Raw genomic sequence first — 52,414 nt, forward strand, 5'->3', positions numbered from 1 at the left:
ATCGTTGCCAGCGGCATCCCGTAGGTGCGGCGGTGAAGCATTAGGTGAAGCGGCCCGCCGCGATGACGTGCACGTTCGCGCCGGTCGTGACCTTCCAGCCGCTGTTCGCGCTCCGGATCCCGAACAAGGGGACCGGGAACGGCACCAGATTGGAAACACTGCCCGCGCCGCCGGTAAAGACGGTTCGCGAGGAGCTTCCATCCGTGATGGTCACGGCGCCCGGCGACGTGGTTTCAGGGATGACCACCAGCCCCTCGAACACGTCGCCGACGGCGCCGCCGTTCGTGCCCAGCGCCGAGTTCGTCTGGCTTGCCGCGACGTCCTTGTAGGGGACCTTTGCGATATGGACGGCGTTCGACATTGCTTGCTCCTTAAGTTCCCTGCCCGGCAGTGATCTGGATGGAAGCGCCTCCGGTTTCGCAGATGGCCGATATCCACAGGCCGGATGGCCCGACGAACGGCGGCGTCAGCAGGACGGACGTTCCCGGCCAGATGCGTTGACATGCCAGAGTCGCCGCGACGCCGTTCTGACCCATGCGGACGGACACCCGCGCGGCGTCATCGCCCGACACGAGGATGCGCATCTTCGCCGGGTCCGGCGGGGCTTCCGTGCCCGGGATCAGGACCGACGCAGCCACGCCAGCCGAGACGAGAGTCAGCAGCGCCCCCCTTCCGCCTTCGAATGGCTCGAACGCCTGAATGTTGATGGGAGCCGCCTCGCTCATGCGATGCCCAGCAGGTTCTTGAGGTCTTCGGCGGTGAGACCGACCGCGGCGAGCTTCTGCTCCGGGGTGCGCTCGGGCGGCTCGAGCGAGGCGAAGAACGCCACGAGCTCGGCGTCATCGTCCGCAAGCCGCTCCTGCCCCGGCCATTGCCGGTTCGGCCATGCGCCGTAGATGGACTGGTCTTCCCTGCGGCCGACGAACATCAACGCCTCCCCCAGGTGAAACCGAGCGTGACGATCACGTAGAGCTCGACCGTGCCGCTCGCGCGCGAGGCCACGGCGCCGGCGGCGCTGGTACGGATCGCCATCTCTGCGATCGCCTGGTTGGCGGCTGCGTTGTAGAGATTGGCGAGCGGCGTATCGAGAACACTGGGCGCGGCGTTCACCTCGTCGGGATTGCAGACGACGATCGCGACGCCGCCGCCCGAGTTGGAGCCCTCGCCGCGGATGCGCGCGACCACCGAGAACGCTGTCGGCACGGACAGCACGTCGGTGCGGCGCGAACTGGTGAGCGTGGACGCCAGATTGACGTCGCGGATGCCGGTCACCCACTGGTACTCAATCCCGCCGCCGGCCGTCTCGTAGACCTTGAACGGCAAGATCGCGCTGGAGGCGCGCTTGAACCAGCCGATCAGGCGCTTGTAGTTGTAGTTCGCCGGCAGCACGGGAGCCGTCGCGGAGAGCGAGAACAGCACGTCCGTGACGTCGGTGTCCGACCGATGGATCAGCCAGACGAAATACTCGCCGTCCGCGATCGATCCGGTATCGAGGCCGCCTTGGTTGCTGCCGACCGCCCACGCAGCGTCCAGCTTCTTGGTCAGCGCCGTGCCCAGCACGAGCATGAGGGTGTTCGTGCCGTCCATGGCCGAGCCGACGGCGATGTCGATGTCGTTCGTGGCGTCGGTGACGTTGTTGGCCCACGTCAGGCCCTCGATCAGGCCACGCGGCAACGAGAGCGGCGCCGACCATTTCGGATCTGCACCGTCGGACGTCAGGACGTACCCGGCCGCGCCAATGGGGAGCCGCTTGTAGCCCACGTCGTCACGCGTCAGCAGATCGCCACGGGCGGTCAGCGAGTCCACCGCGCCAAGGCCCGGCTGCGGATCGACCGTCCACACCGTCACGTCGGCCGACGACTTCAAGTCGACCTTGTAGTCACCCGCCGCCAAATAGATCGAGGGGAACAGGCCATCGGCATCGGCCACGACCGGGTTTGCATTTGGCGTCGCCAGATTGGCGTCGGCATAGCTGTTCTTCGGATTGCTGGTGCCGGCCGCGTAGAAGTAGAGCTTGGCGCCCGGCAGGGTGTTGCCGTTGCCGTCTACGGGGGTGAAGCGCGGGGGTGCGAGGAGTAGGCTCATGGCGTCACCAGGGCGTTGCGACCGGATTGGAACGAGCCCAGCCCGGCGGCGCGCAGGGCTTCCGGCGTCATGTGCAGGGCATTCGCCACGTCCTCGATGCCGCCCACGGCCTTGCCGCCGAAATAGACGGTCTCGCCGACGATGCGGGGGGAGAACATGGGGAGGGTGAAGGCGTTGATCGGAGCCGCCGTCATGGCGCCGACGCGCGCGCCGAGCCCACGCGGAACCAGCGTGTTCATCGCCTGCCCGCCGATGGCGTAGGGAAGCGTCGGCTCGTGGACCGCGAGTTCGCTCAGCAGCTCGCCGCGGTTGCGCCAGTTCGTGTTGGCCCCGTCGCGGGTCGCGCTCTGCAGCTTGCCGACGGCTGTGTTGCCGGTGGCCTTCTCGCCCAGCGAGAACGTGCGGGTGACTTCCTTGAGCCGGTCGGAGGACTGCGCGTAGTCCTCCATCATCTTGGCGTAGCCGGGCGCCTGTGCGGCTACCTCGTCGCGGACTGCGCGATAGATGCGATCGGCCGCCACTCGCTCGGGGGTGCCGTGCTGAGTCGCATCGCGAATATTACCAAGACGGCGCTTAAGAGCATCCAGACCTTCGGGCGTATGGAATTCTGCGGGATCGAGCTGCTTCCACGCGTCGATAGAGTCCGTCATCTCCTTGGTGATTGCAACGGCCTTTGGCTCGGTGGTCTGGCCCTTGTACGAACCGACCTCGGAGGCCTTCGCCACCTTGGCGTCGATGTCGTTGAAGTCGAGGACGGTCTTGTCGTTCGCCAGGTCGGCCTTGCCTGCCTTGTAGGCGTCGGCACGCTCCTTGCGGATGCCTTCGAGGGCTGACTTCGCGGTCTCCACGATGTCCTCGACCGGGACCTTGCCGCGCATGTTGTCGGTGAAGGCCTTGGCGGTTTCGCCGCCCTCTGCGCCGGCCCGCGCCGCCGAGCGCACGGCTTCCTTGCCGGCGCCGGTGGTGACGCCCAGCGCGTTGGAGGCGAGCGTTTCGGCACCCTTGCCGGCAAGCTTCAGGGCGTTGCCGGTCTGCGTCAGCGGATCGATCAGCGCACCGGCGCGGCTGGCGACTTGCCCCACCGTTCCGGCCACGCCGGGCACGCGCACCAGGGCACCCCCGCCGGCCGTGAGGACGGTCGAGAGGTCCGCCGCGACGCCGACGGGATCGGTCGCCAGTGCGTTCTTGAAGCCCTCCTCGGAGCCGTAGCGGTCCTTGAAGAAGGTGCCCACCGCATCGGCCGGAGCTTCCGTCTTGGCACGCGCGGCGCGCTGCTCCGGGGTTTCCTCGGGCATGAGCGCCGGCAGCCCATCCGGGCCGATGTAGGGCGCGCTCGCGCCGATCTTGGAGACGACGCCCTTGCCCACGTCATAGAGCGCGTTCGCGGTATCGACCGGGTGGATGATCGGCTGCACGAGGGCGTGCAGGAAGTTGCCGGCGCTGGCCGGTGCGTTCTTCAGGGCCTCCAGCGGCACATCGGACCACGAGCGCGTCGGCGCGGCTGGCGCGGCCTGCGTGGGTGGCGAGGGTGGCGTGGCAGTCGGCAATTCCTCTGCCGGCAAGGACATGGGCCGGCCACTGTAGACAGCGGAAGCGCCCACGATGCGCAGGGGACGCGGCGCCGGCGGCAGCGCATCAGGCGTGCTGGCGTAGTTCGTCCACGGCCCAGCGGCCGGTGCCTCAGGAGCGGCCTGATAGGCTTCCCAAGGCCCGCTCACTGGACCTTCTCCCAGCTATTCTGATCGGCCGGGTTTCCGCCTTTGTAGCGATAGCCCTGCTCGATGGTGCCGACGGTCGGGGATGGCTTGGAGGGTGCGGGAGCCGGGCCGGCGGGTGCAGCGGCCGCTGGCGGCGCACTCTCAGCCGGCTTGTAGGTCGAGCCGGCGGCGCGCGAGATGCCCTCCAGGGCGATGCGGCGATTCTCCGCCTTCTGCTTCAGCACCTCGGGCTTGTCGCCGGGGCGCGGGAAATACTGCTTCTCCGCGTTCGCGAATTCCTGATCGGAGATCACGGCGCCGGACTCACGGCGCAGCACGGCGTTGATGAAGTCGCGACGCGCCTGCTCGTAGAGCTGGTAGCCCTCGCTCTGCAGGTAGTTGCCGCCGGGCACGTATTCGAGGCCCTTGCCGACCGAGCTCTGCCCTTCGGTCTCGTGGTTGAGGATGACCTTCTCGGCCGCGCGCATGCGGTCGGCGTAGAGCGCGGCGTTGGCCTGCCCTTCCGTCATCGGCTGCGCCTTCTTGGCGATGGCGGGGTCTGCCGGGCCGCCGGGGATGAATTCGAGCGAATGCCCGTCGGCCGCGAGGCGGTAGCCCGGCGGCACACGCTCGGCACGCTGGCGAGCGGGATCTGCCGGACCACCCGGAATGAAGGTGAGACCGCCATCGGGCGAGAAGTCGTAGCCCGCCGGCGCCTGGCGCTCCTTGGGAGCGGCGCGCACGGGCAATGGCACGAAGTCGGGCTTTCCGTCCGGGCCGGTGATCAGTACCGTTCCGTCCTTCACGACAGGTATGCCGCCGATGGTGCGCACGACAGCGCCTTGCGGCAGCCGAAGGCCGCGCACCTGCTCGCGTGGGTCGGCGTCAGGCGGCAGCGGCGTGCCGTTCGCATCAGCGCGCGGCTGCGTGTCGCCCTGCGCGATGCCCGGAGGCGCGCCAGTGGGGGAAAGTGCCTGCGCGTACCGCTCGACCGGCAGGACATTGCCGGCACCATGCTCAGCACCGTGAACGCCGCGGGCGAACTTCGCCGCGGTCACGGGATCGTTGAGGTCCAGTGGCTGGTTGGGGTCGAGTCCACCGATGCTGGCGACGTTCCGCGCCCACTGGTTGGGATCGTTCGCACCGTCGCCAACCGGCGCCCACTTCGCGCCAATCTGCGTCAGCGTCATCGGCTGGCCGCCGTTGAACTTGGCCGGGTAGGCCTTCACGTTGCTGACCGCAAGACGGATGCCGTCATCGAGGGACGCCGGCTGCTGGAAGCCGCTCGACGCCCCGACCGAGCGCACGTTGCCGATGTTGTTGCGATTCACGCCGCCGCCAGCCGGCGCACCGCCGCCCTGCCCCGGAATCGGATCGAGACCCTTCCCCTGCTCGGTGAAGTAGCTCGCCACCGGGCGTGCCTTGTTCACCTGGAAGCTGATCCAGCCTTCAGTCTGGGGGGACCACTGCTGCGGCCAGCTCGACGTGTCGTAGCCGCGCTTCTGGGCCTCCTGCATCGCCAACGCGTAGGCCTGCGGGCGCTGCTCGGGGGCCGCATTCAACACCCCCATGCCGCTCTGAACGGTGAAGTCGGCGGCGTCCTTGGTGCGGGCACGCTGGTTGTCGTCCAGCTTATCGAGGATCGGCGCGATCTTGATGGCGGTCTGGGGCGAGATGCGATCCAGTGCGGTCTTGTCGCCCTTGAGGAGCGCTGCCACGTGCGGCGCGTCGGCCTCGTCGCGAGCGTCTGCTTTCTCCTGACGCCGGATCAGCGCGTTGCGGTACTCGGTGTCGGCCTCGCCTTGGCGCAGAGCCGCAGCGGTCGTTAGCACCTTGCCAAAGTCGGGGAACACGACGCCACTCATCGGGTGCTCGGGGTTGCTGGCTTCCCGTATCCACCGAATAGATACGTCCCGAGCATCGCGTTCTGGATGCCCGAGCCGATGCCCGAGGCGAGCGCGTTCGCGCCCTGCGCGTAAGACGATCCACGCGCAATGCCACCCTGTAGCGTGGCATTGGCCGCACCTGACACGAGGCTGCCAGCCGTGGAGTTGGCGCTCGACGTGGCCTGCTGCCCTCCGCCGCTCACGCCCATCAGGCGATTGAAGTAGTTGTCGTATTCTTCGGAAGCGAGATTGTCGCCGAAGCCCTGCACGGCCTTGAGCTGCGCGCCGGACAGGCGCATGCCGCGAGAGGCGGCCGAGCGATCGAGCGCGTTGATGCCTTCGGTCTGCCTGAACTTGTAGCCCGGCGTCGTCGTGAAGGCGTTGAGGGCGTCTTTCTGCAAGCCCTCCGCGTTCGCGGGGTCGACCCAGAACTGCCCGTAGTCGTTGCCGCGCTGGGTGAGTTCGCCAAGGCCGAGAAGCTGGGTGATCTTGCCGAGCGCGGACGTGCCGGCGCTGGTCCAGGGGGAAAGCTGGCGGCGGCTCTTGTCGGCTTCCGCCAGCATCATGCCGGATGCCTGATCGGCCGCGCCGCCTGCCGCCGCGCCACCGGCCATCGCGCCGCCCTGACTGATCAGTCCACCAAGGATTGAGCCGATTGGCATTATGAGTCCAGCCGTTTGCGGAATACCTGTTCCGCCGGACTGAACTCTGCACGCCGGTACAACCGGCCCAATGCAGTGCTGCGCTCTCCAGCTTCCGCGACGACGTCGAAGTATGAGACGCCACGATCGCGGACGATCAATTCTAACTCAGACAGCAGCGTGCGGCCAATGCCTTTTCGATGATCCGGCTCGACATACCAGAACACTTCACGAGCAAAGCGCACCCCGTAGTTGCAGATCGAGGGCGACGTATCGGCAGCGGCCATGCCGACGGCCATGTCTTCGCCATCGGCAGCGACGAGCAGTAAGCCGGCTTGCGCGAGCAGCGAGAGCGTGTGGCAGAAGTCCTCGGGGATGAACGGGACGGAGTCGGAGTAGCCGGCCTCGTGATGGAACGCGGCTCCCATTTCGAGCAGGCGGGCGGCGTCCTGTGGCTGCGCGGGGCGGATCATGGAAGCCTCTGCAGCCACGCCAAGAACGAGCGCGTCGGGCAGCCGGCGACGTCTACGATGTCATCGGTGGCGGAGAACTGGGCCGGGGCCGTCACGCCCTGCAGGAAGGCCGTCAGCGCGCGACTGGGCTTCTGGCCCTCCACGACGGCGGAACTGGCCGAAGGCATTGCCGCGGTCGAGGTGAGGCCGTTGAGGGCGTGCACGAACAGACGGGTCGGCCGGCCGTCGCTCTCCACGATGGGCGCGCGGGCGCTGAGCATCAATAACGCCCCAACTGCTGGGCAAGGAACGCCTGCATGTCGGGCGTCCATTTGTCGGCCGGCACGTCGTTAGGATCGACGCCGAACTTCTGCATGAACGTCTCCATCCATGCCGTCGGGTGATCGGCCGCCTTGCCCGTCGACTTCCAGTGCGGGATCGTGTCGTGCGCGTAGGCTTCCGGGCCGTTGCCGGCCAGATAGGCCTCGCGGTAGTTGAAGTCGCCGCCGTCGATGCGAGGTGCTTCGCCGTAGCGATTGGTGAACGCGTTGCGCCACTGACGGACGCCGGGGTTGAACGCCATGTAGTTCTGGAACTGCGCCTCGTTCTCGGGCGACCAGAAGCGGGCGAAGGCGTTGGCAGGCTCGGCCATCAGTTCGCCAGCCCGTCGGTGAAGTGCCGGATGCCGTAGATCGTGCGCTTCACCGGGTCGCTGATCGCGAACTCAAGCGTGCGCTGACGGAAGGCCCCGAGGCCGGTCCACGCGGCGCGCTTGCGGGCGTTACCGATCGGCCCGATGGGCGCGGTCCGCTCCGGCTTCCAGGTGTTCCCCCCATCGTCGGAGACGCGGAGCATGGCGACAGGCTGGCTGCCCTGCCCGCTTGTCAGGCCGACGCCCATCTCGCACTCCAGTTCGGCACGACGCATGATCGCGCCGTTGCCGTTGTTCTGGATCGGCGGGCTGCTGATGCTCGACCGGATCGGGTATCCGAGGTCGTTGTAGGTCCGGAGATCGAGCTCGGCCACCCGGCCGCCCGTCAGGCCGACCAGCGTCTTGCCGAAGGCGCGGAACATGCAGCGCGGTGCCCACGGCGCCGGCGCGAGGCTCGTGCCGCTCTGGCGCTCGTGCCATGCCATCGACGGATCGGGCGCGGCGGCGTCGAAGCCGAACGTCCGCCCCAAGGTCGGAAGCGTCAGGATGTAGAAGGCGTGACCATCCTGCGTATAGGTCATGCCGTAGGCGTCGGAGACGTCGCCGGTTTCCAGAATGGACTCGATGGCGTGCGTGGATATCCGCGCCGGCTGATAGCCGTTGGCTCGATAAACGACGCGATCGCTGCCCAGCCAGAACACCGAATTGTCGAGCTTGGCCGGGCTCATGGCCGCGGCGCACCCCTTCTCGATCAGCGCGCCGTTGATGCGCTCGAACGGCATGGGGGTGGAGCCGACGTCGGTCCACGGCTCGATGGATTCGGTGCCAAACAGCCAGATTTCCCGGTGGTCGACGAACACCCGGACCAGCCCGTCTGGATTGCTCTCGGCCGTGGCGAAGTCGAGCGGGTCGATGGTCCCGATATCGTCGATCGCGGAGATGAAGAACTGGCCGGAATCGTCGTCCTTGGTCCAGACGGCAAAGCCGTCGATGTAGTCGATGCTCGACGCGCCCTCGGTGGGGTAGCCGGCCGACGTGACCTTGGTGACGGTCGTCCCGGTGATGACGAATGAATACGGGCGGACCAGCAGGCCGATCTGCGTCCCGTTGTTGATCAGCATGGCGCGGCCCGACGCCGGGATCATGTCGCCCGTGCAGGGCGTCGCCGTCCCGTCGCGCGTGACCTGATAGAGCGTGTTGCCCGACAGGATGTAGGCGTAGCCCTGCGCCTCGATGCCGGCGCGGATCGTGTCGCCGCCGACCGTCGCCCATGCCTTCTGGCCGGGCGTGCCGACATGCACGATCTTCACGAGCGAGCCCGGCGGGGCGACTTCGGCGTAGAGGTTCACCAGGCGCGAGGGGTTGAGCGGGCGGCTGCGGCCCTGCTGGGTGCCCAACGCCGCCGGGATGCGGGTCGGCCGAGCCATCAGATATCCCGATCGACGTTGTAGGAGCGGCGTCGGCGCAGGATCGGGTCCGTCAGTGCCGGCGGGGAGACGTGATAAAACGCCTGCAGCGAGTTCTTGGCGTCCTGAATCTGGACAGCCATCTGCGGCGTGATCGTGAAGCCGTAGCCGTCGGCGAGGTCGCGGATCAACATCAGGCGCACGCTGCGCTTCAGCTCGTCGGGGAAGTTGATCGTGCTGTCGAGCGAGGTGAGCGCGGTATGGGCGTAGTTGATGCCCTCCGCATTGAATCCGGCCAGCAAGTCGTCGAGGTCTTCGAGGCCACGCGCGCCCTGATCAGCGGTCATGTCTTCGTATTCAGAGAGGACGCCCATGCGGCGCAGGGCGCGCACCAGGACATCGCGGGCGGTCAGGGAAGCCATCAGCCCTCCATCCCGCCATTGATGCGGAAGCGGCCCTTGCAGACGAGCGTCGTGGCGCCGGACTTGGTCATCCAGGCCTCGTGCGCGTAGTCGCCGGAGAGCGACGCGGTGTCGATCGCGACGACGGGAACAGTGAACGTGCCGTCGGCCGCGCTGACGACCGCCCCGACCTTGTTGAACAGCGGCGATTCGCTCGTCGGATTCGAAGGCGAGCGTCCAACGCGCCACGCAATGGACGCCCCGGAGAGGTCGGCCACGTCGTTCGCGGCGTCGCGCGCCTCCAGATCGAGCGTGCGATCCTCGCCGGCCGTCACTTCGAGGTGCTGGACGTTCATCACGCCTTGGGCGGCTTGGGGGCCTTGGGCGGCTTGGGACTGGGCTCCTTGGCCCCGTCGGGATGATCGGCCCAGCCCGCGGGCACGTCGTCCTCGTCGTTGAAGATCCGGCTCTCGCCATTCGGCCCGTAGAACCAGGCCGGAAAATCGCTCTTGGACATCGCGTCCTCCGATGAAAAGAGAAGGGAGGAGCCCGAAGGCCCCTCCCCGTCAGTTACGGCGTGCCCGAGGCGCGGGTGGCGAGGTCCGGATAGATGGACTTCACGCCATAGAGGACATCGAGACGGATGATGTCCTCGTCGTTGTCGATGTCGTAGTCCTTCACGACACGGATCGAGAGGTTGTCCTTGGTGAAGCGCTCCTTGAACGCGGCACCGTCGGGCAGCTCCAGCGGCACGCTCACCAGGGCAAACGCGTTGCGATGGAAGCCCAGGTTCTGGACGTAGCCGGTGGCGGCGGTGCCCAGGAACGTGAGCGCCGCGTTGTCGGCCGGCACCGCGCTGACGGTCTGGTACGGGCCGCTGGTGATGATCGCCGGGGCGATCGTCAGCGACACGACACCGGAGCCGTTCGAGTTGGCGTCCGCCTTGACCACGAACTGCTGCAGGTGCGGCAGCGTGGCCTTGGAGATCGGATTCACCGCATAGACGCCGGCGATCGTGAACACGTCGCCTTCCTTCGCCCATCCGGTGATCGAGTTTGAGGCGCCGTCGATCGCCAGCGTCTGCGTGTTCGTGGTCTTGGACAGCGCGTACGTGGTGTTCTGCGAGCCGCCATTGATCAGCGGCGTGCCGCCCAGCGCGCCCACGGTGTGGGTGGCGATGTTCTGGTCTTCCGCCGTGTCGACTCCGCCGATCATGCCCAGGTCGCCGCGGCGATAGGCATCTTCGGCCGGCTTCTGGATGTAGAGGGCGGTCTGGGAGCCCAGCATGCCCCAGTTGTCCGTCGGCGAGAGGACGGACTGGCGCATCTCCTGCGGCACGGCGCCGAGCGTCAGGCGCTCGGGCATCTTGCCGAAGTCGGAGAAGCTGTTGATCGTCTGGCCCGGCGTACCGACCCAGTTCCAGACCTGCTTGTAGAGCAGGCACAGGTCGAGATCCATCTGGTTGGCGAGCGAGATGGCCGCCGGCTCGATGTAGCGCTTGGTGTACTCTTCGACCGACAGGGTGAGGTCCTGGCTGTTGAACTTCCAGGAGACGTGCTTGCGCTTGTTGATCTGGAGGGAGAATGCGCCCTCCTCGACGTCCTGGTTCGAGCGCGTCGCGCCGTCGGTGACGGTGAAGCGGACAGGGCGGCGGACGCTGATCGTGTCGCCGACCTTCACGAACTCTTCCTTGTACTCGCGATAGACCTTGCGGCCCATGACGAGGTTGTTGCTCAGGTGGGCGAGGCCGACCTTCGCAATGATGCTCGGGGTGATGAGAGAGTTAGCCACGGCAGTTGCCTTTCAGGAGATGGCTCAGCTTCGGGACTGCTTGGCCGCCCACTTCTTCGTGTCCTCCCAGGACATCGTTTCGATGGAGGCCGGTGCAGCACCTCGACCTGCAACCCGGGGGGCGGGCGGCGGAGCCTTGGTTGTGTTCGGCGGGGGCTTCTGCCCAAGCTGGGCATCGACCTTCGCCAGTTCCTTTGCCGCTGCCGCGGGAGAGAGCTTGTAGATCCGAGCCGCTTCGGTCCGATTCTTCGCCAACCAGTCGACCATCCCGGCCTTGTGGTCAGCGGCATCCATGAGGTAGTCGGCCATCGGCTGACTCATCGGGAACTTCGGATCGGTGAACACGGCGGCTGCCGCGTCCTCGAAGCCCTCGATCTCTCCGCCCTGTTCGTCGAGCGCCGATGTGAAGCCAGCCCAGCGCTCTTGCTGCCCCTGCTCCTCGTTTCGCTTGCTCGCATCGCCCTTGGATTTCTCCACGAGTTCCGCGAACTTGCGTTCGGCCTTCCACTCGGCGCGCGCGTCGAGATAGTCCTCATAGGTGCGAAAATCGGCCTGCTTCGGACCCGTATCGTCCGCGGGCTTTGCGTCGCCGCTCGGCTGAATCACCCGGCCCTCAGCGAGGGCTTTGGTGAGACGGTCGACGAGGCCTTCCGCAATCTCCGCGCGACGCTCCGCGTCTCTACGCTTGGCAGTGAGTTCGCTGATGCGTGGGCCGATGGGCTTCTTGCCGCCGGGCTGGTCGCCGTTTGGCTGTCCGTCATCGGTTGCGGGTGCATCACCCGGGGGAGCGGCCGCTTCTCCCGTCGTTCCGACCTGAGCAGACGCCGTAGCGTCCGATACCTGAGCATCGCTCACATTTTGGTTGACGTCAACGTCGCTCACTGTGGGGCTCCTGCTTGATCGAGTTCCGCCATCGGCGGCATGTCGTGATCGGCGCCGTTCATCTGCGGCGGCATTTCCGTGGGAGGCGCGGCCGGCGGCGGACCCTCGCCAATGGGCGGTGTGCCGGGCTGCTGCGCCTGCTGGCCCTGCATCGCCTCACGAAGCGCCTTCAGTTCCTGCATGATCTGCGGGAGCGCGAGGCCCATCATCTGCATCTGCGCGGACATCTGCGCGTTGGTCAGGTTGATGCCTTCGGTCTCGGCAACGATCTTGTCGGTCTCGGCCCCAGCCTTCATGGCCGATGCGGTGTCCTTGGCAGCCTGAGCCTGTGCGGCCGGGTCGGGAGCCGCCTGCGCGGGGTCGGGCGGCTTGAGCCGTTCGCTGATCTCCTGCGCATAGGGCACGTCGAGCGCCTTCACGATCAGGTCGGGAGCCGCCTGCCCGACGATCGGCATGTCGCGGGCGAGGTTGAGCATCGCGTCCGCCGCTTCCATGCGCTTGGTCGCGTAGCTCGGGCCGGTGCTGACGGTGACGTCGTACTCGCCGGCCGACAGGTCGTTGAGCTTGATGAACGCGCCCGCCATGTTCGGATCGGGCACCTGCTCGTTGACCTTCGTCATGTCGTGGTCGCCGTCCTCCTTGAGGATGCGGACCATGCGCTCGGTGTCATAGACCTTGCCCAACAGATCGCAGATCACGACGCCGCAGTAGCGGACCGCGCGGGCGAGATTGTCGGGGTAGAGGAATGTCCCAGTGTCGCCCTCCCGCTGTCGCGCGAGGATTGCCTTGCCGGACGTCTCGTTGCTCGGGGCGCCCAGGTTGGGCTTGAAGATACCCGTCGCGATCTCGATGTCCGCCGCAGAGATGGCCGCCTGCGAATCAAGGCCGGTCTGTGCCATCGCGGCCTGCGCGCGCTGCGGCATCTGCGTGGCGCCGTCGTTGACCAGTAGATATGGCAGGTTGTCCGTCCCCGCCCTATCCCACATGTTCTCAAAGCCCTTGATCTGGTTCTTCGTCAGGACGAAGGGCTGCTTGGGCTGCAGGGCCGTGGTCTCGGCAGCGGCGGTGCGGGCGTAGTTGTAGAGGCGCTGCGGGTCCTTGGCGTCACGCACCATGCCCTTGCGGCGCGTCGAGCCGTCGATGGTGATCTCTTCGCCGGGCACGAAGCAGACGGGGATGTACTGGCCCGGCCACGGGTGCGGCCCGCTCAGGATCTCCAGGCCATTGATGATGTAGCTTTCGACCTCGTAGCTCTCGACCTCTCGGGTGCGATCGAGCTGGATGCCGGACTCGGCGCCGGCGGCGACCGCTTCCTTGGCTTTGGTTTCGTCGTCGAGGACGGTCCCGTCGCTCAGCAGGTAGAGCGTCTTCTTGACCGGCTTCTTGCACCAGTACTTGGCCACGCGGACCGATTGACCGGTGCCGAAGTTGGGCATCCAGTTGAACCCGCCGACCGCCACACTCGGCATGTCGCTCAGGCTCTTGTCCGGATAGGCCTTCTCGAACGCCGCCTTGGACATGCGGTCGAACTCGAACGCGTACTGCATGTCCGACTTGTCGGGCAGCGTCGCCATTGGGTCGATCAGGACGCCGAACGGGTCACGCACCGGCCGGATGCGGATATCCTGCTCGAAGCCGTCGTTGTTGCTGTATTCGGTGTCAATGACGAACGCGCCCTGCCCAGCAACAGCCGCGTTCTCGGCCGCCATCGCGTAGCAGGCGTCGGCGTCGGAATTGACCTCGATGTTGCGGATCAGGCCGTTGCGGATCTCCGCGCCTTCCTTGGTGCCATCCTTGGAGGGCAGAACCCGGATGGCCGGCGTGTTCTGGCGAATGTCGCCCGTGAGCTGATGCACCGGCGCGGCGAGGCGGTTGACCGTGAGCATGGGGCGGTTGACGCGCGCAGCCTTCGCCTGCTCGTCCCACTGCTCACCCGCGTAGAACAACTGGTCTTCCCGGCCCTTCGTGATGTTGTCGCGCTCGAAGCTCCAGGCTTCCTCGACTCGATCGATTGCCGTCTGGTGGGTCGCCTTGAGGGCCGCGGTCTTGGTGTCAGCGTCGGCCATCAGTGCGCCATCCATGAGCCAGAGCGCGGGGCGCGGGGCTTGTAGGGCTGGTTCTCCGGCTCCTCGTAGACGACGCACATCAGCCCGAAGGCGTCGGCGCCGTTGGAGGACCAGTCGTGATACGGCCCGAGGCCAACACCACGCTCCTCGTCGCGCTTCTCGTGATACCAGCCAAGCGCCTCGCGGCCCGGCTCGGTCGTGTCGGCGTTGAACCAGATCATGGGGAAGCGGCGACGGCCGGCCTCGACGCGCATGGAGGCCGCGCCGGGCCCCTGGTTGGGCACGGGAGGCGGCACGTCGAAGCCGGCATCCTTCAGCGCGCTCTCGTAGGAGACGCTGTAGATGCGGTCGTGGGTCTTGCCGTCGTGCGGCAGGATCATCTGGGCGCCGCCGTAGCCGTGCTGGCGCAGCCAAGCGACGTGGACGGAAAGCTCCTGCCCGCGCGCCTCGTAGTAGTCGAGGATGCGGATTTCGCGGCCCACGAACTGAGCGATCCAGATGGCGCAGGCGTCGGCCTTCGCGCCGGTGCCGCCGATGTCCCAGAAGGCACGGACGGTCATCAGCGGATCGCGGGAAACCTTGCAGATGCGGCCCTCGGCTTTGGCCTGCGTCAGGCTCTTGGCGTAGTACGCGCCCTCGATGACCGAGACATGCGCGCCTTCCCAGATATGCTCGTACTGGTCGGGCCGGTTCGTCATGTCGCGCTGGCGCTCGCGTTCGAGCTTGGCTGGGAACTTCGGGTTGTCCCGCCAGTTCATCTCGACGACGCGGATCAGGTTGTCGTTGGCGGCCCGGAAACGGCTCTCCACCGCGGCTGTCTTGCGCTTGGGGTTCCAGGTGACCCACAGCTCGGCGTTCCAGTCCTCACCCTCTTCGCGAAGGGTCGGGATCAGGATGGACCACGCCTCGGCCGTCACGGGCTCGGCCTCGTCCACCCAGCACAGGAGGATACGCCCCTTGGACTTCACGCTGTCGATGGAGCGATCCAGGCCGGCAAAGGCGAAGGCAATGCGCCCGTCGCGGCTCTTGATGAACTTCTCGCCCACGTCGTAGTAGGCGGCCAGAAACGGCTCCTCCTCGATCGCGCGCTTGACCTCCTCCAGCGAGGAATCGTCCAGCGAGTTCATGTACTGGCGGGCACACAGGAGGATTCCGCTCTGCCCGGCGCTGCCGAACATGTAGCCCCAGACGGCGGCCATCTTGGCGAAGGTGCGGGTCTTGGCTGAGCCGCGACCGCCGTAGGCTCCGCGCACGTCGGCAGGGCCGATGAACAGCGGCTTCAGCTTCGGGGGGATGGCGACACGGGCGGTGGCGGCGCTCATTGCCGGCCCTCCGCGCGGAGCCGTTGGGCGAGACGATTGTTGGCCACGACTTCGCCGCCGAGACGCGACAGAGCGATGTTCACGATCTGCTCGGTCGTGAGCGCGGGTGCCGGCTTCCTCAAGCCGAGGCGCAGCAGCAGGGCGTGCCACAGGCGCCTCACGAGCCAAGATCCACGAGTTCAATGCGCGTGAACTGGATCGGGCCGCCGCCGGCGCCGGTGTGCTCGACCTTCTCGCCGTAGACCTTGGGCAGCGCCTTGCTCAGCAGCCACTTGCGGGTGTCGACGCGCAAGCGATCTCGAGCCGGGTCACCGCCCTTGTCGTCCGCAATCTCGGTCAGCTCGTCAGCGAGCCCCTGGTAGCCGATCTCACGAGCCCGCGCGTACTGCGCCGAAAAGGCGTCTTTCTCCAGCGCCCAACGGCGAACGGTTGGCTCGGGAGGCATCGCCACGTCACGGCAGATCGACCGCAGCGTCTCACCCGCAGAGAGGCGCTCGCAGATGCGGTCGGCTAGAGCCTGGGTGAACTTCGAGGGTCGGCCTCTCCGTCCCGGCTCAGCAGTCTGATGATGTGGGCGTTTCTTCGCCAAGGGTCCCGCCGGCTGTCGCTGACGGTGTCCCATTAGGGGGAAGTGTGACTAACGAACGCAAGCGAGGCGTTCGACCAACTATCATTCGAATACGCAGCAACTACCTCCGGACAGTTCCATTCAACTGGATGAGCGCAGCCAATCCGGGGGCTTCTGCCACCTAGGGCGCCCGATCAGCGACGTTCCAATCGAAAGGAAATGAGCATGCCGATGTCGAAGCCTCCCAGTTCGTCGGATCTGTCGCCCGAGCGAGAGTACGAACGCAAGAACCCGGGCGCCGGTGGGCCGCCGGGCCAGCAACAAGAGAGGGACAAGCCCAATCCGGCCGTCACACGCGACGACGGCGGAGCCGGCATCCCGGGCAGTCAAAACGAGGACGTGAAGGTCCGCTAGATTGCGGGAAACATCCTCGGCCCACGCTCATACGGGATGATCACCGCTCCCGGAGAGCCATTTACCAACTGGTCGACAGTGTCGACCAGCGCTTCGGGAGAAACCGGCTTGGTGAGCAAGGGGCGCAGTGCGAGTTCGTGCGGCAGTTCGCTCGCATTATCGACGATAAGCGCAAACGGTACATTTTCTACGCCCAACCAATCGGTGACCGCCATCGGAGCGCTTCGCCGAGCGTCTAGGTCGATGACCGCAGCGTCGAGACGGCCGCTCCGTACGAGACGCTCTACTTCGCTTTGGCTGCCCGCCGGACCGACGATAAGATAGCCGGCATCCCGTAGGGTCTTTTGCATTTCAAGCGCCAGTGAAAGCTGATCCTCAACGATCAGTATCCGCCCGCAGGGTGGCCGGTCGATCGTCAGGGCATGAGGGGGCAGACTTAGAGCACCATCGGCTTGGGGAGCCAGCTCTGGAGTCGATTGAGGCCGGTAGGGTGCCGACCTTGCGATCATGACGAACCTCCTGATTGAAAAGACAACTATAGGCGGAGCGCCCGCCGCTTTGGGCAGCGGGACGCCCTCAGCAGACGCCTATTGCTTCGAAATCCGCGGCGTCGAGCCGGACTCGATGCGGATAGCTCGGGCCTTCTTCTCCTCGGGGATCTCGCGCTTCAGCTCGATCGTCAGAAGTCCGTTGGCCAGATTGGCTCCCACAACCTTCACATGGTCGGCGAGCTGGAAGCGGCGCTCGAATTCCCGGGCGGCAATGCCACGGTAGAGGTATTCCTTCTCCTCGGCGCCGGGCTGGGCCCGGCCGGTCACGAGAAGTTCGTCCTCCTTCTGGGTGATGCTCAGCTCGGCCTCGGAGAAGCCGGCTACCGCCATGACGATGCGGTACTGGTCATCGGCCACCTTCTCGATGTTGTACGGCGGGTAGCCCTGCGGGCCCTGGCTGACGGCCGAATCGAGCATGTTGAAGACCCGGTCGAAGCCGACCGTGTCGCGATAGAACGGTGAAAAGTCGAAAGCAGTGCGCATGTTCATCCTCCAAATCCTGAGCGATGTGTTTGCGAAGCGGCCCCCCAGGGGCAGCCGCCGAAGCGATACCTGAGGCACCGCCGGCAGATGATCTAGGGGAGGCCAAATAGCCTTCAAGTGCCCGACGGAAGATTTTTTGGCCCCCATGAGCAGCCAGGCAAAGGGGGCGGGGCATCTCCGGCGAGGCTCGCGTTCAAAGCCGGCAAAAGTGCGACAAACGCTTGGAACCTGCTTGCCCCTATCTACATTGGACGGATCCGCAGCCCCTTGGCGGATGCGTAGCCATCAATATTCAACAGCTGGTCGAATCCATGAATCTGGAGTGTTCACTCGGTGAAAAATGCACCAAAGACCGCGACGGCGGCGCTCAGGCCAAAATGATGTCGCAAGAAACCCGGACCTACCCTGTCCCGCTAATTACAGCGGCAGACTTCCCTGAGTTCGCTGAGATTCTGGCCGGTGACGAGGGTTTCCCGACCACCCATGCGAGGTGGGTGCAGCTTTCTAATGCTCGCTGCTCGGTGCTTGAGGACGATGATTACGTGGTCGTTCCCATCAAGGTGAGCCCGCGAGGCTTTAAAGAATATCTACTCGATGTTGGCAGCGATCCGAACACCAGCAGCCTGGCAGAATACGTGGCGAGGCTGGCGGCTGGTTGATCTCGCCGAATGGATGACCGCAAACGCGGGAGGGCGCGCTACCGACTGCTCCCACTACCCAGCTCACTTACGACGTCGTGACCGCGCTTTGTACGGATCGGCATTCGGCAGATGCTATTGCGCTCGATCAGGCCCATTTCGCGCAGTCGGATTTCAATCTCGGGCGCTGGGCGGCGCTGTGCGAACGACCCATCGATCGCGATCAGGCCGGCGAGTTCTTCAGGGGTAAGATTCGGGCAGCTCATCTAATGCAGGTCCGCGCGTTCAAGCGGCGTTAGCATATGATGATGCTGGCCGCGGTTCGGACGCGAACCTAGCGAAGAGTCTGGGGTAGCAAAACTGGAAAATTTCTCGCGTGAGCGTGCGCCCATGACTGGGAAGACCGCTCGATCTCGCTCCAGCGTCTATTGGCGTTGCGAGGCTCGCCAGTCCCAAGCGGGCTGACAATTCCGAGCATGAACCCCAAGGTTCTCCGCCTTCGCCCGCTCCTCGTCGGCCACGTAGTCCTTGCTGTATCGCGTGAAGGCCCAGGCCATGCCAAGCCGAACCATCTCTTGGCCGAGATCTCGGCCGTCGACCCGACATATGGCAACGGTGCGGCCGTAGCGGTCCGTGTCCTTTGGCTCGCAAGTGACTGGTCCACTGCCCTTGATCAACGTCTCCAGTACCGCCGTCGCCATGACGCCGGCCGGATAGTCGCCGCACCACTGCTTCGTCTCCGGAGCGTCGATGCCCCAGAGGCGATAGGTCGTGCCGTTGAGCTTGATCGTGTCGCCGTCGGTGATGGTCTGGGCGCTGGCGCCAGCGGACGCCAGCAGCATCGAGAGCGCGATGAGCCACAACTTCATCTCGCCTTCCTATCGATCCGCCGGCTGGCGGATCATTTCCTTCTTCTTCGCATTCGCCGCGGCCACCCGATCGAGCATGTCAGGCAGGTCCTTCATTCCCCACAAGATCAAAGCCAGGTAGGCGATGAAGACGATCCAGAAGCCCTTAGGGTCGGTCCGGCGGTCGATGAGAGTCCGCGACCCGATCGTGACATGGCCTATCCAGGCAATGAACCCGAAGAAGGCTGTGAACATCACCAAGGCTACAATGATGAACGGGTGTATGGGCATTCGGAACTAGCTTGGAAGGCATTACTACACCTTCTCAGTGCGACTTAGGCCTCGCCGTAGGGGAAATCGGCTACCTCGACATGCTGCAGGCTTACCGTGTTCTTAGAATCGTCGATGGTAAAGATGATGACCAGCGAAGGAATGGCGTTCCCGATACGCTTGGTCACAGCGTACCGGAATCGAAGCTGGCCAATCTCGACTGATTCGAACTCGTGAGGCTTATTGCTGAGCGGCTCTATTAGCACCTCAATTGCCATATCGACGCGAAATGAACCGCCCATCTTGCTAACAGCTTCGATGAAGCTGGGTTCTTCGACGATGCTGTACTGCATGGGGCTAGTTGGACTTCCAGCCCCGCTCAACTGCCAAATTTTTCAGAAGTGCGAGTTGCCGGCCCTCAATCTTTCGATCCGAAAGATGAGCCAGCTCATAGTGCATCCGATCCCCGTCCTCGCGCGTCCTCCAAGCGATGCCGTGCGAGTCATCACTGGTCTCGGCTCCAGTCATATCCCAGTAGTAGGAGATAGCCCTGCGGGCGAAATTCAACTCTGAGACCAGAAACACGTTTGTGTTGGATGGGACTTTGGCAATCACCCGTCGCTCGATGACTCCATTCCCAAACTCTTTGTCCAGGTACGCGATGGCGTTGTCCCGCTCCATCGCCTTTAGAACTGGAACCATCTGCAAGGGGGCCGGACCAAACTTCAAGCGCTGATAACTACAACCGGTCAGCGCCGCGCTCGTTTCGGCATAAGACGTGAAGTCGGCCTTCCAGATGATCTTGTTGAGCTTCGTCAGTCCAAAGTAGGGCGCGTGTTCACACTCCTCCGCCACGAACAAGACAAGCTGCTTCAGGCGTTCTTCTTGCCCGTCTGCAAGCGCCTGGAAGGTGGTTAAAAGAGGTTTTCTAGCCATAGCTAGTACCTGTCCCGTTTCGTTCTTACCTTATATAGAAAACTTCTTGACTTTTCCACGGCGTTTTGGGGATCAACTCTCCCTGCTTAGGAATCGTGTTGTTTATCAGATAGTTACTGATGCCGATTGCCGCCCGTAGCGCTTCCATCACCTCGTCCGCGAAGCTGGAATTTCCCCACCTTGACTTGCATGACGCTATCACGCCGGCTGGGGTGGTGTACCGCAGTTAGCCCTATCGCCTCCCGCTGCCGCAGGATCGTGCGGCGTGAGCAGCCCAGTTTCCGAGCGATTCGATCATCCGTGTAATGGCAAGCGTGCCAGTACCGCAGAGCCTCGTTGTCGCCTTCAGTCCAGACCTTCCGCTTCATCGATCCGCCTTCCTTTCGGCAATGCTCGTTTGAGAGTCCGGAGCGAAGACGCACTTCGCCCTTGCCGGGAAAAGTGCATCTTCACGAGGAATGCTCGCCCGAGCCGCCCGTCGCTTTCGACGCATCGCTATAGAGATTGCCGGTTGATCCCGGCGCGCGGGTGGGTTGGCCGATCCCCGCTTACTCAGTCTTCGAATCCAACGGCGGGCGTGCACGAGGGTAGCGATCCCCTCGACGCGCCGTGCTGGGCATTGTCCCAGCGTCCTGTGCGTAGCTTCTTTTCCCCGGTGGCGCTCACGGTCATGGTCCCATGGTGACGCCGGTACAGAGGGGCTATGTGCGACGGCGAAGCCCACCGTCATCGAACTCAGGCGGCGCATGACCTCCTCTGCATCAAGTCGAGGAGAAGCTTCTGCAGGGCCGGCAATCCGGCGCTGAGGTGCAGGTCGTTGGCGTCGGTGCCGAGCGCGGGCGGCATCGCCCAGGGCAGCCCCGTGCGCCGCGCGAAGTACTCGCCCGTGCCCAGCCCGCCGAACTGCGGGATCGGCTTGTCGTTGTCCGTCACGATCAGCGCGCGGTGCCGCTTGCTGGCGACCTCCGCGACATTCGCGGCAGCGAAGCAGCACGTCACCCTCGCCCGCACGCACATACCGGCGAGCGCTGCCTTGATCGACAGGCCGGTGGCGTATCCTTCGCAGAGGACCTCGACAGGACCGTCGCCGATCGAGAAGGACGCACCGCCGATGCTGCCGTTCTTCAGCGACATCTTCCGGCCGTCCTCGTAGATTTTCTGGAGCGTCGTGATCCGGCCGTTGATCCGCCCCGGCACGAGCAGCATGTCCTCCAGCACGAGCCCGAGGGCCTTGGGAAAGCCTTTGCGCGCCAGATAGGGGTGCGTCGCCCAGGAAGCAGTCTTGACCATGTGTTGGGCCGTCTCGGCAGCAAAGCGGGCTGCCGCAGCTTCCTCTGCGCGACGCTTCGCAAGGTCGGGGAGTGGCTTCGGCGGCTTGGTCCGCCGCTGGGCCCGCTCCTCATGCCAAGTGGCCAGCGCGAACGTCTCCCAGTTACGGATCCAGCCGCGCTGTCCGTCGGTGCGATAGGCGCCGTTCTTCTTTTTCGGATGTGTATCGGTGGCGCACCGGTGGATGCGGTCATCCTCCCGGAGGTCGCCGATGATGCAGCCGATCGACGCCGCGGCTTCGTGAAAGGTCACGGCGCTCATGCGGCGGCCCGGCTCTTGGCGTATCGCGCCATCTCGCGCTTGCAGAAACTCTCGACCTCGAAGGTCACGAGCGATGACTGGAGCGGCAGTGAGTCGTACCGGCCGGGCGGCCAGCATCCGTACACGCCCTTGAAGATGCCGGCGGCCCATTTGCGGCCGGCGGCCTCATCGCCCCTCTTCCGCTCTGTTGCCCAGGCGACAAACGACTGGTGCGCGACGCCCGGATCCTTGAGCAGCGGATGATTGTCGAAGTCGAAACGGCGGGTCGGCTTCTGCCCGAGATCGAGGCGCTCGGTGGAACCATTCACGATCGTCACGTCGGAGGAGCGGCGTGGGCGCTCACGGCCACATGCAAGGCAGGAGCTTACCCCCGGAGGCAAAACCGCCCGGCAGCCAGAGCAGACAAGCTCCTTGCGATCCTTGGGCGTGATGGGACGAGCAACCTTGTCCTTTTCCGCCGCCTCGTTCAGCTCGTCGACACCGTTGGCCCAGAAGTCGATGGTATCGATCAGGAACCGCAGCGCGTTGCCGCTATGGTCGATGACGAGTGCCTGGTCCTTGCCCGGCGCCGAGCGCATCACGCGGCCGATCTGCTGGATATGCGTCGTCAGCGACTTCCGGAGCGGCCGGCACAGCAGGCAGGCCCTCACGTCCGGGACATCGAAGCCCTTGGCGAGCGCGTCACAGCTCACCAGCCCTGTGATGGCGCTGTCCGGCTTCCGGAACTCCTCGATCTTGGCCCGGCGTTCGTCTTCGTCGTCGTGATACGAAATGTTTTGGAAGTTGAGCCCGATCCCCGCGAACGCCCGGCAAATCTCCTCGCCGTGCGCCACGGTCGACGAGAACGCGATCGTCTTCACAGGCCCGCCGAAATGATCGGTCGTCCGCTTCGTGTACTCGGTCACCACGTCGCCGACGATCTTGATGCCTTCGGCCTCGAGGCCGTGCTCGTCCCACTCGCCAGTCGACCGCACCTTGACGCCGCTAACATCAGCCTCGACGGCGGCATAGATGATCGGCCGTACCAGCATGCCAGTCCCGATCAGGCCGTCGGTCGTGGCCACGTTCACGCAGGCCTGGAAGTGGCGCCCGAGGCCGCGGGTGAAGGGGGTTGCCGTCAGGCCTATGATCGCGACGTGCTCCGGCAGGGTCGTCAGCCAGTCGAGCGTAGAGCGATAGAGCGTGTGCGCCTCGTCGATCAGCACGAACCGCAGGTCCCGCAGGTGATAATCCACATACCCGCCCTTCCCCAGCCGGCGGCCGAGGGTTTGAGCAGAGACGAGCTGAACAAGAGCGCTAGGGCGGCAGCGCCAGTGGTCTGCCTGCATGATGCCGTGGTCGATGCCGTAGCGATCCATGGCGAGCGAGGTCTGATCGATCAGGGCACTGCGGTCGGTGATGAAAGCCGATCGCGAGCCCACCCGCTCCGCCGCTTGCATCAAGCCCAACGCGATGATGGTTTTGCCGGCGCCGGTCGGCGCGCACAGGATCTGCCGACGGTTTCCTCGCCTAATGTTCTCCCGGGCGCTTGAGAGCGCGCCGAGCTGGTAGTCGTGAAGGACCAGCTGCTCAGTCGCGGTCGTGAAGAGGTCACGCGGCATCAGCCCGCCCCTTCCAGCCGGCGTCGATCGCCCGGCCCTTCCACATCCTCGCGCGACGCTTCTCGGCCCCGACCTCCTCCACTAGGTCGGCGACCCGGCGAGTCAGTGTGTCGACCTGCTTGGTCAGCTTCTGGTTTTCCTCGACCAGCTCGCCGGCGCCGGCCAGCGCGATCCGCTCATCCCTCTCGATCTCCAGGTCGCGCGCCGCCGCATCGGCCTCGGCCTGGAACTCGGGATCGAGCACCACCTTCCTGTTGTCCCGCTGCCGCTTGTCCTTCAGCAAGTCCTCGAACTTCTCGGCGGGAACGGCGGCGAGAGTGCGGGCACGGTGCGCGAGGTTTTTGTCGATCCCCGCCTCAGCGAGGGTCGCCGGAGCTTCGGGTTTAATTTTAACCCGATGCTGATTCGAGCCGGGCGGCCTCGCCTTCCCAACCGATCCTGCTTGCGCTGCCATCAGCTCGCCCAAGCGGCGCTCGGCCCTGATGCGGATTTCGGCCGCGTCGATCTCAAGCTGCCGATTCTTCGCCTGCTTCGCGTAGGCCCGCACGGCATCGGCCTGTGCGCCGATCTCGCGCACGTCGTCGACCGTCTTCGCCTCGCTCACGGCGCGGCATGCCGCGTCGTAGCGGATCAGCGATGGCTCGGCAGATGCGGGCACAGGCAGCGACATCAGAGGTGGCGCAGCCCGAACCGGCTGATCAGGCCTTGCGCCCTCCGCCGGCTGATCGCGCCGCGAACGCCCGCCGCCACGATGGATTTCTTCAGGGAGCGCCACATGGGCTCGCTAATCGACTGCCAGCGGTCAGGGCGGCGCTCGTCCATGTCGGCACCCTCACAGATGCTCTCGCGCCCGTAATCGGGCACGATCGGATGCCCTGAGTGATCGACAGGAAGCATGACTAGTCCTTCCTCGGCGCAAGGCCGCTGTTAGTCGCTCGTTCCAGGAACCACTGGGCGCGCTTCCTCCACAGCGTTGCCGTCGCGCTGCGACGCTCCGCCATCCACACACACAGCGCCGCCATCAGCTTCCAGAGACGATTGGATTTCATGAACTTCTCTCGCGTGCCGTTCTTCTTCGGCTTTGAGCGCTTCGATGCGCCGGGTCAGGGAGGCGAGTTCGGCACGGGTCGCCAGATCGGGGCGCCCCACTGCCGTAAGAAAAGCGGTGCAGAGCTCGGCATCGTTCAGGATCGCGGCGACGTGCTTCGCCTGCGGGCCAGTACGTCCGAGCTTCCAGTTCTCGACGGTGCGCACGCTGGTGCGGACCCGCTTCGCGATCGCCTTGGGCGACCACGGGCGTAAAGCTTCCGCGATAGCCTCGTTGACCGACAGGGTCCTGATCGCAACGCCGTTCACGTTCGGTACTCCGCTACTTTTTCGAGTGTCTTTGCGTAAAGAACTTTCCATGCCGATCTCCGATGTTGCTGCCCATGCGGAGCAGCAATCACCAAGAGGAGCGCGAAGGTCGGTTCGTTCACGTTGGCGAAATCACGCGGCGCCTGGTTGGTAGCCTGTTGGCGAAGCGTGAAGAGATGGCGGCCGCGCGGCCGCATGCGACCACCCTGCAAGGTGGCGCGAATTTGGAGACTGCGGCGCCCGGCGATCCCCGCCACTGCGCGTCGCATACGGGAGGCGTCGCTGCCATTGGTCCCCGCCTTAATGCGGCGGCGTCTCCCGTCCCATCCAATGGCCGGTGACGGACCCTCCTTGGCCGAGGGCCAGAGGTCCACCACCTGACTGCGCTTCAGCCGCGGTCGACCATCAAGAACCGACGAAGGTCCCACTTCCCTCAAACAGGTCGAGGCAGAACCATGCCTAGGAAGAAGAAAGAGCCGACGACGGGCGAGAATTTCGCCGTGGATCTGGCGGTCGGCCTCTGCTCCTGGTTGCTGATCATCGAGACGATGACGCACTTGGAACGACGCGGCGTCCTTCGCGAGAAGGACAGCTTGAAGATCATCGCCAATGCAGTCGCTTCGCTTGAAGCGCTCGCCGCCGAGAACCCCGGACATTCGACGTTCCGCATCGCCAAGGTCATCATGGATTCGCAGCTCGTCGGCTGGAATCGCGACGATCTGAAATAGCGCACGGGCGAACAGTGCGCACATCAGGTCGCCTCGGCTTGCTGAGGCGCTTTAGACTTCCCCGACGCCAACGCCGAGCCGAAGACGTCGGGCCGGAGATCCGCTTTGGTGACCTTGCCGTTTGTCGCCGCTTCGATGGCGGCGCAATATTCGGCTGGGACAACGCGCGTTTTGTTCCAGTGCCATAGCGTGGATTGACGTTTGCCGATGGCCTTCGCCAGGCGCGTCAGATTTCCAACATGGTCGATCGCGAGGGAGAGCGCATCACTCATGGCCTCCATATTACCGATTTATCGGTTTTTCTCAACCAAGAAATCGGTTTGCTCGTCCTGTAGGGTCACTGGATGTCAGACAACAACCCCAATGGCATCGGCGAACGCATACGCAAGCGTCGTACAGCACTGAGAATGTCACAGAAGCGCTTGGCCGGCGAAGTAACGAAACTCGGGATGAATCTCTCCCAACAGAACGTCAACAGCATCGAATCGGGAGTTGTCGCCCGCCCCCGCGCCCTCCCTGAGATTGCCAAAGTCTTGTCGACAACAATTGAATGGCTTCAAAAAGGGCTAGGTCCAGAGGAGTTCGGGGTACATGAGCGGCCCCAGCGCAAATACGGCTTGCACTTCGAGCTGTTGCCAAGTGCCCACACTCGGGACCCTTTCATTGTCGAACTCATACCCATCTCAAAGTACAAAGCTGAGTCCGTCTTTGAGCTACGCTTGAAGTATAGCTTCTACATGAGCGGAACCGAGATGAGCCCGGTAATTGAACACGGCGACGAGATTGGCGTGTGTCCCGATGTGCAGCCCGCCTGGGGGATGGACTGCGTTTTTGTTCAGAAGGAAAGGAACGGCAAGTGTCTAGCCACTGTAGGCCGGCTCGCCGCGTCGAACAAAGAAGAGTGGTTGGCCATGCATTTTAATCCAGAGAATTACTCGCACCTCCCTCGGTCGGTGTGGATAGCAGCGCATCCTATCGCAATGATTCGCCGAGCGAAGGTGATGAACCGGGAATAACCCAAATATCGGTTGACTGATAACCGATAAATAGGTTACCCCTGCGTGACTTGCACGTAGGGGACCGACATCCATGCCCGACACGATCCTCGCCGCCCCGGCCAGCCTCACCACCGCCCAGACGATCGCGCTGCACCGCCGACCGCTGCCGTCGCATGAGCTGCAGGGCGTAAATTTCCGGGCCTGGGCAGCGGCGACCTGCCAGGCCGAGGTCGACCACCGCGGCCGGGACTTCGCCCGCATCGAGCGCGAACAGGGCTTCAGCTTCGACCGCAACGAGGATCCCCGCTGCGAAGAGCGCGGCCAGTTCCCCCATGAGGCCAAGGCCGGCGTCGCGCTGATCTGGCTGTCCCACCTCCAGACCCACGAGAGCGAGAAGCGCTGCCCCTTCGACGCGAAGCCGTGGCGCCTTTGGGCGCCGGCCGCCCGCAAGGCTTGGCTCGATCGCCGCCGCTACCTCTGGGCCGGCTTCCTCAAGGCTGTCCGCGCCTACCGCGACGTGCGCGCGCCGATCGACCAGCTCGCCGCCGCCTAGCCAGTTTCACAACGGAGGGACCAATGCCTGACTCGCTCATCATCAACGAAAGCCCAGCACGACCACCAAGCTCGAAGCAGCGCAGCGCCAAGAAGGCGACGCCCCGCAGGGCCGTTCATGGCGAGAGCCGCCCGCCCGTCCCGGCGTCGATTGCCGCCATCGCCGCGGCTGAAACCGCCCGCGTCCTGCCGAGCTTCATCTTTGGAGAAGCCGATCAGACCGAGATTGGCACGCGCCGTGCCCTGATTGCCTTCGGCCTCGCGTGGGAGATCATCGACGAGATCTCAGGCATCGGTAGCGAGGCGAAGAAGAATGGCGGTCGGGTGGAGCTGTTGAACAGCAGCCACCTGGAGACACTTGCCGATCGCCTCTATCTGCTGCTGGGCACCGTCCACGATCAAGTCGACGCTGCCCATGGACGAGCCCAGAAGATCGTCGAGGCAGCAAGCGAACTGAAGAAGCCCGCCCCGTGCCAGAGCCTCCCCAAAGGCGACGGCTTGATCGCACTTCGCCTGGAACTGCAGGCCGCCGAAGATGCGGTGAACGAGGTCGGCGCTCCCGAGGAAGGCCCCCTCGTCGAAGCTTATCACACGGCCGACGACCGCTTCATCGAAGCGCAGGCGCGTACACCCGCCGAGATGCTGCTGAAGCTCGAACGTCTCGCTGAACTTGAGGAGATCGAGGATGGTTCGCCGCGGGCTGCCGAACGGATCGTCCTCAACCTGATCCGTGACCTGCGCGGCGCCATTGGCGTCAACGGACAGGTGCAGTGATGCCGGACACACTCGCGCAGTTTTCGCACACTCATCCGACGTCGATCGAAGCGCTCAACCTGTTTCATCAGATCGAGCCTGAGGTCGAAGAGATCCAGCAGGCGCAATGTCTGCTCAGCGACGGCCTTGACGTTCTCCATGCAGTGTTCATGGAGAGCTGCGGCACCCACCCTCGCGGCGCCGAGATCAACTTCCTGATCCAGGCGCTGCAGGCGATCGTCGTCGACATCGTCAAGCCAACTGACGCGATCACCACCGCTATCGACGTTCTCAACCCTGACCCACGCAAGCAGCGGGGTGCGTTGTGAAGTCCTGCCCCTTCTGCAACGGTGCTGGCGTCATCCGCCAGAAGTCCGTGCGCCAGTTCTTCGGCGAGTGCGTCGCCTGCGGCGCCGGCTCCGAGCCGAAGCCCACGCCTACCGAGGCTGAAGCCGAATGGGCGCGCCGGGTCCGCGCACCGGAAGCACGACCGAGTGATTGGGCCCAAACGACCATCAACCAAGCTGCCTGAGCGGCTATCTCACTAGGGGATCAGCTATGCCCGATACACTCGCCGTCATCCCGGCCGACCTCTCCTCCAAGCCCCACGTCGGCGCCCGCCCTGCCCGCCGCGTCCATTCCCGCCTCCGGCCCCTCTGGGACGCCTATCAGGCTGCCTGGAAAGAGGTCAGCGACGCCGGTGACGAAGCGGATCACGCGAGGCTCGCGAGACCTCACGGCGCTGCGCTGGGTAGCACCCAAGCCGAAAAGGATGCCAGGGAGAGGTTTGCCTTGGCCCGCAACAGCTACGACGTCGCCTCCAAAGCGATTCTCGCCGCGCCCACGCGAACGTTCGACGATGCCCTCTGCCGGATTGAGCACGCCATCGACTTGGCGGATGAGGGCACGGATGCCGACCTCATCAACTCCCTGAACAAGGCGTTGCGGATTCTTCGCAAGGCAAACGTCGAGGCCTGACGCTTGCCGAACCCGACGCTCCTACAGCTCGCGAAGAGGCCTGTTCTTGGCCTCTTCGAAGCTCGCCCGCGCTTCGGTGAGTGTGAGCAGGGCGTAGGTATTGGGAATGTCGTCGATGTCCTGGGGAAGTCGCCCGGAGACAGGCACGCGAACCTTGTTAAAGAGGCCGACGCCCAACCGCGCATCCATCGGCGTCTGGATGTAGGCCACTGCCCTCACAAAGTGATGGCACTCCCAGCGGTCAAGTTGCTGCTCGCTGCACTCGCGCGTGCGCAGGAAGCTCTCGATTTCTCTAATCAGAACGTCGCGTTCGTTCATGGGCAACTATCCTGTCGATCCAAGGAACGGGGCGCTGTAGGCCCGGTTGCGGCGCAGCAATGGTACGGATGCGACGCAGGCCTACGCCTGCAGAATCTTCACGATGCTGCCCCGAACCTCGCGAGCGGTCAGCGTGGGCCCGCCGGCCACTGCGGCCAGTGCCTTCTCCGAGCAGTAGAGATCGGGCCGCTCGACCTGGAGCATCACGTCCTCGCCGACCCGGAAGTAACCCGTTTCCAGATGGGCGACCACACGACAGAGCAGGTCGCTTTCCCATGCGTTGAACGTCTTTTCTTTGTCGGCGGCATCGAGAAACCGCTCCATGCGCTGGACGAGGTTGCGGCGAGCAGTTGCGACGGCGGTCGGGGAAATAGACATGATTGGTTGTAGCACGCTCCCGCTTCGTCCGGGCGCGATCTCTTGGGGCGTGCGCGCGCCCAACAAGCCCGCCTTACTCGTGCTCGGTGGGCATTCGCCTAAGCGCTGCCAAGCCGCGTCGAAAGTCCTCTTTGGTAAACCTCGAATGGGTCGCGTCCAGGCCGGTCACCAGCACAAGGGCGTACACAGTGCCGCTCGCGCGGGCGACGACCTCCCTCCGACCTATGTCCAGTTGAGCTTGCCGAAGGTCAGACTGTACTATTGGGTCGGCACCGCGCAGTTCTTCCAGATCACCCCGAGGCACTTCGCGGCGGCCAGATACACGTCTCCAATCTGGCCGGCCGCCGGTCTTTCTTCCCAAGGGTTCGACCGGCGGCTGCCTAAGAGCTCGAAACGTGACCGGCGCTTTTTTCGCCGTGGCCGAACCGGCCATGAGTAGAGCTGCGCGCGACTGGCCCGCCCTGATGAAGCCGCTGACGGCACGGGCGTACCTGGACGACATGCCGGCGGCCAAGTTTGGCGCGCTGGTCGTGCCTCATCTCGACGCGCGTAGCACTGGGGGTGAGCTGAGATACACCCGCAAGTCGCTGGATGCCTGGATTGACGCTGGCGGCGGCTCGCTGGAGGTTCAGACCCCGGAGGCGCTGGGAAGGCTACTGGATGACGACGGTCCACATCTCGGGCATTAAGCGGTACGTCAGCAACGGCACGACGTACTACTACCTGCGCGCTAGCGGCGAGGCGATCACCGACGCCGAGGGCAACCGCCTCGACCCGCACAAACACCCGCAAGAATTCGCCGCTCGCGTCGAGGCGATGAAGGCGACGCTAGCCGCCCTCCCCCGTCCCAAAGCCAAGGCAGGGTCCCTGCTGGACCTCATAGAGGCCTGGCGGGGCATTCCAGGCACCGACGGTCGCCGCAAGCGCGATCCCTCTCCAGAGTGGCTCCAGCTCTCTCCAGCGACCCGGAAAAGCTACGAGCGGATGATCGACCCGCAGAAGGGCTATCTCCGGCGCGCCCTCAAGCTGGATCTCGGCACACTGATGCTGCTGGCGATCGACACGCCCAACGTGGTCAAGATCCGGAACAAGGTCGGAAAGGCCTTCGGCTTCTGGACGGGCAACTACTCCGTCACCGTCCTGTCGACGATGTTCTCCTGGGGCATTCTCTACGGCCACCTGACCGTGAACACGGCCAAGGGCGTTCCTGACCTTGAGAGGCCCGAAAATCTGGAGGCCCAGCACCGATCCTGGGCGGACGTGGAATTCGCCGCCATGGTGGACGGCGCCCGTCAGCGGGGCTGGCGAGGCATCCTGCTGGCGCTTGGGCTGGGAAGGTTCGCAGGGTGGCCTACCGGCGACATCACCCACCAGCCGCCATCTGTGTGGCAGCGGCCTCGCTTGGTCTACACGCGGCGCAAAACCCGGAAGGGCAAGAAGGTGACCAACATTCTGGCCCCCGATCCGCTACTGGCCCTCCTCGACGAGGTCGGCGTCGATCCCGGCGCCAAGAGTCTGGTGGTGAACGAATCAGGCGAGCCCTACACCGAGAGCGGCCTGCGGACGATGATCAACCGGCTATGCCGGGAGCTGGCCGAAGAGGGCAAGGTCAAGCCAGGCCTGAATATCCACGGCCTGCGCCACTCTCTCGGAAATGAGCTGTACGACCTCGGGATCGAGCGCGAGGCCCGAAAGCGCATGATGGCCCACGAAAGCGATGCTGCCAGCCTGATCTACGAACAAGGTGGGAATCGTAGCAGACAGGCCGACAAGGCAACCCGGGCGCTCAACCGGAAGCACAGGCCCAAGTAAATTAGATGAAAAACAGTCTCTCACTAAGTTGCCGCCCGCTCCCGCAACCTTACACTCCGAATTCAATTACTGAACGGCGGCGCGGCATTGCTGGCGGCAGGTGGGCATGAGCGATACATCCGAATTACTTCGCCTCCGCGCTCTCGCGCGCGAAGCCGAGCGAAGATATTTCCGACTGAGGCTACTCTTGGAAGATCCAGTCACCCTTCAGGCGGCGCAGCAAATCTGCGCTGACACGGCGAAGGCCGTGAAGGATTACGAGGAGCAGCTCAAAGGGTCACCGCCAGATGGCCCTGGTCGAAGGTTGGACGGCGAAGGAACGTGAACGGAACGGGATCGATGTCTAAAACCGCGACCGAAGGTGTCTAAACACCAGGACTTCGAGATTTTTCGCGGGTCCGGCGACTTCGATAAAGTTCAAGCCGGCATGCATTAAGGCGAATGGTGCCCAGGGGCGGAGTCGAACCACCGACACTGCGATTTTCAGTCGCATGCTCTACCAACTGAGCTACCTGGGCATGCCGTCCGTTGGAGGCCGGGCTTATAGGACGGGCTAGACCCGCTGTCCAGACGCTCCGCCACCCCTGTTCTCGGGATCGTCCTCGCCCGGGACCTCGTCGGTCTCGATGCGGTAGCCCTCCTTCAGCCAGCGGCCGAGGTCGATATCGGCACAGCGCTTGCGGCAGAACGGCTTGTACTTGGGATCGGCGGGCTTTCCGCAGGTCGGACACTTCGGTTCGATACGCACCGCACGCAGCGGCGGGGTCCGGTCAGTCATCGCTCTTCTCCAGCGCCTCCAGCTGGGCCGCCAGGGTCGGACCGCGCCGCGCGCGGGTCAATTCGAAGTGGCCGAGCCGGGTGAAGCCGTAGATCTGGGTCGGCACCGGGTCGCCCGCCAGCGCCTCCGCCAGCGCCGCCTGGACCTTGTCGCGGTCGTAGGCGCTGCGCATCGTTACGAAATCGATCACCACCGCGCCCGCGATGTTGCGCAGCCTGAGCTGCTGGGCGATCGCCGGCGCCGCCTCGAGATTGACCTCGACGGGACGGCGCGGCGCACGCCCCTGCCGGCCGCCGGCGCCCGCGCTGTCGACGTCGATGGCGCACAAGGTCTCGCCCGGCTCGAACAGCACCTCGACGCCGCTTGCCAGCGCAATGCGGGCCGCGAGTCCGGTGTCGATCTGGCCGGCGACGTCGTCGATGTCGAAGGCCGGCATCGCGCCGTTGTGCCAGCGCACGCGGATGCGCTCGCCCAGGCGATCCATCTCGTCCTGCAGCGCGCGCGCCATGGCGCGGTCGTCGAGGATGACCTCGTCGAGTGTGGCACCATGGTCGCGCAAGGCCCGCGCGATCGGATCGCGTTCGCCGGGCACGCGTGACGACAGGTCGGCCGGCGGCTGGATGTCGAGCGCCAGGCGCCTGATCTTCTCCCACCGCTCCAGCACATGGGTCGCATCGGCGCGCAGCACGTCGGCCGTCACGCCGGAGGCGGCCGTGCGCAGCACGATGCCGCCTTCGAGCAGGCCCTCGACATGCGCCTTGAGCCGGTCGCGCTCGGACTCGCCCTCGATGCGGCGCGAGAAGGTCACGCCCGATCCGTTGGGATGATAGACGAGATAGCGGCCGCTGACGGCGACGTTCATCGAGAGCCGCGGGCCCTTGTCACCCTCGCCGTCGTTGCGGACCTGCACCAGCACCGGCGCGCCGGGCGGCGGCCAATCGTCGGTGCCGGAACGATCCTCAGCGCGCAGGAAGCCCGAGCGGCCGATGCCGATATCGACGAAGGCGGCATCGAGATCGGGCATCACCCGTTCGAGCCGTCCGAGGAAGATACCGTCGACGCGCGAGGGCTTGTCGCGCCGCACGACCTGCAGCTCGGCGAGGCGGCCGTCGGCCACCAGGGCCATCAGGAACGCCTTGGGCAGCACGTGGCAGATCAGCCGGTCGATACGGCTCATCGCGTCGCCGATTTCAGGAGCGCCACGGTTTCGAACAGGGGCAGTCCGACGACATTGCTGTAGGAGCCGGAGATGAATTCGACGAAGGCGGCGGCGCGGCCCTGGATGGCGTAGCCGCCGGCCTTGCCCTGCCATTCGCCGCTGGCGACGTAGCCATCGATCTCGGCGGTCTCGAGTCGCTTGAACCGCACGATGGTCTCGACGAGCCGCGTGCGCACCCTATTGTCGGGACCGGCGACGGCGACGGCGCCCAGCACCCTGTGGCGACGGCCGGACATCCTGGCGAGACAGTCCCGCGCCTCGGCTTCCGCCTCGGCCTTGGGCAGGATGCGGCGTCCGCACACCACGACGCTATCGGCCGCCAGCACGAGGGCGCCGGGATGACGGCCGCGCACGACGTCGAGCTTGGCCTCGGCCATGCGCAACGCATAGGCGCGCGGCAGCTCGCGCGCGTGCGGCGTCTCGTCGATGTCTGCGGGGTCGATCGTCGCGGGCTCGAATCCGACCTGCCGCAACAGGTCGAGCCGTCGCGGTGACGCGGAGGCGAGGACGAGCGCGGGGATCGGCGAGGCGCTCAACGCCTACTTGAAGCGGAAGGTGATTCGGCCCTTGGTCAGGTCGTACGGTGTCATCTCGACGGTGACACGGTCGCCTGCCAATACACGGATGCGGTTCTTGCGCATCTTGCCCGACGTGTGGGCGAGAATCGTGTGGTCGTTGTCGAGTTTCACCCGGAACATCGCGTTGGGCAGCAACTCGGACACCACACCGGTGAATTCGATCAAGTCTTCTTTGGCCATCCGGCCTCCGGCTGGGGTGAATTTCTGGGAAAGCGGCCGGAAAATGGGCCGCAGGCGGGGGTAAGTCAATGGTGCGGCCGGGGGACAGCAGCACGAGTGAATGCGTGCGCGGACCGCGAACGGCCGGCCTTCTCACCGGGGCCAGCCTCCCTTATACAAGGCGCGGCTGCGGCCGCCCGGGAAAGAAGGACCAGCAAAAGATGAACGCAACGTGCATGTCCGGCCTTGTAGCCGCCCTGCTTCTGGCGCCGGCACTCGCCTTCGCCCAGGCGCCGGCCTCTACGACACCGCCCCCCAATGCCATCACCCATCCCGGTCAGAAGACGATCGGCAAGCCCGCCACGCGGCAGTATTCGAGCGCGCTGATCGTCATCAATTCTCGCGGTGCGAAGCTCGACGGCCAGAAGCTGGTGCTCGACGGCGTGCTGCCGACCGCCACCCTGTTCACCAGCCGCCCGAAGCGCTCGGTCGGCCACATCGTGACGCCGGACATGGCCGAGATCTGGCGCACCGGCAGCTTCGCCAAGGACCCGCCCAACGCGACGGTCTCGGTCTTCCACAAGAATGGCTCGAACGTGTCGGACCTCGTGGTCACCCTGAAGACCGCCAAGCTCGAAGGCGAGAAGCTCACCTTCGACGTCGACGTGCTCGAGGGCAGCCTCGGCGCCGCCGACGGCCCGGCCTCGGTGTTCATCGACACGATCTGGTTCGGCATCGGCTCGCACGGCGCCCAGTATTACGGCCAGAGCCAGACCACCGGCGGCGAGACGCCGGCGATCGGCGATCCGGACGGCACCAGCACCTTCAGCGGCTGGCCCAACCCCTCGCCCACGCAGCCCGTCAATCCCTACGGCGGCAGCGGTGGTGGCGGTGGTGGCGGCGGCTACAACAGCGGCGCCGGTGCGCCGCCGCCGCCGGATATCGATCCGCGCTACCAGCAGCGCTACAACGCGCCGAGCTGCGGCCAGCCTCCTCTCCTGCCCTGCTACTGAGCGTACGGTGAAGAACATGACCAGCTTCCGCCTCTCCGTCGCTCTGGCCACCGCAGCCACGACTCTCGGCCTCGCCTTCGGCGCCGCCGCCCAGACCGCTCCGGCCGCACCGGCCGCTTCCTCGGTGCAGGGCCTGCCCAAGGTCGTCGGCGCCGCGCAGCATCCGCGCCTCATCCCCTCGATGTTCGTGCTGAACGCCCGCAGCGCCAAGCTGCAGGACAAGAAGCTCATCCTCGAAGGCGTGGCGCCCAACGTCATCGTGTTCGCCGATCGCCCCGTGCGCTCGGCCGGTCACGCGATGCTGCCGCACGTGCTCGAGGAGTGGACGCTGAACGCGCCCAACTCCTTCGCCAAGGATCCGCCCAACGCCACCGTCTCGGTGCTGAACAAGGCGAAGGCCAGCGTCGTCGATGCCGTCGTCACGTTGAAGACGCCGAAGCTCGAAGGCGACAAGCTCACCTTCGACGTCGAGGTGCTCGAGGGCGATCTCGCGGGCGCCGATGGCGGCGCGTCGGTGTTCATGGACATCGTCAATCTGCCGGTGCCGCGTCACAGCTCGCACCGTGCGGCGTGGTACGCCGGAGCTTCGCCTACTCGGTGACTCCGTCCTTACACTTTCTTGCGCGATGCAGGCGCCTAACCTGCACGCGCAAGCGAGGGTAAGTCACAATCCGCGCACAATTCGGTTCGGAAATGGTGGCGGCACGAAAGTGCTCCGTTTTGGCAGTGCTTCGCGCCAAAGGAGAGCCATCATGAACCGCACATTGCTTGCAATCTCGCTGATCGGTGCCCTGACCCTGGCGGCCACGGCAGTCCAGGCGCAAGGGATGATCAGCGGCCCCGAGCCGACCGGCGCCACCGGCGTCCGGCTGCCGACTGGAATCGGGCCGAACTGGACGCCGACGGCGGAGGGCGCAATCGTCCGCCAGCGCATCCACGACGCAGGCTACAGTGGCACCACCATGCTGCAGCGTCACGGCGACGGAAGCTGGGAAGGTCAGGCCTTCAAGGGTGACACCTCCTACATGATCACGGTCGATCCGGCCGGCCATGTCACGGCCCATTAGGCCAAGCTTGCTTATCGATCGATCACACAGGAACTCCTGCCAAGCCAGGCAATCCTGATTCGAGATGCTGGCCCGATTGGCGACCAGCATCGCTCGGCCCGTGATTGCGGGTTCGCTTCTGCTCGCTGACACCGTCCTTACAATCGCTTGCGCGAGACAGGTGCCTCACCTGCGCGTGCAAACACGAATGGGCCACAATCCACTCACAATTCGGGACGGATATGCCTCCGGTCGAAGGCGCTCCAGTGTGGCAGCGCTTCGCACCTTGAGGAGTAAGATTATGAACCGCACTTTTCTCGCAGTTACCCTGCTCGGCACGCTGACCGTTGCGGCGACTGCAGCCCAGGCGCAAGGCATGCCGAGCGGCGCCGAGCCTGCCGCCGAAGCCGGCTCGCGCATGCCGACGGTGGCGCCCAACTGGTCGCCGACCGCCGAAGGCGCGATCGCCCGTCAGCAGATTCACGATGCAGGCTACAACGGCGTCACCATGCTGATGCGCAACAGCGACGGCAGCTGGCAGGGCCAGGCCCAGAAGGGCGACACCTTCTACATGATCACGCTCGATTCAGCGGGCCACGTCACCCAGCGCTAGGCCCAACGGTCAACGCTGAGTGCGGTCAGACTGTGGGTGCGATCGGGACGCCGAAGCGCGCTTTCAGTCGGGCCAGGACCTGATCGCGGGTGCGACGGTAGGCATCGAGCCTCGTCTCCCGCGATCCTTCCACGGCACTGGGGTCGGGCATCGGCCAATACTCGACCTCGGTCGCCGTACCGCGCGTGAATTCGAGCGCGCTGTGATGGGCTTCCGGTGACAGAGTGACGATGAGTTCGAACGAGGCGGGATCGACATCGTCGAACGTCTTGGCGTGATGTCGGTGAACGTCGATGTCGAGTTCGTCGAGGACAGACACCGCAAAGCCATCGACGTCGCTGGCCCTCACCCCCACCGAATCGACGTACAACGACCTTCCATAGAGCCGCTTGGCCAGGGCTTCGGCCATCGGCGACCGGACTGAATTCTCGCTGCAGGCGAAGAGCAGGCTGGACGGCAGTCCGGTCATCGCCGTTCCACGCTCACGACTTGATGTGAAGGGCGCAGATCAGCGTGAACAGCCGGCGGGCCGTGTCGTGATCGACCTCGATCTTGCCGTCGAGCCGCTCGCGCAACAGTTCCGAGCCCTCGTCGTGCAGGCCACGGCGGCCCATGTCGAGCGCCTCGATCTGCGCCGGACCCAGTTTCTTGATGGCGGCGTAGTAGCTCTCGCAGATCAGGAAGTAATCCTTCACGACCTTGCGGAACGGCGTCAGCGACAGGACGATGTCGCGCAGCTTCTCGTCGGCCTCGTTGCGCACATCGAACACCAGGCGCTGCTCGAAGATGCCGATGCGCAGCCGGTATGGGCCGGGCGCACTGCCGACCAGCAGAAAATCGTTTTCCTCGATCAGGTCGAACAGCGCGACAGCGCGCTCATGCTCGACCTCCGGCGCACGACGCGCGACCGATTCCTCGTCGAGCACGATATCGACGATGCGTCGTGTCCGGTCGGCTTGTTCGGACGACATGGCGGCTAGCGGCTCTGCAGCCGCAGGGAGACCGAGCGGCCATGCGCGCCCAGCCCTTCGGCATCGGCCAGCGCCACCGCCGACGGACCGAGGGCGGCCAGCGATTGCGGCGTGCAGGACACCAGCGACGTGCGCTTCAGGAAGTCTGACACGCCCAAACCACCGGAGAAGCGCGCGGCGCGCGAGGTGGGCAGCACATGGTTGGTGCCGGCGACATAATCGCCGATCGCTTCGGGTGTGTGGCGGCCGAGGAAAATCGCACCGGCATGGCGGATCTTCCGCGACAGTGTCTCGGCCGCGGCGATTTCCATCGCGAGTTCGACATGCTCAGCGGCGATGGCATCGACGATCGGCGGTGCCGCGGCGAAGTCCGGCACCAGAATGACCGCGCCATTGTCACGCCAGCTTGCGCCAGCGATCTCGGCGCGCGCCAGCGTCTTGAGTTCGACCTCGACTGCACGCACGACGGCGTCGGCAAAGACTGCATCGTCGGCGATCAGTACCGACTGCGACGATGGATCGTGCTCGGCCTGCGACAGCAGGTCGGCGGCGATCCATTGCGGATCGTTGTGCCGGTCGGCGACGACGAGAATCTCGGACGGACCAGCAATGAGGTCGATGCCGACCTGGCCGAAGACACGGCGCTTGGCGGCCGCGACATAGGCATTGCCCGGCCCGGTGATCTTGTCGACCGGCTTGATCGATTGCGTGCCATAGGCGAGTGCGGCCACCGCCTGCGCGCCGCCGATGCGCCAGACCTCGTCGGCGCCCGCGATCTCGGCTGCCAGCATGACCAGCGGATTGAGCGTGCCACCCGGCGTCGGCACCACCATGACGACGCGGCCCACGCCTGCCACTTTGGCCGGCACGATGTTCATCAAGACCGACGATGGATAGGCCGCCGTGCCGCCCGGAACATAAACGCCGGCCGCATCCACGGGCCGGTAGCGCGCGCCGAGGCGCGTGCCGGTGGCGTCGGTGAAGTCGACATCCTTCGGCATCAGCGCGCGGTGGAACGCCTCGATGCGCCTGGCCGCAAAGGTCAGCGCCTCGCGCTGCGCCGCCGTGGCCTGTGCGGCCACGGCACTGCGCTCGGCATCGGAGATGCGCATGTTGGCGATGGTGATACCGGCCCAGTCGAACTTCGCGGTGTAGTCGACGACGGCAGCGTCACCGCGTGCACGCACGTCGGCCACGATGCCAGCGACGATGCGGTCGACATTCTCGTCGGTATCCCGATTGCGCCCGAGGAAGGCCGAAAATTCCTTTTCGAAACCCGGCGCCGAGGCGTCGAGCCTAAGCGGCACTGGCGACCCCGAGTGCGACGTCGCGGAAACGGTCGATCCAGTGGCCGACCCGCTCGGGTCGCGTCTTGAGCGCGGCGCGGTTCACGATGAAGCGCGAGGTGACATCGGCGATGTGTTCGATCTCGACCAGGCCATTCTCTTTCAAGGTACGACCGGAATCGACGAGGTCGACAATGCGGTGGCTGAGGCCGAGCGAGGGCGCCAGCTCCATCGCGCCCGAGAGCTTCACGCATTCCGCCTGGACGCCGCGCGCCGCGAAGTGCTTGCGCGTCACCTCGGGATACTTGGTGGCGATGCGGACGTGGCTCCAGCGCCGCGGATCGTCGTTGCCCGCCATCTCGACCGGCTCGGCGACGGCCAGCCGGCACTTGCCGATGCCGAGGTCGATCGGCGCATAGATCTCGGGATAGTCGAACTCCATCAGCACGTCGGCGCCGGCGATGCCGAGATGCGCCGCGCCAAACGCCACGAAGGTCGCGACGTCGAACGAGCGGACGCGGATGATGTCGAGGTCGGGATGGTTGGTCGTGAAGCGGAGCTGGCGGGCGTCCGGATCGGCGAACGCCGCTTCCGGTTCGATGCCGGCGCGCGCAAACACGGGGGCAGCCTCTTTGAGGATGCGGCCCTTGGGCAGCGCCAGGATCAGCTTCTCGTTAGCCTCGCTCGACACGACAGGTTCTCCAGTAACGAACGCCCGCCCCTCGTCGGAGCCGGAAGGGCTATTCGACCGGGTGAGCGGGCTTCCACGGGGTGGGCCAAGGCTCCCCGACATCCCCCAAATGGCATGCGAGACGGCCGATTTCCAGCCGTATGGCCCGGCCGGCCGAGAAGCGCACGAGCACTGAACGGTCGTTTTCCAGCACTACGGCCAGCACTTCCAGCATCCGGTCGGGTTCGCCGGTGGGGATGTCATGGTGCCGCACGGCCGTCACATCATTGAAAACAAGGGCGGAATGGGTGCGGGAATGGCCATCGCCGTTGGAGTCGGCGTCCGGATCGGCTTCCCAGCGGAACCGGTTCAGCAGCAGCACGAAGCGCTTCTCGTCCTTGAGGTAGGCGCAGTCGCGGACCGCCACCAGGGCGTCCTGGACGGCGGCCGAAATGATGGCCAGGTCGTCGGCGTCGAGCGCGCTAAGTTTCAACTTGGCCGTCATCGACTCAGCCCTTCAGCCGCTCGATATCGGCGCCACAGCCGCTGAGCTTTTCCTCGAGACGCTCGAAGCCGCGATCGAGGTGATAGACACGATGCAGCATCGTGTCCCCTTCGGCCGACAGGCCGGCGATGGCGAGCGACACCGAGGCGCGCAGATCGGTCGCCATGACCTCGGCGCCGCGCAGCTTCGGCACGCCGCGCACCAGCGCCGACTGGTGATGGATGGTGACGTTGGCGCCCATGCGCGCCAGTTCCGGCACATGCATGAAGCGGCTCTCGAAGATCGTCTCGGTGATCATCGAGGCGCCCTGGGCGCGCGTCATCAGCGCCATCATCTGCGCCTGCAGGTCCGTCGGGAAACCCGGGAACGGCTCGGTCATCACGTCGACGCCGTGCAGCGCGCCGTTGGTCCGGTGCACGCGCATGCCCTTCTCGGTGTCCTCCAACGTGACGCCGGCCGAGCGCAGGCTGGCGGCCACGGTGTCAATCAGGTCGACGCGGCCGCCGATCAGCTCGACGTCGCCCGCCGTCATCGCGACGGCCATGGCGTAGGTGCCGGTCTCGATGCGATCGGGGATGACCGCATGCTCGATCGCATTGAACGACGTCACGCCCTCGATGGTGAGCGTCTCGGTGCCGATGCCGCCGATCGGCACGCCCATCGCCGACAGGCACTCGGCGAGGTTGGTGATCTCGGGCTCGCGTGCGGCGTTGTCGAGCACGGTCGTGCCCTTGGCCAGCGCGGCCGCGATCATAAGGTCCTCGGTCGCGCCGACCGAAACCTTGGGGAAGGTGTAACGGCCGCCGCGCAGGCCCTTTGGCGCGCGCGCGACCATGTAGCCGCCGTCGATGTCGATCTCCGCGCCCATCGCCTTCAGCCCGGCGATGTGCAGATCCACGGGACGCGCACCGATGGCGCAGCCGCCCGGCAGCGAGACCTTCGCCTGGCCCTCGCGCGCCAGCAGCACGCCCAGCACCAGCATCGAGGCCCGCATCTTGCGCACGATGTCGTAGGGCGCCGTCGTCGAGGTGATGTTCGAGGCCTTCAGCACCAGGGTCGTGCCGTGGCTATGGCCGTTCTCGCCGGCCGCGGCCGAGACCTCGACGCCATGCTGCTGCAGCAACTGGATCATGGTCGAGATGTCGGCGAGCCGCGGCACGTTGTGCAGGGTCAGCGGCTTGTCGGTCAGCAGCGACGCCACCATCAGCGGCAGGGCCGCGTTCTTGGCGCCGGAAATACGGATCTGGCCCTTGAGCTGGTGGCCGCCCCTGATGCGAATCTTGTCCATGGTCGCCTCCGCTCAGATTTTCGGCAGGGTGACGCCGCGCTGGCCCTGATACTTGCCGGCCTTGTCGCGGTAAGAGACCTCACAGGGCTCGTTGCCCTGGAGGAAGAGGAACTGGCACGCGCCCTCGTTGGCGTAGATCTTCGCGGGCAGCGGCGTGGTGTTGGAGAATTCCAGGGTCACGTGACCCTCCCACTCCGGCTCCAGCGGCGTCACGTTCACGATGATGCCGCAGCGCGCATAGGTCGACTTGCCGACGCAGATCACCAGCACGTCACGCGGGATGCGGAAATATTCGACCGTCCGCGCCAGTGCGAAGGAATTGGGTGGGATGATGCAGACATCGGTGTTGCGGTCGACGAAGCTCTGCTCGTCGAAGTTCTTGGGGTCGACGACCGAGGAATTCACATTGGTGAAGATCTTGAAGTCGTTGCCGACGCGGGCGTCGTAGCCATAGGACGACAGGCCGTATGAAATGACCCCTTCGCGCTTCTGGGCATCGACGAAGGGCTCGATCATGCCCTTCTCCTGCGCCATCCGGCGAATCCAGCGATCGGAAAGAATGCTCATCAGGGGGCGCTTCTAAAGGAGGGAGGGGGCCGGCTCAACCGCCGGGCTTCTCGGTAATCCTGCCAGCCTCTGCCGGCTTCGGGACATCCCCCTTGGCGCGCGCCTGCGCCTTGCGCCGTTTCAGGTTTTCGCGCAACGCGGCAGCAAGCCGTTCGGCGCGTTCGTCCTTCTCCGGGACGAGTTTGGAGGGGGCCGTCATGGCCCGGACAATACACTATTGGGGGGCGGCCGGGGCAGTCTTGTGTGCTGCCCCGGCCGCATTCCTCGGGCCTTCAGTCGCCCGCCGGGACGGCCTCGGAGGGCTCGGCGGCGCCGCGCTTCTTGGAATGGTCCGCCGCCAGCATCACGTAGACCGCCGGCACCACGAACAGGGTGAACAGCGTGCCGACCGCCAGGCCGCTGGCGATCACCAGGCCCATCGAGAAGCGCGACAGGGCACCCGCGCCGGTGGCCACGATCAGCGGCACCACGCCCAGCACCATCGCCGCCGTGGTCATCAGGATCGGGCGGAGACGGATGCCGGCGGCCTCGAGGATGGCCTCACGGCGCGACTTGCCGGCTTCCTGCAGCTCGTTGGCCACCTCGACGATCAGGATGCCGTGCTTGCTGATCAGGCCCATCAGCGTGACGAGACCGACCTGGGTGTAGATGTTCAGGGTCGCGCCCGGCATGTTGATCGTACTGAGCGCCATCAGAAAGATGAGCGCGCCGGCGATCGACATCGGCACCGAGAACAGGATGATCAGCGGATCGCGGAAGCTCTCGAACAGCGCCGCGAGCGACAGGTAGATGATGATCAGCGCGAAGCCGAAGGTGACGATGAAGCCACCGGTTTCCTGAATGTACTGGCGCGACGCACCGCCGTAGTCGACCGAATAGCCCTGGGGCAGCGTGCGCTGCGCCAGGTCCTTCAGCGTCTCGAGCGCCTCGGCCTGGGAGACGCCCGGGAAGGCGACGCCCTGGATGGTGGCGCTGTTGAGCTGCTGGAAGTGGTTCAGCGACTGCGGGATCGCCTTGGTGACGATCTTGGCGACCGTCGACAGCGGCACCGAGGCGCCGTCGGCCGTCTTGATGTGATAGTCGAGGATCTGGTCGATGTTCTGACGCGAGGTCTGCTGGACCTGCGGGATCACCTTGTACGACCGGCCGTCGAGCGCGAAGTAGTTGACGTAACCGCCGCCCAGCATCGAGCCCAGCGCGCCGCCGATGTCGCTCATCTTGAGGCCAAGCTGGGCTGCCTTGTCGCGATCGATCACCACGGTGGCCTGCGGCGAATCGATCTTGAGATCGGTGTTGAGGAAGATGAACCGGCCGGTGGCGAGCGCCTCCTGCAGGAACTTCTGCGCGACCTCGTTCAGTGCGTCGAAGCCGCCGGTCGTGTTGATGATGAACTGGATCGGCAGGCCGGTGGAACCCGGCAGCGGCGGCGGCTGGAAGGCCACGACCTGCGCGCCCGCGATGCCCGCCAGCTGCTGCTGCACGATCGGCTGCAGCTGGTTGGAGGTCATGGCGCGCTTGTCCCACGGCTTCAGCACGTAGCCCGCGATCGACTGGCCGGGCACGTCGAGCTGGAAGACATGATCGGTCTCGGGATGGCCGGCGCCGATCTTGTAGATCTCGCGCGAGTAGATCTGGCGCTGGTCGATGGTCGAGTTCGGCGCCGAGGTCGCAAACGCGATGATGACGCCCTGGTCCTCCTGCGGCGCCAGCTCGCTGCTGGTCGCCGAATAGAGGTAGACGATGCTGCCCAGCACGATGACCGCGAAAGTCGCCGTCACCGGCAGATACTTCAAGCTGCCCGTCAGCCAGCGCGAATAGCCGCGACGCAGCGCGTCGAACACGCGGTCGATGCCGCGTATCAGGCGCGCCTCGAGGCCACGATCGTTCTCGCCGTGCGGCTTCAGCATGCGCGAGCACATCATGGGCGACAGCGTCAGCGCCACGATGGCCGAGATGGTGACCGCGCCCACGAGGGTGAACGCGAACTCGGTGAACAGCGCGCCGGTCAAGCCGCGCTGGAAGCCGATCGGCACATAGACTGCGATCAGCACCACGGTCATGGCGATGATCGGTCCGCCCAGCTCGCGCGCCGCCTGGATGGCGGCGGGGAAAGGCTTCTGCCCCTCCTCCAGATGCCGGTTCACGTTCTCGACCACGATGATCGCGTCGTCGACCACGAGGCCGATCGCCAGCACCAGTGCGAGCAGGGTCAGCAGATTGATGGAGAAGCCGAAGGCCGCCATCATCGCGAAGGTGCCGATCAGCGACAGCGGGATCGCAATGACCGGGATGATCACCGAGCGCACCGAGCCCAGGAAGGCGAAGACCACGAGGGTCACGATCACCAGCGCTTCGACGAGGGTACGGATCACCTCGTCGATCGAGGAGTTCACGAACTCCGTCGAGTCGTAGATGATCTGGCCGTTCAGCCCCTGCGGGAGCTGCGCCTGGATCTCGGGGAAGACCTTGCGGACGCCGGCGATGACGTCGAGCAGGTTGGCGGCCGGTGCGACCTGGATGCCGATATAAACCGCCTTCTGGCCGTCGAAGCTCACCTCGGATTCATAATCATCCGAGCCCAGCGTGACGTTGGCGACGTCGCTCAGGCGAACGATCGCACCCTTGTCCTGCTTCAGCACCAGGTTGCGGAATTCCTCCAGCGAGCTCAGCGCCGTCGAGGCCTTGAGCGTCACCTGGACCATCTGGCCCTTGGTCGTGCCGAGACCCGCGATGTAGTCATTCGCGGTGAGCGCATTGCCGACATCGGCCGCGGTCAGGCCATAGGCCGCGAGCTTCTGCGGATCGAGCCAGGCACGCAGCGCGAAGTTCTTGGCGCCCAGCAGCTCGGCCGTCTGCACGCCCTCGACCGCCTGCAGCTTGGGCTGCACGACACGGACGAGATAGTCGGTGATCTGGTTGGGCGCGAGCTCGGTGCTGTTGAAGCCGATATACATCGCGTCGATCGTCTGGCCGATCTTCACCGTCAGCACGGGTTGCTGCGTGCCGGCGGGCAGCCGATTCAGCACCGAACTCACCTTGGTGTTGATTTCGGTCAGCGCCTTGCTCGAATCGTAGTTGAGGCGCAGGTAGACCGTGATGGTGCTGACGCCGCTCTGGCTGGTCGACGTCATGTAGTCGATGCCGTTGGCCTGGGCGATCGCCTGCTCCAGCGGCGTGGTGATGAAGCCCGCGATGACGTCGGGATCGGCGCCGTAATAGGTCGTCGTGATCGTGACGACCGCGTTCTCCGTGCGCGGATACTGCAGCACCGGCAGGCCGCTGATGGCACGCAGACCGACGACCAGGATCAGCAGGCTCACCACGCTCGCCAGCACCGGGCGGCGGATGAAGATATCGGTGAACTTCATGGGACGATGTCCTGAAAGGGCTGACTACTTGTCGACGATCTTCGGCGCGGCGTCGTTGGTCGGCACTGCGCTGTTGTTGACGACGACAGGCACGCCGTTGCGCAGCTTGATCTGGCCCGAGGTCACGATCATGTCGCCTTCGGAGACGCCCTTCAGGATCGCGACCTGGTCGCCACGCGTGGCGCCCGTCGTGACGAAGACCTGACGCGCGTTGAGCTGCGGCTTGCCGTCGGCCGTCTTGCCCTTCTCGTCGACGATGTAGACCAGCGAGCCGTAGGGATTGTAGGCCACCGCCGTCTGCGGCAGCGTCACCAGCCGCTGCGCCTTGCCGGTGTCGAGCTCGACGGTGGCGAACATGCCGGGCAACAGCTTCTGGTCGGCGTTCGCCAGGGTCGCGCGCACCTGGATGTTGCGGCTGCCCGTATCGATCTTCGGATTGATGGCGGTGATCTTGCCCTCGAAGGTGCGGCCGGGGAAGGCGTCGACCTTCGCGCGGACCTTCTCGCCGACCGAGATTTGCGCCACCGCCTGCTGCGGCAGCAGGAAGTCGACGAAGATCGGATCGAGCGACTGCAGGGTCGCGATCTCGGTACCGGCCGAGAGGAACTGGCCGAGATCGACCTGACGCAGGCCGAGCTTGCCGTCGAACGGCGCGCGCAGCGTCTTCTTGTCGAGGATCGCCTTCTGGACGGCGACCTGTGCCTTGGCATTGCGCAGATTGGCCTCGTCATTGTCGACGATCGCCTGGCTGATCGCCTGCGCCTTGAGCTGCTTCACGTCGCGGTCGTAGGTGATCTGCGCGAGCGCCGCCGTGGCCTCGAGCGACTGTAGGCGTGCGGCTTCATCTTCGTTGCGCAAGGTGAGCAGCACCTGCCCCGCCTTCACCTCGTCGCCCGACTGGAAGGTGATGCTCTCGACCACGCCGGGCACTTCGAGCGACAGCTCCGCGCCGCGCACGGCGCGCAGGCTGCCGACCGCGTCGATCTTGGGTTGCCAGTCGCTGCTCTCTGCCTTGGTGGCAGAGACCGTCTGCGGAATGTTGGCCATGCCGGCCATCGCTTCCTTGATCTTGCCGTTGACGAAGGTCTTGAAGCCGAACAACCCGCCGAGCACTGCGCCGACGAGAACCAGCATGATGAGCATTCGCTTGATCATCGTATGCCTCTTGAACCGATCTTAAGTTGAAGTCATGGGACGCGGCCGGTCAGTGACCGGCGCGCGGAAGCTTGATGTCCTGGACGGGCGGCAGCGTGAAACGCGAGGGCGTGCCCATCGATTTCGGATCGACGTCGGTGCGGTTCCACCAGCCGCCGCCCAGCGCCTGGAACAGCGCGGCGGTGTCGGTGTAGCGCGCGGCCTGGGCCCGCAGCCGGTTGATGACGGCGGTCTGGTAGGTCTGCTGGGCGTTGAGCAGGATCAGGTAGTTCACGGCGCCCAGCTGGTACTGCTGCTCGGACAGTCGCAGGCTCGCGGCCGCGGTCTGTTCGGCGGCGACCTGCGCGCGCAAGGTGTCGGCGTCGGACTGGAGGGCGCGCAGCGCGTTGGCGACGTCCTGGAACGCCGACAGCACGACGCCGCGATATTGCGCGGCCGCCCGCTCATAGGCAGCGACTGCGGCCTTGCGCTGGCTGTCGAGCCGGCCGCCGTCGAAAATGGTCTGTGCGAGGCCGAGGCCAACGCTCCACACGCCAGCACCCGGCACGAGCAGCGAGCCGAGACCGCCCGACGAGAAGCCCAGCAGGCCGGTGATGGTGAACGCCGGCATCTGGTTGGAAACGGCGACGCCGATATCGGCGCTGGCGGCGTGGAGCTGCGCCTCCGCCGCCTTCACGTCGGGGCGCTGCTCGACGAGTTGCGAGGGCAGGCTGAGCGGCAAGTCGGTCGGCAGCTTCAGCTTGGAGAGATCGAACTTCTCGCCGCGATCCTGGTCGGGCGTGCGACCGACCAGCCGCATCAGCCCGTTGCGCTGGATGGCGAGCTGCTTCTCCAGCGGCGGCAGGGTGGCCTGCGTCTGCGTGAGGGCGGCTTCCTGCGCGAGCACGTCGGCGCGCGAGGCGCCGCCCAGGTCGAACTGGCGGCGCACCACGCCCAGCGAGTTGTTGAGAATGGCGATGATGCCCTTGGTCGCGTCGATCTGCGCCTGCAGCGAGGCGAGATTGATCGCGGCCACGACGACGTTGGAGGTCAGCGTGAGATACGTCGCCTCGAGCTGGAAGCGCTGGTTCTCCGCCGCCGCTTCCTTGGATTCGACCTGCCGCCGCACACCGCCGAAAATATCGGGCGAATAGGAGATGTTGAGCGATGCGGCTGTGACGCCGTAGGTGATCGACGGGCCGCTTTGGCCCTGCGATGCCAGCGAGACCTGCTGCTGCGTGCCGGAGGCATTGGCGCTCAAGGTCGGGAACAGGCTGCCCTGCTGGGCGAAGAAGTTCTCGCGCGCCTGGCGGAGTGCGGCCTGCGCGGCATCGACGTCGGGATTGGCCTGCAGCGATTCCTTGATCAGCGCGTCGAGCTGCGGCGACTGGAATAGCGTCCACCATTCGCCGGGAATGTCCTTCTCAGGGACAAAAGTCTGGGCAGCACCACCCGGGCCGGCCGCCGAACTGGTCTGCGGCGCCAGCGCTTCGGGCGTGTAGCTCGTCGCGGTGGGCTTGTCGGGCTTCACGAAATCCGGGCCCGCGGTGCAGCCCGCGAGCAGCATGGCCGTGAAGGCGACGAGGAAAGGCGAACGCTTGTGCATGCTCTTACTCGTGAATTTGTTGTGCGGGAGACACGGCACGGCAGATGGCGAGCGTCTGCTCGCGCACGATCTGCTTCATCAGGCGCACACTGTCGGCGTCGAGGCCCGAGCCCGTGAGGATGGGTCGCTTGTTGTTGTTGCAGAAGATGACCACCTGGCCGATCAGCGCCATGGTGCGCAGGAGCATCTCCTGATCCGTCTCGGACTTGCCGTGGATGCGCGCGAACAGCGCGAGGCAGGGATTGAATATCTGCCGCATGCCATTGTCGTGCAGCCGGTCGAGACCTGGCGTCTCCTCGACCTCGGCGCGGGCGAAGATGAGCCGGCGGCTCTCGACCTGGGTGCCGCTCATCACGAGCGTCACGAAGGCCTCGAGCATCTCGCACAGGAGTTCGGTCAGCTCGGCCGGCGTGGCCTGGGCGCTATCGAGCGCCGCGCGGACCCGGGGCGCCACCTCGGCCATGTGCCGCTCGGTGTCGGCCACGATGTCCTCGATGATCGCCCGGTACAGGCCTTCCTTGTTGCCGAAATAGTACTGGATCGCCGGCAGGTTCACGCCCGCGCCCTCGGCGATCTGCCGGGTGCTGGCGCCCTCGTAGCCCTGGGCAGCGAACAGATCGAGCGCGGTTTCCAGGATGCGCCGCCGCGTATCTTCGCCCCGCGCCTGTGTGGCGGGGCGGCCGCGGCCAGTGGATTGGATGTCGGTCATAAGTACCCTGAACGGCGCTAACCTAGGGGACTTATTATCAGACGATATACTATGTCAATCGATAGATATTATCTTGGGCAGCGCAAATATGGTCTTTGCCAGAGCGAGTCTCTCCGGCGGGCGCTCCATATTCGAAGCACCATCAGAGCTACATGATCCAACGATCAAGTCTTTGTAAAAACTTGCCAATTACCCCTCACCTCAACTTCATCCTCAGGATGAAGAGGTCAGAGCAGGTTAAGTGCCGAGCTTCGCTGCCAGCGCCTTCGGCACGCGGACAGGCATGTCCAAAAGCATCTGCGCGAAGGCCTTGGCCAACGGATCGGCCTTCAACGAGGCCATCCCGCCACCGCCCAGCGCCTGGCGCAGCAGGAAATTGAAACCCTTGATGCCGGGCAGCCGCCAGCGCGTGACAGGGCCGTTGATGCGATGGGCGAAATACTTCGCGACCGCCTCCTCCGTCACTTCGGCCTCGAGGATGGGCTCGTACTCCGGCTGGCGGGCGAAGATGCCTATATTGGCATTGTCGCCCTTGTCGCCCGAGCGGCCGTAGGCAAGCGCAACCAGCGGCACGGTCGTCGTATCCCCACCCGGCTGCGGCTTGGCGGCCGGTGCCTCGACAGGCAACTGGGCCGCCGTGAAGCCGCCGCTGCGGGCGCCTTCCTGCAAGGCAATCTGGTGGCCGCCGACATCGACCGTGACCGGCACCATCGACTTCGGCACGAGGCAGGAGAACATGCGGATGACGGGCGACGGCGAGACACGGCCGGCGCCGAAGCTGCCGGTCATGCCGACGACGCCACCGGTCGACATGGGCGAGATCTCGCGCCCGAGCAGGCCGAGCGCTTCCTTCTGGTCGTGCTTGGCGGCGATCTTCACCACGACCTCGCGCGCATCGGGCGTGCGGCCATGCGGCCCGTAGGTCGCCTCGCTGCCGATCACCTCGATGCTGACGTCGCGATAGTCGGCCATGCCCTTCTCGGCAAACATACGGCGCGTCTTCTTGATGATCGACTCGGCGCTGTGGCGCCCCTTGGCCACCGCCTCGCGCCCACCCAGCATGAAGATCGAGCTGAACTTGTAGCCGTCGGGCCAGGTGGTCGAGACCTTGTAGGTGTCCGTGGGCGGCCGGCCCTTCGCGCCGCTCACGCGAACGCGATCCTTGCCCACCTGTTCATAGGTCGCCTGCGTGAAGTCGCAGACGACGTCGGGCACCATGTAGGCGCGCGGATCGCCGATCTCGTAGAGCATCTGTTCGGCGACCGTCGCGGTGCTGATCAGGCCGCCGGTATTGTCGGGCTTTGAGAGCACGAAGCTGCCGTCACTCGACACTTCGGCGATCGGGAAACCCATGTTGTCGTAGTCGGGCACCAGTCGCCAATCGGTGAAGTTGCCGCCGTTGCACTGCGCGCCGCATTCGATGATGTGGCCGCACAGCGTGCCGGCGGCCAGCCGGTCGAACTCTTCCGGCGTCCACGAAAACGCGTGGATCAGCGCGCCCAGGGTCACGGCCGAGTCGACACAGCGTCCGGTGATGACCACGTCGGCGCCCTCGGCCAGGGCGCGCGCGATCGGGAAGCCGCCGAGATAGGCGTTCATGCTGGCGATCTTGCCCGGCAGCTCGGCACCCGTGTCCATCTCGCGAATGCCGGCGGCGCGGAACTCGTCGACTCGCGGCAGGATGTCGTCACCCAGTACGACCGCGACCTTCAGCGTCACGCCCGCGGCCTCGCAGGCCTTCAAAACGGCATCGCGGCACGCCAGCGGATTGACGCCGCCGGCATTGGTCACGACCTTGATCTTCGTCTCGGCGATCTCGCGGGCGAGCGGCGCCATCACGACCGACACGAAGTCGACGGCGTAACCTGCCTGCTGGTTACGCAGCTTCTGCGCCGCCATGATCGACATGGTGACTTCGGCGAGATAGTCGCTCACCAGATAGTCGACGTTGCCATGGCGGACGAGCTGCACGGCGGCCGTCTCGGTGTCGCCCCAGAATCCCGAATGGCAACCGATGCGGACAGTCTTCGCGGTCGTCTCGCTCATGGCTCAACCCTCCGGCTGGATCCCCGCCTCGCGTGCGAGCTTGGTCCACTTCTCGATCTCGGCCTTCTGAAAGGCGAGCAGCTCTTCCGGCGAGCCGGGCTTCAGGATCACGTTGAAGTCGCGCATGCGCTGCTGCATCTCGGGCTTCGCATATTCTTCCCGGATGATCGCATTCAGCTTGTCGATGATCGGACGCGGCGTCTTGGCCGGCGCGAACATCGCGTACCAGCCGTCGAGGTCGAACTCGATGCCCTGCTCGCGTAGCGTCTTGAGGTCGGGCAGGTTGGGCGAGCGCTCGGACGAGATCGACACGATCGGCTTCACTCTGCCCGACTTGATGTGCGGCAGCACGGTGCCGATGTCGGCCACCATGTACTGCAGGGTGCCGCTCAGCACGTCGTTCAGGGCCGGCGGCACGCTCTTGTAGGGCACCTGCACGGCGTCGAAGCCCAGCATCCGCTTCAGCGTTTCGCCGGCGACCACGCCGGTGCTGTTGCCGGTGCCGTAGGAGAGCTTGCCCGGATTGGCCTTGGCGTAGGCCACCAGCTCCTGGATGGTGCTGAAGGGTGCGCCGGGATTGGCGACGACGCAGAATGGGACCAGGCCGACGAAGCCGATGGTCTCGAAATCTTTCACTTGGTCGTAGGGCACGTTCTTCACCAGCGCCGCGGCCGCCGCATGCGAAGTGTTCGAGGTGAACATCAGCGTGTAGCCGTCGGGCGCGGCACGCGCCACGGCGGCGCCGGCGATCGTGCCGTTGGCGCCGGGCTTGTTGTCGATGGTGACCGGTTGGCCGAGCTGTGCGGAGAGCTTCTCGGCGAAGATGCGCGCCATCGTGTCGGTGCCGCTGCCGGCGGCGAACAGGATCACGATGCTGATCGGCTTGGCAGGCCACGCAGCTTGCGCCAGCGCGGCGGTCGATACGGTCGGTCCCAGCACGGCGGCCGCCGCGGAGGACACGAGGAACTGACGACGGTCGATCATTGGGTAGCTCTTTTCTTACTTCTTCTTGCGATTGACGAAGGCGCCCATGCGCTCGATGTGCTCGCCCTCTGCGACCGACTGGGCGAAGGAATCGATGCCGGCCTGCACCGCCTCGTCGAGCGGCAGGCGCTCCCAGCGGCGCATCAGGCGCTTCTGCGCACGCACCGCGAGCGGCGTCGCCTCGATGATCGAGTGCACGCAGCGCTCGATCGCGGCATCGATCTTCGAAGCCTCGACCATCTCTTCGATCATGCCCCAGGCCTCGGCCTTGCGGGCGTCGATGTTCTCGCCGGTGAGCAGCAGCCACGAGGTGCGGCCCCAGCCGATCAGGCGCGGCAACAGCGCGGCCTCGACCACGGAGGGAATACCGACCTTCACCTCGGGCATGCCGAAATGCGCCGTATCGGTGGCGATGCGCATGTCGCAGGCCGCCGCCACTTCGAGACCTGCGCCCAAGGTGTAGCCTTCGAGGCGACAGATCACCGGCACGGGACAGTCGCGGATCGACTGGCAGAGCTTGTGGACCATGGTGATGAACGCGCGTCCGTCCTCGGACGTGCGCATCCCCGCCATGTGGTTGATGTCGGCGCCGCCGATGAAGGCGCGACCGCCGGCGCCGGAGAAGACGACGACTCGCAGATCTTCCTCGGCCGAGAGTGCGTGGAAGGCCGCGGTGAGATCGTGCAGAGCCGATGGGTTGAGGACGTTGAGACGCCGGGCATTGTCGAACACCAGATGGGCCACCACACCGGCATCGCGCTTGTCGCGCCGGACCTCGATCTTGTGGGTGGCATCCGCCATGACGTTTCGCTCCGTGGCTC

Annotated in this window: 67 protein-coding genes and 1 tRNA gene; 14 read left to right on the forward strand and 54 right to left on the reverse strand. The window is 65.4% G+C overall.

Annotated features, from left to right (window positions below; genetic code table 11):
- Positions 1-40: 40 nt before the first annotated feature.
- From AC1RP5_RS18525 to AC1RP5_RS18620, 20 genes are read right to left on the reverse strand one after another with little or no spacing between them, the layout of a single operon-like run.
- Positions 41-361 carry a hypothetical protein gene (locus tag AC1RP5_RS18525; RefSeq protein ID WP_493112931.1) on the reverse strand — a complete coding sequence of 107 codons (321 nt, stop codon included), beginning with the start codon at positions 359-361 and terminating at the stop codon, positions 41-43.
- A gap of 10 nt (positions 362-371) precedes the next feature.
- Positions 372-725, reverse strand: a complete 354-nt coding sequence (locus AC1RP5_RS18530) for a hypothetical protein (RefSeq protein ID WP_493112932.1) — start codon at positions 723-725, stop codon at positions 372-374.
- Positions 722-928: a hypothetical protein gene (locus AC1RP5_RS18535; protein ID WP_493112934.1), complete on the reverse strand. Its 207-nt coding sequence runs from the start codon at positions 926-928 to the stop codon at positions 722-724. Before AC1RP5_RS18535 ends, AC1RP5_RS18530 begins: the two co-directional genes overlap by 4 nt.
- A complete protein-coding gene (locus AC1RP5_RS18540) occupies positions 928-2,085 on the reverse strand; it encodes a hypothetical protein (protein WP_493112936.1) in 1,158 nt (385 codons plus the stop codon). The genes AC1RP5_RS18535 and AC1RP5_RS18540 overlap by 1 nt, the downstream gene beginning before the upstream one ends.
- Positions 2,082-3,803: a hypothetical protein gene (locus tag AC1RP5_RS18545; RefSeq protein WP_493112938.1), complete on the reverse strand. Its 1,722-nt coding sequence runs from the start codon at positions 3,801-3,803 to the stop codon at positions 2,082-2,084. Before AC1RP5_RS18545 ends, AC1RP5_RS18540 begins: the two co-directional genes overlap by 4 nt.
- Entirely contained in the window at positions 3,800-5,647 is a 1,848-nt protein-coding gene (locus tag AC1RP5_RS18550; RefSeq protein ID WP_493112940.1) for a hypothetical protein, read from the reverse strand. Before AC1RP5_RS18550 ends, AC1RP5_RS18545 begins: the two co-directional genes overlap by 4 nt.
- Positions 5,644-6,282 carry a hypothetical protein gene (locus tag AC1RP5_RS18555; protein ID WP_493112942.1) on the reverse strand — a complete coding sequence of 213 codons (639 nt, stop codon included), beginning with the start codon at positions 6,280-6,282 and terminating at the stop codon, positions 5,644-5,646. Before AC1RP5_RS18555 ends, AC1RP5_RS18550 begins: the two co-directional genes overlap by 4 nt.
- Positions 6,283-6,329: 47 nt before the next feature.
- Complete coding sequence (locus tag AC1RP5_RS18560) at positions 6,330-6,782, reverse strand: GNAT family N-acetyltransferase (RefSeq protein WP_493112944.1); 453 nt, start codon at positions 6,780-6,782, stop codon at positions 6,330-6,332.
- A complete protein-coding gene (locus AC1RP5_RS18565; protein WP_493112946.1) occupies positions 6,779-7,042 on the reverse strand; it encodes a hypothetical protein in 264 nt (87 codons plus the stop codon). Before AC1RP5_RS18565 ends, AC1RP5_RS18560 begins: the two co-directional genes overlap by 4 nt.
- Positions 7,042-7,413 carry a hypothetical protein gene (locus AC1RP5_RS18570; RefSeq protein ID WP_493112948.1) on the reverse strand — a complete coding sequence of 124 codons (372 nt, stop codon included), beginning with the start codon at positions 7,411-7,413 and terminating at the stop codon, positions 7,042-7,044. Before AC1RP5_RS18570 ends, AC1RP5_RS18565 begins: the two co-directional genes overlap by 1 nt.
- Complete coding sequence (locus tag AC1RP5_RS18575) at positions 7,413-8,840, reverse strand: packaged DNA stabilization protein (RefSeq protein WP_493112950.1); 1,428 nt, start codon at positions 8,838-8,840, stop codon at positions 7,413-7,415. The genes AC1RP5_RS18570 and AC1RP5_RS18575 overlap by 1 nt, the downstream gene beginning before the upstream one ends.
- A complete protein-coding gene (locus AC1RP5_RS18580; protein WP_493112952.1) occupies positions 8,840-9,241 on the reverse strand; it encodes a hypothetical protein in 402 nt (133 codons plus the stop codon). Before AC1RP5_RS18580 ends, AC1RP5_RS18575 begins: the two co-directional genes overlap by 1 nt.
- Entirely contained in the window at positions 9,241-9,576 is a 336-nt protein-coding gene (locus AC1RP5_RS18585) for a hypothetical protein (RefSeq protein ID WP_493112954.1), read from the reverse strand. The genes AC1RP5_RS18580 and AC1RP5_RS18585 overlap by 1 nt, the downstream gene beginning before the upstream one ends.
- Complete coding sequence (locus AC1RP5_RS18590; protein WP_493112956.1) at positions 9,576-9,737, reverse strand: hypothetical protein; 162 nt, start codon at positions 9,735-9,737, stop codon at positions 9,576-9,578. The genes AC1RP5_RS18585 and AC1RP5_RS18590 overlap by 1 nt, the downstream gene beginning before the upstream one ends.
- 53 nt (positions 9,738-9,790) lie before the next feature.
- A complete protein-coding gene (locus AC1RP5_RS18595) occupies positions 9,791-11,011 on the reverse strand; it encodes a P22 phage major capsid protein family protein (RefSeq protein WP_493112958.1) in 1,221 nt (406 codons plus the stop codon).
- Positions 11,012-11,035: 24 nt separating this feature from the next.
- Complete coding sequence (locus AC1RP5_RS18600; RefSeq protein WP_493112960.1) at positions 11,036-11,893, reverse strand: hypothetical protein; 858 nt, start codon at positions 11,891-11,893, stop codon at positions 11,036-11,038.
- Complete coding sequence (locus AC1RP5_RS18605) at positions 11,890-13,959, reverse strand: portal protein (RefSeq protein ID WP_493112962.1); 2,070 nt, start codon at positions 13,957-13,959, stop codon at positions 11,890-11,892. The genes AC1RP5_RS18600 and AC1RP5_RS18605 overlap by 4 nt, the downstream gene beginning before the upstream one ends.
- Positions 13,959-15,281: a phage terminase large subunit gene (locus AC1RP5_RS18610; protein WP_493112963.1), complete on the reverse strand. Its 1,323-nt coding sequence runs from the start codon at positions 15,279-15,281 to the stop codon at positions 13,959-13,961. Before AC1RP5_RS18610 ends, AC1RP5_RS18605 begins: the two co-directional genes overlap by 1 nt.
- The gene (locus AC1RP5_RS18615) at positions 15,278-15,442 is read right to left on the reverse strand and encodes a hypothetical protein (protein ID WP_493112965.1); all 165 of its coding nucleotides are present in this window, start codon (positions 15,440-15,442) and stop codon (positions 15,278-15,280) included. The genes AC1RP5_RS18610 and AC1RP5_RS18615 overlap by 4 nt, the downstream gene beginning before the upstream one ends.
- Positions 15,439-15,870, reverse strand: coding sequence for a terminase small subunit-like protein (locus tag AC1RP5_RS18620; RefSeq protein WP_493112967.1), 432 nt, complete (start codon positions 15,868-15,870; stop codon positions 15,439-15,441). Before AC1RP5_RS18620 ends, AC1RP5_RS18615 begins: the two co-directional genes overlap by 4 nt.
- 204 nt (positions 15,871-16,074) lie before the next feature.
- Here AC1RP5_RS18620 and AC1RP5_RS18625 point away from each other — a divergent pair, with 204 nt between their 5' ends.
- A complete protein-coding gene (locus tag AC1RP5_RS18625) occupies positions 16,075-16,263 on the forward strand; it encodes a hypothetical protein (protein WP_493112969.1) in 189 nt (62 codons plus the stop codon).
- On the opposite strand, the gene AC1RP5_RS18630 is transcribed toward AC1RP5_RS18625, so the two are convergent.
- Complete coding sequence (locus AC1RP5_RS18630) at positions 16,260-16,772, reverse strand: response regulator (protein WP_493112971.1); 513 nt, start codon at positions 16,770-16,772, stop codon at positions 16,260-16,262. The two genes, AC1RP5_RS18625 and AC1RP5_RS18630, sit on opposite strands and share 4 nt — an antisense overlap.
- 78 nt (positions 16,773-16,850) lie before the next feature.
- The gene (locus AC1RP5_RS18635; RefSeq protein ID WP_493112972.1) at positions 16,851-17,297 is read right to left on the reverse strand and encodes an Hsp20 family protein; all 447 of its coding nucleotides are present in this window, start codon (positions 17,295-17,297) and stop codon (positions 16,851-16,853) included.
- A 221-nt stretch (positions 17,298-17,518) separates the two neighbouring features.
- On the opposite strand from AC1RP5_RS18635, the gene AC1RP5_RS18640 reads away from it, so the two are divergent.
- On the forward strand, positions 17,519-17,956 hold the full coding sequence (locus AC1RP5_RS18640; RefSeq protein WP_493112974.1) for a hypothetical protein: 438 nt from the start codon (positions 17,519-17,521) through the stop codon (positions 17,954-17,956).
- 404 nt (positions 17,957-18,360) lie between these two features.
- On the opposite strand, the gene AC1RP5_RS18645 is transcribed toward AC1RP5_RS18640, so the two are convergent.
- The 9 genes from AC1RP5_RS18645 to AC1RP5_RS18685 form a co-directional block, all read right to left on the reverse strand.
- Positions 18,361-18,804: a thermonuclease family protein gene (locus tag AC1RP5_RS18645; RefSeq protein ID WP_493112976.1), complete on the reverse strand. Its 444-nt coding sequence runs from the start codon at positions 18,802-18,804 to the stop codon at positions 18,361-18,363.
- Positions 18,805-18,813: 9 nt separating this feature from the next.
- Positions 18,814-19,038 carry a hypothetical protein gene (locus tag AC1RP5_RS18650; RefSeq protein WP_493112978.1) on the reverse strand — a complete coding sequence of 75 codons (225 nt, stop codon included), beginning with the start codon at positions 19,036-19,038 and terminating at the stop codon, positions 18,814-18,816.
- An 80-nt stretch (positions 19,039-19,118) separates the two neighbouring features.
- Entirely contained in the window at positions 19,119-19,406 is a 288-nt protein-coding gene (locus AC1RP5_RS18655; RefSeq protein ID WP_493112980.1) for a hypothetical protein, read from the reverse strand.
- Between the two features lie 4 nt (positions 19,407-19,410).
- Positions 19,411-19,989, reverse strand: a complete 579-nt coding sequence (locus AC1RP5_RS18660; protein WP_493112982.1) for a type II toxin-antitoxin system antitoxin SocA domain-containing protein — start codon at positions 19,987-19,989, stop codon at positions 19,411-19,413.
- Positions 19,990-20,724: 735 nt separating this feature from the next.
- Positions 20,725-21,579: a toprim domain-containing protein gene (locus AC1RP5_RS18665; RefSeq protein ID WP_493112984.1), complete on the reverse strand. Its 855-nt coding sequence runs from the start codon at positions 21,577-21,579 to the stop codon at positions 20,725-20,727.
- Positions 21,576-23,180 (reverse strand): DEAD/DEAH box helicase, encoded by a 1,605-nt coding sequence (locus tag AC1RP5_RS18670; protein WP_493112986.1) that lies wholly within the window; start codon positions 23,178-23,180, stop codon positions 21,576-21,578. Before AC1RP5_RS18670 ends, AC1RP5_RS18665 begins: the two co-directional genes overlap by 4 nt.
- The gene (locus AC1RP5_RS18675) at positions 23,170-23,850 is read right to left on the reverse strand and encodes a hypothetical protein (RefSeq protein ID WP_493112988.1); all 681 of its coding nucleotides are present in this window, start codon (positions 23,848-23,850) and stop codon (positions 23,170-23,172) included. Before AC1RP5_RS18675 ends, AC1RP5_RS18670 begins: the two co-directional genes overlap by 11 nt.
- Positions 23,850-24,077, reverse strand: coding sequence for a hypothetical protein (locus tag AC1RP5_RS18680; protein ID WP_493112990.1), 228 nt, complete (start codon positions 24,075-24,077; stop codon positions 23,850-23,852). The genes AC1RP5_RS18675 and AC1RP5_RS18680 overlap by 1 nt, the downstream gene beginning before the upstream one ends.
- A 30-nt stretch (positions 24,078-24,107) precedes the next feature.
- Positions 24,108-24,536, reverse strand: coding sequence for a hypothetical protein (locus tag AC1RP5_RS18685; protein WP_493112992.1), 429 nt, complete (start codon positions 24,534-24,536; stop codon positions 24,108-24,110).
- 455 nt (positions 24,537-24,991) lie between these two features.
- Between AC1RP5_RS18685 and AC1RP5_RS18690 the strand changes: the two genes are divergently transcribed.
- On the forward strand, positions 24,992-25,264 hold the full coding sequence (locus AC1RP5_RS18690) for a hypothetical protein (protein WP_493112994.1): 273 nt from the start codon (positions 24,992-24,994) through the stop codon (positions 25,262-25,264).
- A 23-nt stretch (positions 25,265-25,287) separates the two neighbouring features.
- On the opposite strand, the gene AC1RP5_RS18695 is transcribed toward AC1RP5_RS18690, so the two are convergent.
- Positions 25,288-25,536, reverse strand: a complete 249-nt coding sequence (locus AC1RP5_RS18695) for a transcriptional regulator (RefSeq protein WP_493112996.1) — start codon at positions 25,534-25,536, stop codon at positions 25,288-25,290.
- Positions 25,537-25,608: 72 nt separating this feature from the next.
- Between AC1RP5_RS18695 and AC1RP5_RS18700 the strand changes: the two genes are divergently transcribed.
- The 5 genes from AC1RP5_RS18700 to AC1RP5_RS18720 all read left to right on the forward strand — a co-directional run bounded on the left by AC1RP5_RS18700 (position 25,609) and on the right by AC1RP5_RS18720 (position 28,545).
- The gene (locus AC1RP5_RS18700; protein WP_493112998.1) at positions 25,609-26,280 is read left to right on the forward strand and encodes a helix-turn-helix domain-containing protein; all 672 of its coding nucleotides are present in this window, start codon (positions 25,609-25,611) and stop codon (positions 26,278-26,280) included.
- A 73-nt stretch (positions 26,281-26,353) separates the two neighbouring features.
- Complete coding sequence (locus AC1RP5_RS18705) at positions 26,354-26,815, forward strand: hypothetical protein (RefSeq protein ID WP_493113000.1); 462 nt, start codon at positions 26,354-26,356, stop codon at positions 26,813-26,815.
- Between the two features lie 23 nt (positions 26,816-26,838).
- Positions 26,839-27,588 carry a hypothetical protein gene (locus tag AC1RP5_RS18710; RefSeq protein ID WP_493113001.1) on the forward strand — a complete coding sequence of 250 codons (750 nt, stop codon included), beginning with the start codon at positions 26,839-26,841 and terminating at the stop codon, positions 27,586-27,588.
- Entirely contained in the window at positions 27,588-27,896 is a 309-nt protein-coding gene (locus AC1RP5_RS18715) for a hypothetical protein (RefSeq protein ID WP_493113003.1), read from the forward strand. The genes AC1RP5_RS18710 and AC1RP5_RS18715 overlap by 1 nt, the downstream gene beginning before the upstream one ends.
- Before the next feature lie 229 nt (positions 27,897-28,125).
- On the forward strand, positions 28,126-28,545 hold the full coding sequence (locus AC1RP5_RS18720) for a hypothetical protein (RefSeq protein WP_493113005.1): 420 nt from the start codon (positions 28,126-28,128) through the stop codon (positions 28,543-28,545).
- A 21-nt stretch (positions 28,546-28,566) separates the two neighbouring features.
- On the opposite strand, the gene AC1RP5_RS18725 is transcribed toward AC1RP5_RS18720, so the two are convergent.
- Both AC1RP5_RS18725 and AC1RP5_RS18730 read right to left on the reverse strand, forming a co-directional pair.
- Entirely contained in the window at positions 28,567-28,863 is a 297-nt protein-coding gene (locus tag AC1RP5_RS18725; RefSeq protein ID WP_493113007.1) for a hypothetical protein, read from the reverse strand.
- A gap of 81 nt (positions 28,864-28,944) precedes the next feature.
- On the reverse strand, positions 28,945-29,304 hold the full coding sequence (locus AC1RP5_RS18730) for a hypothetical protein (protein ID WP_493113009.1): 360 nt from the start codon (positions 29,302-29,304) through the stop codon (positions 28,945-28,947).
- 332 nt (positions 29,305-29,636) lie between these two features.
- Here AC1RP5_RS18730 and AC1RP5_RS18735 point away from each other — a divergent pair, with 332 nt between their 5' ends.
- Both AC1RP5_RS18735 and AC1RP5_RS18740 read left to right on the forward strand, forming a co-directional pair.
- Complete coding sequence (locus AC1RP5_RS18735) at positions 29,637-29,930, forward strand: hypothetical protein (protein ID WP_493113011.1); 294 nt, start codon at positions 29,637-29,639, stop codon at positions 29,928-29,930.
- Positions 29,902-31,053, forward strand: a complete 1,152-nt coding sequence (locus AC1RP5_RS18740) for a tyrosine-type recombinase/integrase (protein ID WP_493113013.1) — start codon at positions 29,902-29,904, stop codon at positions 31,051-31,053. The genes AC1RP5_RS18735 and AC1RP5_RS18740 overlap by 29 nt, the downstream gene beginning before the upstream one ends.
- A 442-nt stretch (positions 31,054-31,495) precedes the next feature.
- Here the strand turns inward: AC1RP5_RS18740 and AC1RP5_RS18745 are convergent.
- The 5 genes from AC1RP5_RS18745 to infA form a co-directional block, all read right to left on the reverse strand.
- Positions 31,496-31,571, reverse strand: a tRNA-Phe gene (locus tag AC1RP5_RS18745).
- A 35-nt stretch (positions 31,572-31,606) separates the two neighbouring features.
- Positions 31,607-31,831, reverse strand: coding sequence for a DNA gyrase inhibitor YacG (locus tag AC1RP5_RS18750; protein WP_493113015.1), 225 nt, complete (start codon positions 31,829-31,831; stop codon positions 31,607-31,609).
- Positions 31,824-33,008, reverse strand: a complete 1,185-nt coding sequence (locus AC1RP5_RS18755; protein WP_493113017.1) for a ribonuclease E/G — start codon at positions 33,006-33,008, stop codon at positions 31,824-31,826. Before AC1RP5_RS18755 ends, AC1RP5_RS18750 begins: the two co-directional genes overlap by 8 nt.
- Positions 33,005-33,586, reverse strand: coding sequence for a Maf family protein (locus AC1RP5_RS18760; RefSeq protein ID WP_493113019.1), 582 nt, complete (start codon positions 33,584-33,586; stop codon positions 33,005-33,007). Before AC1RP5_RS18760 ends, AC1RP5_RS18755 begins: the two co-directional genes overlap by 4 nt.
- A 3-nt stretch (positions 33,587-33,589) precedes the next feature.
- The gene (infA, locus tag AC1RP5_RS18765) at positions 33,590-33,808 is read right to left on the reverse strand and encodes a translation initiation factor IF-1 (RefSeq protein WP_199600557.1); all 219 of its coding nucleotides are present in this window, start codon (positions 33,806-33,808) and stop codon (positions 33,590-33,592) included.
- Between the two features lie 215 nt (positions 33,809-34,023).
- Between infA and AC1RP5_RS18770 the strand changes: the two genes are divergently transcribed.
- From AC1RP5_RS18770 to AC1RP5_RS18785, 4 genes are all read left to right on the forward strand, one after another.
- Positions 34,024-34,800, forward strand: a complete 777-nt coding sequence (locus AC1RP5_RS18770; RefSeq protein WP_493113021.1) for a hypothetical protein — start codon at positions 34,024-34,026, stop codon at positions 34,798-34,800.
- Between the two features lie 16 nt (positions 34,801-34,816).
- Positions 34,817-35,401 carry a hypothetical protein gene (locus AC1RP5_RS18775; protein ID WP_493113023.1) on the forward strand — a complete coding sequence of 195 codons (585 nt, stop codon included), beginning with the start codon at positions 34,817-34,819 and terminating at the stop codon, positions 35,399-35,401.
- A 151-nt stretch (positions 35,402-35,552) separates the two neighbouring features.
- Entirely contained in the window at positions 35,553-35,867 is a 315-nt protein-coding gene (locus AC1RP5_RS18780) for a hypothetical protein (RefSeq protein ID WP_493113025.1), read from the forward strand.
- Between the two features lie 280 nt (positions 35,868-36,147).
- A complete protein-coding gene (locus tag AC1RP5_RS18785) occupies positions 36,148-36,459 on the forward strand; it encodes a hypothetical protein (protein ID WP_493113027.1) in 312 nt (103 codons plus the stop codon).
- Positions 36,460-36,484: 25 nt separating this feature from the next.
- On the opposite strand, the gene AC1RP5_RS18790 is transcribed toward AC1RP5_RS18785, so the two are convergent.
- From AC1RP5_RS18790 to AC1RP5_RS18860, 15 genes are all read right to left on the reverse strand, one after another.
- On the reverse strand, positions 36,485-36,928 hold the full coding sequence (locus AC1RP5_RS18790; RefSeq protein ID WP_493113029.1) for an arsenate-mycothiol transferase ArsC: 444 nt from the start codon (positions 36,926-36,928) through the stop codon (positions 36,485-36,487).
- A gap of 13 nt (positions 36,929-36,941) precedes the next feature.
- A complete protein-coding gene (locus AC1RP5_RS18795; protein WP_493113031.1) occupies positions 36,942-37,430 on the reverse strand; it encodes a UPF0262 family protein in 489 nt (162 codons plus the stop codon).
- Positions 37,431-37,435: 5 nt separating this feature from the next.
- Positions 37,436-38,737: a histidinol dehydrogenase gene (hisD, locus tag AC1RP5_RS18800; protein ID WP_493113033.1), complete on the reverse strand. Its 1,302-nt coding sequence runs from the start codon at positions 38,735-38,737 to the stop codon at positions 37,436-37,438.
- The gene (gene hisG / locus AC1RP5_RS18805) at positions 38,727-39,407 is read right to left on the reverse strand and encodes an ATP phosphoribosyltransferase (RefSeq protein WP_493113035.1); all 681 of its coding nucleotides are present in this window, start codon (positions 39,405-39,407) and stop codon (positions 38,727-38,729) included. The genes hisD and hisG overlap by 11 nt, the downstream gene beginning before the upstream one ends.
- A 49-nt stretch (positions 39,408-39,456) precedes the next feature.
- Positions 39,457-39,891 (reverse strand): DUF2948 family protein, encoded by a 435-nt coding sequence (locus tag AC1RP5_RS18810; RefSeq protein ID WP_493113037.1) that lies wholly within the window; start codon positions 39,889-39,891, stop codon positions 39,457-39,459.
- 4 nt (positions 39,892-39,895) lie between these two features.
- Positions 39,896-41,179: a UDP-N-acetylglucosamine 1-carboxyvinyltransferase gene (murA, locus tag AC1RP5_RS18815; protein ID WP_493113039.1), complete on the reverse strand. Its 1,284-nt coding sequence runs from the start codon at positions 41,177-41,179 to the stop codon at positions 39,896-39,898.
- 12 nt (positions 41,180-41,191) lie between these two features.
- Positions 41,192-41,746 (reverse strand): dCTP deaminase, encoded by a 555-nt coding sequence (dcd, locus tag AC1RP5_RS18820; protein ID WP_493113041.1) that lies wholly within the window; start codon positions 41,744-41,746, stop codon positions 41,192-41,194.
- 34 nt (positions 41,747-41,780) lie between these two features.
- Positions 41,781-41,945 carry a hypothetical protein gene (locus AC1RP5_RS18825; RefSeq protein ID WP_493113043.1) on the reverse strand — a complete coding sequence of 55 codons (165 nt, stop codon included), beginning with the start codon at positions 41,943-41,945 and terminating at the stop codon, positions 41,781-41,783.
- Between the two features lie 73 nt (positions 41,946-42,018).
- Positions 42,019-45,114, reverse strand: coding sequence for an efflux RND transporter permease subunit (locus tag AC1RP5_RS18830; RefSeq protein ID WP_493113045.1), 3,096 nt, complete (start codon positions 45,112-45,114; stop codon positions 42,019-42,021).
- A 24-nt stretch (positions 45,115-45,138) separates the two neighbouring features.
- Positions 45,139-46,269, reverse strand: coding sequence for an efflux RND transporter periplasmic adaptor subunit (locus tag AC1RP5_RS18835; protein ID WP_493113047.1), 1,131 nt, complete (start codon positions 46,267-46,269; stop codon positions 45,139-45,141).
- Between the two features lie 49 nt (positions 46,270-46,318).
- Positions 46,319-47,854 carry an efflux transporter outer membrane subunit gene (locus AC1RP5_RS18840; protein WP_493113049.1) on the reverse strand — a complete coding sequence of 512 codons (1,536 nt, stop codon included), beginning with the start codon at positions 47,852-47,854 and terminating at the stop codon, positions 46,319-46,321.
- 4 nt (positions 47,855-47,858) lie between these two features.
- The gene (locus AC1RP5_RS18845) at positions 47,859-48,563 is read right to left on the reverse strand and encodes a CerR family C-terminal domain-containing protein (RefSeq protein WP_493113051.1); all 705 of its coding nucleotides are present in this window, start codon (positions 48,561-48,563) and stop codon (positions 47,859-47,861) included.
- Positions 48,564-48,800: 237 nt separating this feature from the next.
- Entirely contained in the window at positions 48,801-50,609 is a 1,809-nt protein-coding gene (locus AC1RP5_RS18850) for an acyclic terpene utilization AtuA family protein (RefSeq protein WP_493113053.1), read from the reverse strand.
- 3 nt (positions 50,610-50,612) lie between these two features.
- A complete protein-coding gene (locus tag AC1RP5_RS18855) occupies positions 50,613-51,593 on the reverse strand; it encodes a Bug family tripartite tricarboxylate transporter substrate binding protein (protein ID WP_493113055.1) in 981 nt (326 codons plus the stop codon).
- A gap of 15 nt (positions 51,594-51,608) precedes the next feature.
- Entirely contained in the window at positions 51,609-52,394 is a 786-nt protein-coding gene (locus AC1RP5_RS18860; protein ID WP_493113057.1) for an enoyl-CoA hydratase, read from the reverse strand.
- Positions 52,395-52,414 lie beyond the last annotated feature (20 nt).

This window comes from Reyranella sp. GW821-FHT12G01, assembly GCF_058806575.1.

What these genes read in the sequence shown, in the direction of transcription:
- AC1RP5_RS18585 (WP_493112954.1), bottom strand. Translation starts at nt 9,576, where the DNA reads ATGAACGTCCAGCACCTCGAAGTGACGGCCGGCGAGGATCGCACGCTC.
- AC1RP5_RS18660 (WP_493112982.1), bottom strand. Translation starts at nt 19,989, where the DNA reads ATGGCTAGAAAACCTCTTTTAACCACCTTCCAGGCGCTTGCAGACGGG.
- murA (WP_493113039.1), bottom strand. Translation starts at nt 41,179, where the DNA reads ATGGACAAGATTCGCATCAGGGGCGGCCACCAGCTCAAGGGCCAGATC.
- AC1RP5_RS18630 (WP_493112971.1), bottom strand. Translation starts at nt 16,772, where the DNA reads ATGATCGCAAGGTCGGCACCCTACCGGCCTCAATCGACTCCAGAGCTG.
- AC1RP5_RS18565 (WP_493112946.1), bottom strand. Translation starts at nt 7,042, where the DNA reads ATGCTCAGCGCCCGCGCGCCCATCGTGGAGAGCGACGGCCGGCCGACC.
- AC1RP5_RS18750 (WP_493113015.1), bottom strand. Translation starts at nt 31,831, where the DNA reads ATGACTGACCGGACCCCGCCGCTGCGTGCGGTGCGTATCGAACCGAAG.
- AC1RP5_RS18695 (WP_493112996.1), bottom strand. Translation starts at nt 25,536, where the DNA reads ATGAGTGATGCGCTCTCCCTCGCGATCGACCATGTTGGAAATCTGACG.
- AC1RP5_RS18725 (WP_493113007.1), bottom strand. Translation starts at nt 28,863, where the DNA reads ATGAACGAACGCGACGTTCTGATTAGAGAAATCGAGAGCTTCCTGCGC.
- AC1RP5_RS18810 (WP_493113037.1), bottom strand. Translation starts at nt 39,891, where the DNA reads ATGACGGCCAAGTTGAAACTTAGCGCGCTCGACGCCGACGACCTGGCC.
- AC1RP5_RS18855 (WP_493113055.1), bottom strand. Translation starts at nt 51,593, where the DNA reads ATGATCGACCGTCGTCAGTTCCTCGTGTCCTCCGCGGCGGCCGCCGTG.
- AC1RP5_RS18780 (WP_493113025.1), top strand. Translation starts at nt 35,553, where the DNA reads ATGAACCGCACATTGCTTGCAATCTCGCTGATCGGTGCCCTGACCCTG.
- AC1RP5_RS18720 (WP_493113005.1), top strand. Translation starts at nt 28,126, where the DNA reads ATGCCCGATACACTCGCCGTCATCCCGGCCGACCTCTCCTCCAAGCCC.
- AC1RP5_RS18840 (WP_493113049.1), bottom strand. Translation starts at nt 47,854, where the DNA reads ATGCACAAGCGTTCGCCTTTCCTCGTCGCCTTCACGGCCATGCTGCTC.
- AC1RP5_RS18535 (WP_493112934.1), bottom strand. Translation starts at nt 928, where the DNA reads ATGTTCGTCGGCCGCAGGGAAGACCAGTCCATCTACGGCGCATGGCCG.
- AC1RP5_RS18785 (WP_493113027.1), top strand. Translation starts at nt 36,148, where the DNA reads ATGAACCGCACTTTTCTCGCAGTTACCCTGCTCGGCACGCTGACCGTT.
- AC1RP5_RS18775 (WP_493113023.1), top strand. Translation starts at nt 34,817, where the DNA reads ATGACCAGCTTCCGCCTCTCCGTCGCTCTGGCCACCGCAGCCACGACT.
- AC1RP5_RS18560 (WP_493112944.1), bottom strand. Translation starts at nt 6,782, where the DNA reads ATGATCCGCCCCGCGCAGCCACAGGACGCCGCCCGCCTGCTCGAAATG.
- AC1RP5_RS18555 (WP_493112942.1), bottom strand. Translation starts at nt 6,282, where the DNA reads ATGGCCGGTGGCGCGGCGGCAGGCGGCGCGGCCGATCAGGCATCCGGC.
- AC1RP5_RS18645 (WP_493112976.1), bottom strand. Translation starts at nt 18,804, where the DNA reads ATGAAGTTGTGGCTCATCGCGCTCTCGATGCTGCTGGCGTCCGCTGGC.
- AC1RP5_RS18850 (WP_493113053.1), bottom strand. Translation starts at nt 50,609, where the DNA reads ATGAGCGAGACGACCGCGAAGACTGTCCGCATCGGTTGCCATTCGGGA.
- AC1RP5_RS18790 (WP_493113029.1), bottom strand. Translation starts at nt 36,928, where the DNA reads ATGACCGGACTGCCGTCCAGCCTGCTCTTCGCCTGCAGCGAGAATTCA.
- AC1RP5_RS18655 (WP_493112980.1), bottom strand. Translation starts at nt 19,406, where the DNA reads ATGCAGTACAGCATCGTCGAAGAACCCAGCTTCATCGAAGCTGTTAGC.
- AC1RP5_RS18740 (WP_493113013.1), top strand. Translation starts at nt 29,902, where the DNA reads ATGACGACGGTCCACATCTCGGGCATTAAGCGGTACGTCAGCAACGGC.
- AC1RP5_RS18665 (WP_493112984.1), bottom strand. Translation starts at nt 21,579, where the DNA reads ATGAGCGCCGTGACCTTTCACGAAGCCGCGGCGTCGATCGGCTGCATC.
- AC1RP5_RS18550 (WP_493112940.1), bottom strand. Translation starts at nt 5,647, where the DNA reads ATGAGTGGCGTCGTGTTCCCCGACTTTGGCAAGGTGCTAACGACCGCT.
- AC1RP5_RS18700 (WP_493112998.1), top strand. Translation starts at nt 25,609, where the DNA reads ATGTCAGACAACAACCCCAATGGCATCGGCGAACGCATACGCAAGCGT.
- infA (WP_199600557.1), bottom strand. Translation starts at nt 33,808, where the DNA reads ATGGCCAAAGAAGACTTGATCGAATTCACCGGTGTGGTGTCCGAGTTG.
- AC1RP5_RS18690 (WP_493112994.1), top strand. Translation starts at nt 24,992, where the DNA reads ATGCCTAGGAAGAAGAAAGAGCCGACGACGGGCGAGAATTTCGCCGTG.
- AC1RP5_RS18710 (WP_493113001.1), top strand. Translation starts at nt 26,839, where the DNA reads ATGCCTGACTCGCTCATCATCAACGAAAGCCCAGCACGACCACCAAGC.
- AC1RP5_RS18610 (WP_493112963.1), bottom strand. Translation starts at nt 15,281, where the DNA reads ATGAGCGCCGCCACCGCCCGTGTCGCCATCCCCCCGAAGCTGAAGCCG.
- dcd (WP_493113041.1), bottom strand. Translation starts at nt 41,746, where the DNA reads ATGAGCATTCTTTCCGATCGCTGGATTCGCCGGATGGCGCAGGAGAAG.
- AC1RP5_RS18705 (WP_493113000.1), top strand. Translation starts at nt 26,354, where the DNA reads ATGCCCGACACGATCCTCGCCGCCCCGGCCAGCCTCACCACCGCCCAG.
- AC1RP5_RS18525 (WP_493112931.1), bottom strand. Translation starts at nt 361, where the DNA reads ATGTCGAACGCCGTCCATATCGCAAAGGTCCCCTACAAGGACGTCGCG.
- AC1RP5_RS18755 (WP_493113017.1), bottom strand. Translation starts at nt 33,008, where the DNA reads ATGAGCCGTATCGACCGGCTGATCTGCCACGTGCTGCCCAAGGCGTTC.
- AC1RP5_RS18590 (WP_493112956.1), bottom strand. Translation starts at nt 9,737, where the DNA reads ATGTCCAAGAGCGATTTTCCGGCCTGGTTCTACGGGCCGAATGGCGAG.
- AC1RP5_RS18715 (WP_493113003.1), top strand. Translation starts at nt 27,588, where the DNA reads ATGCCGGACACACTCGCGCAGTTTTCGCACACTCATCCGACGTCGATC.
- AC1RP5_RS18530 (WP_493112932.1), bottom strand. Translation starts at nt 725, where the DNA reads ATGAGCGAGGCGGCTCCCATCAACATTCAGGCGTTCGAGCCATTCGAA.
- AC1RP5_RS18860 (WP_493113057.1), bottom strand. Translation starts at nt 52,394, where the DNA reads ATGGCGGATGCCACCCACAAGATCGAGGTCCGGCGCGACAAGCGCGAT.
- AC1RP5_RS18570 (WP_493112948.1), bottom strand. Translation starts at nt 7,413, where the DNA reads ATGGCCGAGCCTGCCAACGCCTTCGCCCGCTTCTGGTCGCCCGAGAAC.
- AC1RP5_RS18580 (WP_493112952.1), bottom strand. Translation starts at nt 9,241, where the DNA reads ATGGCTTCCCTGACCGCCCGCGATGTCCTGGTGCGCGCCCTGCGCCGC.
- AC1RP5_RS18825 (WP_493113043.1), bottom strand. Translation starts at nt 41,945, where the DNA reads ATGACGGCCCCCTCCAAACTCGTCCCGGAGAAGGACGAACGCGCCGAA.
- AC1RP5_RS18830 (WP_493113045.1), bottom strand. Translation starts at nt 45,114, where the DNA reads ATGAAGTTCACCGATATCTTCATCCGCCGCCCGGTGCTGGCGAGCGTG.
- AC1RP5_RS18635 (WP_493112972.1), bottom strand. Translation starts at nt 17,297, where the DNA reads ATGCGCACTGCTTTCGACTTTTCACCGTTCTATCGCGACACGGTCGGC.
- AC1RP5_RS18540 (WP_493112936.1), bottom strand. Translation starts at nt 2,085, where the DNA reads ATGAGCCTACTCCTCGCACCCCCGCGCTTCACCCCCGTAGACGGCAAC.
- AC1RP5_RS18845 (WP_493113051.1), bottom strand. Translation starts at nt 48,563, where the DNA reads ATGACCGACATCCAATCCACTGGCCGCGGCCGCCCCGCCACACAGGCG.
- AC1RP5_RS18795 (WP_493113031.1), bottom strand. Translation starts at nt 37,430, where the DNA reads ATGTCGTCCGAACAAGCCGACCGGACACGACGCATCGTCGATATCGTG.
- AC1RP5_RS18575 (WP_493112950.1), bottom strand. Translation starts at nt 8,840, where the DNA reads ATGGCTCGGCCGACCCGCATCCCGGCGGCGTTGGGCACCCAGCAGGGC.
- AC1RP5_RS18835 (WP_493113047.1), bottom strand. Translation starts at nt 46,269, where the DNA reads ATGATCAAGCGAATGCTCATCATGCTGGTTCTCGTCGGCGCAGTGCTC.
- AC1RP5_RS18605 (WP_493112962.1), bottom strand. Translation starts at nt 13,959, where the DNA reads ATGGCCGACGCTGACACCAAGACCGCGGCCCTCAAGGCGACCCACCAG.
- AC1RP5_RS18650 (WP_493112978.1), bottom strand. Translation starts at nt 19,038, where the DNA reads ATGTTCACAGCCTTCTTCGGGTTCATTGCCTGGATAGGCCATGTCACG.
- AC1RP5_RS18625 (WP_493112969.1), top strand. Translation starts at nt 16,075, where the DNA reads ATGCCGATGTCGAAGCCTCCCAGTTCGTCGGATCTGTCGCCCGAGCGA.
- AC1RP5_RS18680 (WP_493112990.1), bottom strand. Translation starts at nt 24,077, where the DNA reads ATGCTTCCTGTCGATCACTCAGGGCATCCGATCGTGCCCGATTACGGG.
- AC1RP5_RS18675 (WP_493112988.1), bottom strand. Translation starts at nt 23,850, where the DNA reads ATGTCGCTGCCTGTGCCCGCATCTGCCGAGCCATCGCTGATCCGCTAC.
- AC1RP5_RS18770 (WP_493113021.1), top strand. Translation starts at nt 34,024, where the DNA reads ATGTCCGGCCTTGTAGCCGCCCTGCTTCTGGCGCCGGCACTCGCCTTC.
- AC1RP5_RS18670 (WP_493112986.1), bottom strand. Translation starts at nt 23,180, where the DNA reads ATGCCGCGTGACCTCTTCACGACCGCGACTGAGCAGCTGGTCCTTCAC.